General features: G+C 69.4%; 52 protein-coding genes and 5 pseudogenes (2 of these 57 only partly in view). 27 read left to right on the top strand and 30 right to left on the bottom strand.

The window, feature by feature from the left end; translation table 11 throughout:
* Nucleotides 1-598: the 3' portion of a stage II sporulation protein M gene (locus AB0L65_RS50275; RefSeq protein WP_364261981.1), read on the top strand. Its footprint begins 20 nt before the window's first position; only the last 598 of its 618 coding nucleotides appear in the window; the start codon falls outside the window, past its left edge; its stop codon occupies nucleotides 596-598.
* A 272-nt stretch (nucleotides 599-870) separates the two neighbouring features.
* On the opposite strand, the gene AB0L65_RS50270 is transcribed toward AB0L65_RS50275, so the two are convergent.
* The 3 genes and pseudogenes from AB0L65_RS50270 to AB0L65_RS50260 all read right to left on the bottom strand — a co-directional run.
* Nucleotides 871-1077: a hypothetical protein gene (locus AB0L65_RS50270; protein WP_364261978.1), complete on the bottom strand. Its 207-nt coding sequence runs from the start codon at nucleotides 1075-1077 to the stop codon at nucleotides 871-873.
* 30 nt (nucleotides 1078-1107) lie between these two features.
* Complete coding sequence (locus AB0L65_RS50265; protein WP_364262062.1) at nucleotides 1108-1665, bottom strand: site-specific integrase; 558 nt, start codon at nucleotides 1663-1665, stop codon at nucleotides 1108-1110.
* Nucleotides 1658-2062 (bottom strand): annotated as a pseudogene (locus AB0L65_RS50260) (IS3 family transposase); the annotation flags it as partial. The gene AB0L65_RS50265 and the pseudogene AB0L65_RS50260, both read right to left, overlap by 8 nt.
* Nucleotides 2063-2067: 5 nt before the next feature.
* Between AB0L65_RS50260 and AB0L65_RS50255 the strand changes: the two are divergent.
* Nucleotides 2068-2445, top strand: a pseudogene (locus AB0L65_RS50255) (transposase); the annotation flags it as partial.
* Between the two features lie 327 nt (nucleotides 2446-2772).
* On the opposite strand, the gene AB0L65_RS50250 reads toward AB0L65_RS50255, so the two are convergent.
* From AB0L65_RS50250 to AB0L65_RS50235, 4 genes are all read right to left on the bottom strand, one after another.
* Complete coding sequence (locus AB0L65_RS50250) at nucleotides 2773-3105, bottom strand: gamma-glutamylcyclotransferase family protein (protein ID WP_355349594.1); 333 nt, start codon at nucleotides 3103-3105, stop codon at nucleotides 2773-2775.
* A gap of 491 nt (nucleotides 3106-3596) precedes the next feature.
* Entirely contained in the window at nucleotides 3597-4364 is a 768-nt protein-coding gene (locus AB0L65_RS50245; RefSeq protein ID WP_364261975.1) for an HAD family hydrolase, read from the bottom strand.
* 711 nt (nucleotides 4365-5075) lie between these two features.
* On the bottom strand, nucleotides 5076-5690 hold the full coding sequence (locus AB0L65_RS50240) for a recombinase family protein (RefSeq protein WP_364261972.1): 615 nt from the start codon (nucleotides 5688-5690) through the stop codon (nucleotides 5076-5078).
* A gap of 153 nt (nucleotides 5691-5843) precedes the next feature.
* Complete coding sequence (locus AB0L65_RS50235; protein ID WP_364261969.1) at nucleotides 5844-6473, bottom strand: TetR/AcrR family transcriptional regulator; 630 nt, start codon at nucleotides 6471-6473, stop codon at nucleotides 5844-5846.
* Between the two features lie 90 nt (nucleotides 6474-6563).
* Here AB0L65_RS50235 and AB0L65_RS50230 point away from each other — a divergent pair, with 90 nt between their 5' ends.
* Complete coding sequence (locus AB0L65_RS50230; protein ID WP_364261966.1) at nucleotides 6564-7523, top strand: 2-dehydropantoate 2-reductase N-terminal domain-containing protein; 960 nt, start codon at nucleotides 6564-6566, stop codon at nucleotides 7521-7523.
* A gap of 194 nt (nucleotides 7524-7717) precedes the next feature.
* Here the strand turns inward: AB0L65_RS50230 and AB0L65_RS50225 are convergent.
* Nucleotides 7718-8505: pseudogene (locus AB0L65_RS50225) on the bottom strand (Tn3 family transposase); the annotation flags it as partial.
* Between the two features lie 99 nt (nucleotides 8506-8604).
* Here AB0L65_RS50225 and AB0L65_RS50220 point away from each other — a divergent pair.
* A complete protein-coding gene (locus tag AB0L65_RS50220; RefSeq protein ID WP_364261963.1) occupies nucleotides 8605-9549 on the top strand; it encodes an acyltransferase domain-containing protein in 945 nt (314 codons plus the stop codon).
* Here the strand turns inward: AB0L65_RS50220 and AB0L65_RS50215 are convergent.
* On the bottom strand, nucleotides 9546-10172 hold the full coding sequence (locus AB0L65_RS50215) for a TetR family transcriptional regulator (protein WP_364261960.1): 627 nt from the start codon (nucleotides 10170-10172) through the stop codon (nucleotides 9546-9548). The genes AB0L65_RS50220 and AB0L65_RS50215 overlap by 4 nt on opposite strands.
* A gap of 82 nt (nucleotides 10173-10254) precedes the next feature.
* Here AB0L65_RS50215 and AB0L65_RS50210 point away from each other — a divergent pair, with 82 nt between their 5' ends.
* The gene (locus AB0L65_RS50210) at nucleotides 10255-11058 is read left to right on the top strand and encodes an SDR family NAD(P)-dependent oxidoreductase (protein ID WP_364261957.1); all 804 of its coding nucleotides are present in this window, start codon (nucleotides 10255-10257) and stop codon (nucleotides 11056-11058) included.
* Here AB0L65_RS50210 and AB0L65_RS50205 read toward each other — a convergent pair.
* Genes AB0L65_RS50205 through AB0L65_RS50190 form a run of 4 tightly spaced genes read right to left on the bottom strand, consistent with a single transcriptional unit; the run spans nucleotide 11055 to nucleotide 13370 of the window.
* On the bottom strand, nucleotides 11055-11414 hold the full coding sequence (locus tag AB0L65_RS50205; protein ID WP_364261954.1) for a hypothetical protein: 360 nt from the start codon (nucleotides 11412-11414) through the stop codon (nucleotides 11055-11057). The genes AB0L65_RS50210 and AB0L65_RS50205 overlap by 4 nt on opposite strands.
* A 19-nt stretch (nucleotides 11415-11433) precedes the next feature.
* The gene (locus AB0L65_RS50200) at nucleotides 11434-11640 is read right to left on the bottom strand and encodes a hypothetical protein (RefSeq protein ID WP_364261951.1); all 207 of its coding nucleotides are present in this window, start codon (nucleotides 11638-11640) and stop codon (nucleotides 11434-11436) included.
* 12 nt (nucleotides 11641-11652) lie between these two features.
* Entirely contained in the window at nucleotides 11653-13098 is a 1446-nt protein-coding gene (locus AB0L65_RS50195; protein WP_364261948.1) for an FAD-dependent oxidoreductase, read from the bottom strand.
* Complete coding sequence (locus tag AB0L65_RS50190; protein WP_364261945.1) at nucleotides 13086-13370, bottom strand: hypothetical protein; 285 nt, start codon at nucleotides 13368-13370, stop codon at nucleotides 13086-13088. The genes AB0L65_RS50195 and AB0L65_RS50190 overlap by 13 nt, the downstream gene beginning before the upstream one ends.
* A 176-nt stretch (nucleotides 13371-13546) precedes the next feature.
* Between AB0L65_RS50190 and AB0L65_RS50185 the strand changes: the two genes are divergently transcribed.
* From AB0L65_RS50185 to AB0L65_RS50175, 3 genes and pseudogenes are all read left to right on the top strand, one after another.
* Nucleotides 13547-14656 (top strand): sensor histidine kinase, encoded by a 1110-nt coding sequence (locus AB0L65_RS50185; RefSeq protein WP_364261943.1) that lies wholly within the window; start codon nucleotides 13547-13549, stop codon nucleotides 14654-14656.
* Complete coding sequence (locus AB0L65_RS50180) at nucleotides 14653-15330, top strand: response regulator transcription factor (protein WP_364261942.1); 678 nt, start codon at nucleotides 14653-14655, stop codon at nucleotides 15328-15330. The genes AB0L65_RS50185 and AB0L65_RS50180 overlap by 4 nt, the downstream gene beginning before the upstream one ends.
* Nucleotides 15331-15483: 153 nt before the next feature.
* Nucleotides 15484-16426, top strand: a pseudogene (locus AB0L65_RS50175) (transposase).
* 260 nt (nucleotides 16427-16686) lie between these two features.
* Here the strand turns inward: AB0L65_RS50175 and AB0L65_RS50170 are convergent.
* Nucleotides 16687-17286 (bottom strand): TetR family transcriptional regulator, encoded by a 600-nt coding sequence (locus tag AB0L65_RS50170; RefSeq protein ID WP_364261939.1) that lies wholly within the window; start codon nucleotides 17284-17286, stop codon nucleotides 16687-16689.
* 102 nt (nucleotides 17287-17388) lie between these two features.
* Between AB0L65_RS50170 and AB0L65_RS50165 the strand changes: the two genes are divergently transcribed.
* The 4 genes from AB0L65_RS50165 (at nucleotide 17389) to AB0L65_RS50150 (ending at nucleotide 19933) form a co-directional block, all read left to right on the top strand.
* Nucleotides 17389-18591 carry an FAD-dependent monooxygenase gene (locus AB0L65_RS50165; RefSeq protein ID WP_364261936.1) on the top strand — a complete coding sequence of 401 codons (1203 nt, stop codon included), beginning with the start codon at nucleotides 17389-17391 and terminating at the stop codon, nucleotides 18589-18591.
* Nucleotides 18588-19238: a DUF3159 domain-containing protein gene (locus tag AB0L65_RS50160; RefSeq protein WP_364261933.1), complete on the top strand. Its 651-nt coding sequence runs from the start codon at nucleotides 18588-18590 to the stop codon at nucleotides 19236-19238. The genes AB0L65_RS50165 and AB0L65_RS50160 overlap by 4 nt, the downstream gene beginning before the upstream one ends.
* 21 nt (nucleotides 19239-19259) lie before the next feature.
* Entirely contained in the window at nucleotides 19260-19388 is a 129-nt protein-coding gene (locus AB0L65_RS50155) for a hypothetical protein (protein ID WP_364261930.1), read from the top strand.
* Nucleotides 19389-19543: 155 nt separating this feature from the next.
* Nucleotides 19544-19933 (top strand): IS5 family transposase, encoded by a 390-nt coding sequence (locus AB0L65_RS50150; RefSeq protein ID WP_364261928.1) that lies wholly within the window; start codon nucleotides 19544-19546, stop codon nucleotides 19931-19933.
* Here AB0L65_RS50150 and AB0L65_RS50145 read toward each other — a convergent pair.
* The 5 genes from AB0L65_RS50145 to AB0L65_RS50125 all read right to left on the bottom strand — a co-directional run bounded on the left by AB0L65_RS50145 (nucleotide 19887) and on the right by AB0L65_RS50125 (nucleotide 26908).
* Entirely contained in the window at nucleotides 19887-21320 is a 1434-nt protein-coding gene (locus AB0L65_RS50145; RefSeq protein ID WP_364261925.1) for an MFS transporter, read from the bottom strand. The genes AB0L65_RS50150 and AB0L65_RS50145 overlap by 47 nt on opposite strands.
* Nucleotides 21321-21946: 626 nt before the next feature.
* Nucleotides 21947-23023 (bottom strand): thiopeptide maturation pyridine synthase, encoded by a 1077-nt coding sequence (locus tag AB0L65_RS50140; protein WP_364261922.1) that lies wholly within the window; start codon nucleotides 23021-23023, stop codon nucleotides 21947-21949.
* Nucleotides 23020-24081 (bottom strand): lantibiotic dehydratase C-terminal domain-containing protein, encoded by a 1062-nt coding sequence (locus AB0L65_RS50135; RefSeq protein ID WP_364261919.1) that lies wholly within the window; start codon nucleotides 24079-24081, stop codon nucleotides 23020-23022. Before AB0L65_RS50135 ends, AB0L65_RS50140 begins: the two co-directional genes overlap by 4 nt.
* Entirely contained in the window at nucleotides 24074-26659 is a 2586-nt protein-coding gene (locus AB0L65_RS50130) for a lantibiotic dehydratase (protein WP_364261916.1), read from the bottom strand. Before AB0L65_RS50130 ends, AB0L65_RS50135 begins: the two co-directional genes overlap by 8 nt.
* 12 nt (nucleotides 26660-26671) lie before the next feature.
* A complete protein-coding gene (locus tag AB0L65_RS50125) occupies nucleotides 26672-26908 on the bottom strand; it encodes a hypothetical protein (protein ID WP_355213063.1) in 237 nt (78 codons plus the stop codon).
* 716 nt (nucleotides 26909-27624) lie between these two features.
* Between AB0L65_RS50125 and AB0L65_RS50120 the strand changes: the two genes are divergently transcribed.
* Nucleotides 27625-27972 (top strand): hypothetical protein, encoded by a 348-nt coding sequence (locus tag AB0L65_RS50120; RefSeq protein ID WP_364261913.1) that lies wholly within the window; start codon nucleotides 27625-27627, stop codon nucleotides 27970-27972.
* Between the two features lie 605 nt (nucleotides 27973-28577).
* Here AB0L65_RS50120 and AB0L65_RS50115 read toward each other — a convergent pair.
* The 8 genes from AB0L65_RS50115 to AB0L65_RS50080 form a co-directional block, all read right to left on the bottom strand.
* Nucleotides 28578-28859: a YciI family protein gene (locus AB0L65_RS50115; RefSeq protein ID WP_364261910.1), complete on the bottom strand. Its 282-nt coding sequence runs from the start codon at nucleotides 28857-28859 to the stop codon at nucleotides 28578-28580.
* Nucleotides 28860-28950: 91 nt separating this feature from the next.
* Entirely contained in the window at nucleotides 28951-29859 is a 909-nt protein-coding gene (locus AB0L65_RS50110) for an amidohydrolase family protein (protein ID WP_364261907.1), read from the bottom strand.
* A 5-nt stretch (nucleotides 29860-29864) separates the two neighbouring features.
* Entirely contained in the window at nucleotides 29865-30980 is a 1116-nt protein-coding gene (locus AB0L65_RS50105; protein ID WP_364261904.1) for a VWA domain-containing protein, read from the bottom strand.
* A complete protein-coding gene (locus tag AB0L65_RS50100) occupies nucleotides 30973-31830 on the bottom strand; it encodes a MoxR family ATPase (RefSeq protein WP_364261901.1) in 858 nt (285 codons plus the stop codon). Before AB0L65_RS50100 ends, AB0L65_RS50105 begins: the two co-directional genes overlap by 8 nt.
* Complete coding sequence (locus AB0L65_RS50095) at nucleotides 31820-32836, bottom strand: molybdopterin cofactor-binding domain-containing protein (RefSeq protein ID WP_364261898.1); 1017 nt, start codon at nucleotides 32834-32836, stop codon at nucleotides 31820-31822. The genes AB0L65_RS50100 and AB0L65_RS50095 overlap by 11 nt, the downstream gene beginning before the upstream one ends.
* Before the next feature lie 3 nt (nucleotides 32837-32839).
* Complete coding sequence (locus AB0L65_RS50090) at nucleotides 32840-34219, bottom strand: molybdopterin cofactor-binding domain-containing protein (protein WP_364261895.1); 1380 nt, start codon at nucleotides 34217-34219, stop codon at nucleotides 32840-32842.
* Entirely contained in the window at nucleotides 34219-34722 is a 504-nt protein-coding gene (locus AB0L65_RS50085) for a (2Fe-2S)-binding protein (RefSeq protein WP_364261892.1), read from the bottom strand. The genes AB0L65_RS50090 and AB0L65_RS50085 overlap by 1 nt, the downstream gene beginning before the upstream one ends.
* A gap of 11 nt (nucleotides 34723-34733) precedes the next feature.
* Nucleotides 34734-35531 (bottom strand): FAD binding domain-containing protein, encoded by a 798-nt coding sequence (locus AB0L65_RS50080; RefSeq protein ID WP_364261889.1) that lies wholly within the window; start codon nucleotides 35529-35531, stop codon nucleotides 34734-34736.
* Between the two features lie 90 nt (nucleotides 35532-35621).
* On the opposite strand from AB0L65_RS50080, the gene AB0L65_RS50075 reads away from it, so the two are divergent.
* Nucleotides 35622-36293 (top strand): GntR family transcriptional regulator, encoded by a 672-nt coding sequence (locus AB0L65_RS50075; RefSeq protein ID WP_364261886.1) that lies wholly within the window; start codon nucleotides 35622-35624, stop codon nucleotides 36291-36293.
* Between the two features lie 330 nt (nucleotides 36294-36623).
* Here AB0L65_RS50075 and AB0L65_RS50070 read toward each other — a convergent pair whose 3' ends face one another.
* The gene (locus tag AB0L65_RS50070) at nucleotides 36624-39950 is read right to left on the bottom strand and encodes a S8 family serine peptidase (protein ID WP_364261883.1); all 3327 of its coding nucleotides are present in this window, start codon (nucleotides 39948-39950) and stop codon (nucleotides 36624-36626) included.
* 84 nt (nucleotides 39951-40034) lie between these two features.
* On the opposite strand from AB0L65_RS50070, the gene AB0L65_RS50065 reads away from it, so the two are divergent.
* Nucleotides 40035-41012, top strand: a complete 978-nt coding sequence (locus tag AB0L65_RS50065; protein WP_364261880.1) for a LysR family transcriptional regulator — start codon at nucleotides 40035-40037, stop codon at nucleotides 41010-41012.
* Between the two features lie 316 nt (nucleotides 41013-41328).
* Here AB0L65_RS50065 and AB0L65_RS50060 read toward each other — a convergent pair whose 3' ends face one another.
* Nucleotides 41329-43725, bottom strand: coding sequence for a hypothetical protein (locus AB0L65_RS50060; RefSeq protein WP_364261877.1), 2397 nt, complete (start codon nucleotides 43723-43725; stop codon nucleotides 41329-41331).
* Nucleotides 43726-43940: 215 nt separating this feature from the next.
* On the opposite strand from AB0L65_RS50060, the gene AB0L65_RS50055 reads away from it, so the two are divergent.
* The 3 genes from AB0L65_RS50055 (at nucleotide 43941) to AB0L65_RS50045 (ending at nucleotide 46464) form a co-directional block, all read left to right on the top strand.
* Nucleotides 43941-44933, top strand: coding sequence for an NADPH:quinone oxidoreductase family protein (locus AB0L65_RS50055; RefSeq protein ID WP_364261874.1), 993 nt, complete (start codon nucleotides 43941-43943; stop codon nucleotides 44931-44933).
* 68 nt (nucleotides 44934-45001) lie between these two features.
* Nucleotides 45002-45343, top strand: coding sequence for an EthD family reductase (locus tag AB0L65_RS50050; protein ID WP_364261871.1), 342 nt, complete (start codon nucleotides 45002-45004; stop codon nucleotides 45341-45343).
* 125 nt (nucleotides 45344-45468) lie between these two features.
* Entirely contained in the window at nucleotides 45469-46464 is a 996-nt protein-coding gene (locus AB0L65_RS50045) for an RNA polymerase subunit sigma-70 (RefSeq protein WP_364261869.1), read from the top strand.
* A gap of 82 nt (nucleotides 46465-46546) precedes the next feature.
* Here the strand turns inward: AB0L65_RS50045 and AB0L65_RS50040 are convergent, their stop codons facing one another.
* The gene (locus tag AB0L65_RS50040) at nucleotides 46547-47521 is read right to left on the bottom strand and encodes a LysR family transcriptional regulator (RefSeq protein WP_364261866.1); all 975 of its coding nucleotides are present in this window, start codon (nucleotides 47519-47521) and stop codon (nucleotides 46547-46549) included.
* A gap of 109 nt (nucleotides 47522-47630) precedes the next feature.
* Between AB0L65_RS50040 and AB0L65_RS50035 the strand changes: the two genes are divergently transcribed.
* From AB0L65_RS50035 to AB0L65_RS49995, 9 genes and pseudogenes are all read left to right on the top strand, one after another.
* Nucleotides 47631-48254, top strand: coding sequence for a LysE family translocator (locus AB0L65_RS50035; protein WP_364261863.1), 624 nt, complete (start codon nucleotides 47631-47633; stop codon nucleotides 48252-48254).
* Nucleotides 48255-48455: 201 nt separating this feature from the next.
* Nucleotides 48456-49145 (top strand): alpha/beta hydrolase, encoded by a 690-nt coding sequence (locus AB0L65_RS50030; protein WP_364261860.1) that lies wholly within the window; start codon nucleotides 48456-48458, stop codon nucleotides 49143-49145.
* A 98-nt stretch (nucleotides 49146-49243) separates the two neighbouring features.
* A pseudogene (locus tag AB0L65_RS50025) lies at nucleotides 49244-49492 on the top strand (IS5/IS1182 family transposase); the annotation flags it as partial.
* A gap of 482 nt (nucleotides 49493-49974) precedes the next feature.
* Nucleotides 49975-51279, top strand: a complete 1305-nt coding sequence (locus tag AB0L65_RS50020) for a helix-turn-helix domain-containing protein (protein ID WP_364261857.1) — start codon at nucleotides 49975-49977, stop codon at nucleotides 51277-51279.
* A 10-nt stretch (nucleotides 51280-51289) separates the two neighbouring features.
* Complete coding sequence (locus tag AB0L65_RS50015; protein WP_364261854.1) at nucleotides 51290-52618, top strand: extracellular solute-binding protein; 1329 nt, start codon at nucleotides 51290-51292, stop codon at nucleotides 52616-52618.
* 2 nt (nucleotides 52619-52620) lie between these two features.
* Nucleotides 52621-53526, top strand: coding sequence for a sugar ABC transporter permease (locus tag AB0L65_RS50010; protein WP_364261851.1), 906 nt, complete (start codon nucleotides 52621-52623; stop codon nucleotides 53524-53526).
* Nucleotides 53523-54416, top strand: coding sequence for a carbohydrate ABC transporter permease (locus tag AB0L65_RS50005; RefSeq protein ID WP_364261848.1), 894 nt, complete (start codon nucleotides 53523-53525; stop codon nucleotides 54414-54416). The genes AB0L65_RS50010 and AB0L65_RS50005 overlap by 4 nt, the downstream gene beginning before the upstream one ends.
* A gap of 3 nt (nucleotides 54417-54419) precedes the next feature.
* Nucleotides 54420-55511, top strand: a complete 1092-nt coding sequence (locus AB0L65_RS50000) for an ABC transporter ATP-binding protein (protein ID WP_364261845.1) — start codon at nucleotides 54420-54422, stop codon at nucleotides 55509-55511.
* A 27-nt stretch (nucleotides 55512-55538) separates the two neighbouring features.
* On the top strand, nucleotides 55539-55764 hold the 5' portion of the coding sequence (locus AB0L65_RS49995; protein WP_364261842.1) for an acetylxylan esterase. It continues 701 nt past the right edge of the window; 226 of the gene's 927 nt are visible here — the first part of the coding sequence; the start codon lies at nucleotides 55539-55541; the stop codon falls past the right edge of the window.

The raw sequence follows: 55764 nt of genomic DNA, 5'->3' as shown, positions 1-55764 counted from the left end.
GCTCCAGATCATCCGCGCCGACCTGCGCGCATACCTGCTGATCAATGCCCTCGTCTACGGGGTGCTCCTCCTGGGCATGGTCCTGGGTGCGATCTTCCCCGATCTCCACGCCGCGCGGACGTCCTCGTTCGTCGACGGCGGCCAAGGGGCGCTCGTCGACACCGTGATCGGCAGCCCCTGGACCTTCGGCGCGACCATCTTCCTGGTCAACGTGTTCGCGACAGCACTGCTGCTCATCGTCCTGCCGTCGCTCGTGATCCCCTTCGCGGGCCTTCTGGTCTTCGTGATCAAGACGATCGACATAGGGATCCTCCTGGCGCCCGTCGACCGCACATCGGCACTGATCCTCATCCCGCACTCGCCGACCATCCTCATCGAGTTCCAGGCCTACGCACTGGTGATGTTCGGCGCCTACCTGCTGGCCAGGTCCTGGCTCCGACCGGCGACCGCGGGTGCCACCACCCGACGACAGGCCTATGCGCGCGGCCTGAGTCGACTCGGCCGGCTCTGGCTCCCGGCGCTTGCGCTCTTCGTCATCGGCGCGGTCTACGAGGCCGTCGAGATCTACTTCCTCGTACCGCTGGTGCTCGGCACCTGACCGTCCCCATGGAACGCCGGGAAGAATCATCTCGCGGGCGACGTCACTCCTCCCCGGAGAAGGTCGTCGACGCCGTCGCCCCGGGTTTCCGGACCCGCCCCGGACCCGGCTGTCACGCTGGTGACCAGCTGGGATGGGCATGGACGGGCGGCGGTGATCTCCTACTCAAGATCATTTGCCGACGGGACGGGCGTCAACTTCGGGTCAGGCTCCTCGACTATCAGCAGTGGATCGCCGGGCATGAAGAGCAGTTCCGGCGGCGCTGAGCAGTCTCAGCGGAACGCGGCGACATTGCGGGTGGCCCAGTCGGCGAAGGGGCGTGGGGCTCGGCCGAGGACCCGCTGGACGTCCGGGCTGACGCGCAGCTCGGCCGGGCTCGGGGAGGCGAGGATGTCCAGGGTGTCGTCGGCGAGCTCCGCCGGCATGTTCTGGGTCATGACGGCCTTGGCCTCGTCGCGGGTGCGCTCGTGAAACCTCACTGGCGAGCCGGCCTGTCGTTGACGAAGCTTTCACCAGGTACACGCGAGCGCATTCACCCTGCTCAGGAGGGAATTGCACAGGTGCTGGTGGCGGGACTTGGCCTGCAGTTCGGGGGCGGTGCGCCCAGCCTGAGCCAGATGCTGTAGCGCGCTATGGCGGAGCTGGTGCAGCGTCCACCCCTGGCCGTGCGGGTCCAGTTCAGCGGAGGCGGTTTTGAACAGGTACTCGGCGCGGGGGTAGGACAGGCGTCCGCGCCTGGTGATGGGGCAGATGTCGGTGGCCGCGGGGGCGCGGGGTCCGGAGGTGGGGGTGCGGTGGTCGGCGAGGAAGACTGGTCCGGCCTGGCGGCCTTGGGGGAGGCGGGCGCGGCAGGAGGCGGGCGGTGGCGGTGGCCCAGTGCACGTATTCGATGGCGCCGCCTTGCTGGTGACGCGGGCGCGGCGGAACTCCAGGTCCAGGTCTTCGACGTTCAGTGTGAGGATTTCCTCCGCGCGGGCGGCTGTCTCATACAGCAGCCTCCAGAGCACCCGCTCTCGTAGGGCGTGGCGGTCGTCGGTGAACAGGGCTTCCAGCCGGGCGACCGTCATGCTCGGCGTGGAACCGCCGCATCCGCCCGGCCAGCTCCTCATCGGCCATACCGCAGGCCAGCCGCGCACCGGCGCCCTTCAGCCACCGGTAGAAGCCTGAGCGTGACACCTGCCCGGCACAACCGCTTCACCCCGAAGAGCGCCTTGTGGTCCTCAACAAACTGAAAGCGGCTCACCAGTTCGTCTCGCCCGCGAAAAGCTTGGCAGCTTTGCGCAGGATGTTCCGCTCCAGCTCCAGCTCCCGGATCCGAGCCTTGAGCTGCTTGTTTTTCTCTTCCAGCACGTCGTCCGACACTACGCGCCCAGACGATGCCGTCTTCCCAGCCGGCTCTCCCTCGCCCCGAGCCTGCGCGGCACGCCCCCACACGCGCAGCGTCTCGCGACTGACCCCCAGGTCCCCACGCCGTTCGCGCCCAGCATGCCTGGGTCATCGATGCCCTGGAGGCCAAGTATCCGGCCGCGTGCGAGCATCTGGACGCCGCCCGCGAGGACCTGCTCGCTTTCGCTGTCTTCCCCCGCGAGACCTGGCGCCAGATTTGGTCGAATAATCCGCAGGAGCGGCTGAACAAGGAGGTCCAACGCCGCACCGACGTGGTCGGCATCTTCCCCGACCGAGGAGCGATCATCCGCCTGGTCGGCGCGGTCCTGGCCGAGCAGACCGACCAATGGGCCGAGGCCCGCCGCTACATGGGCCTGGACATCCTCGCCAAGGCCCGCGTCCGGCTCATCGCAAGCGACACACCAGCCCAGAACCCACTCCCGCAGACACTTACCGCTTAACCTGCAGAAATAGGATCACGCGAAGATCGATTCATACGCCACGTCCGTGGACGTGACCGGGCAGCGGCGCAGCACCCGGGCCAGGAGTAGGGCGAAGTCGCCGCTGGTGAGGTCGGGCCGTACGGTGCTCTCGGCCTGGGAGGCTCCACATCCGTTCCAGGACCTGCATCAGCGAACGGTGCAGCCGGACGTTCTCCGGGTCGGTACGCAGGGCGTCCCATGCCGCGGCGCCGTACAGCGGTCTCGCGATGCGTCAGGGTCGAGGCGGACCAGCTTCGGGACCACATCACCTGGTCGCCCGCGCGACCAGGTGGTTGATCCCCGGGCTCAGCTGAGCGCGTAAACCCAGGCAGTGCGCCCAGACCGCAGCGGTACCTCGACGCGGCGGTATGCATCCACCTCATAGTCATCGGCCTGGGCCAACTGGTCATCGGTGAGTGTGAAGACGGTGCCCATCACCTCTGCCTCAGGGCTGTTGTCGGTAATCAGAGCAGGGTGGATCGCTGATCCGCTGACCTCGATCACGTGAGGGTCCTCAATGATGACCTCGCCGAGACGGTGGCCGACGACGGCGTCGGCCTCGCCTGCAATTTCGGCTCCGAAAACCGTTCGCTGGACCTCGGGCTGCTGGAGCGTTCCGTACGAGAAGAGCAGGTGCATGATCCAAGTCAATCAGTTGCATGTCCGCGACTAACGAGCGGCTCCGGGTGCGGGCGGCCATCATCTGGATCAGTCACTCGCGATCGGCGCCACCGCCTCTGCGGTTGGCGCAGCACCCGGTTCAGCCTCGGGCGTCCCGGATTTCTGGTCAGGCAGCCGGCGCGGGTCGCGGCCTTCTCGCCGGGAGATCCCTTCGGGGTCGCAGAGGCTGTCGTCTGGCCAGGCCGGCATCTTCAAGATCCATCTGTGGCCGGTACTACCCGTATCCAGTGCTGGACCCGGAAGCGCTGCTCCTGACCGGCAAGTCTTCCCTAACGCGGATCTTCGCGGCGGATGCTCCCATGGGTTTTCGCCGGTTCCCATGGCGGCCCTTGCTCATCAGCCGCCGTTGTCATAACGGCTGGGCAGCGGGGTGGGACGGGCGCCCTGCCGCTTCGGCTGTGCGCCGTACGCGCCCGTCTTCTTGGATTCGCAGCTGACCGGAGACCTACTCAGGCCGCGGGCGTCGCTGCGGCCAGCCTGGAGATCTCGGCGGCGACGGCGTCCGGGTCGGGCGCGACGGTGACACGGGCGATGCCGTCCAGGCTCGGGTGGGCACCGACACGGACCCCGTGCCGCGCGTTGCGCAGCAGGTCGATGTCGTTGATGTCGTTGCCGAAGGCGTTGTACTCGTCGATGCCCAGCGAGGTCAGGGCCTCCCACTTGTTCGTGGTGCCCTGGGCGAAGTCGATGATCGCCTCATCGAGGTGATGGTTGACGGTCATCCCTAGCACGCGGCCGGCCTCGGCGAGGGCTGCCATGTCGGTCGCGTTGACCACGAGGAACTTCACGACGGAGGGAAGGTCGGCGAGGTCGACCCGACGGGCGAGGCGGCTTTGGTCGACGCGGCTGAGAATCGGGTGGTCGGCCGGCCCGGTGTAGGCGTAATCCCAGGGGCCGTCGGCGAGGTAGCCCGCCTGGTATCGCTCGGCCTCGACCAGCAGCTTGTCGAGTTCGCCGGCACTGAACGCGGCGCGCGCCCGGACCTGGCCGCCGATGGAGACGAGGCTGCCGTTCCCGCCGATCAGCGTGGCGGCGGGGAATGCTCCGTTGAGGACGGGCAGGAGGTCGCGGACCGGCCTGGCGGACGCGAAGACCAGCTGGTGACCGGCGTGTTCACAGGCCTCGATGGCGGCGAGGATCCGGCTGTCGATCGCCCGTCCGTCGAAGCAGAGCGTGCCGTCGATGTCGAAGACCGTGGTGCGGGCGCTGGAAATCACGGTGAGATGGTATCGAGCCGACGCCGTACACGACCTGCGGCCCGCCGAGTGCGTGGCTCCCCACGGTTGCTTACGGGCACGCGAGGCACGAAGGAGACACGACCTATAGGGCTGTAGGAGCATGGCGGGTCGGCTCAGTGCAGGGGGCGACGTACGGCTTAGTCCGGTCGTTGCAGCGGAGTCGTTCGCGAGTGATGCGGTAGCGGGCGCACGTCTCGAGCTCGTCCGGCGAGAGGCGCGGCACGGGGACGGTCAGGGTGCCGATGTCCTGGTCGATGTGGGTGAGCAGGCCGTGGCAGGGCCCGCGGAGGCAGATGGCGTTGCGGTCGTGTCGCCCACTGCGTGAGTGTCGGCCGCCCTGTCCGAGTTCAGCCCTGAAGACATCGACACGTTGTGGCGCCGCACGACTCACCAGCACGCCGAACGACTGGCCGCCAGGAAGCGTGATGCGCCACGGCCATCCGAGGCCGCCGCGTCGTACGGGCCGGACAAAGGCGGCAAAACTGACCTGCGCAACTGGCAGAGCGGGACACAAACCCTAGCGATCATGACTCAGATAGGTGAGACAAGCGGCAGGATGCCTCATGGTCAATGAGACTGCCTCAAGTGAAGTGAGATGGGACAGCGGGCCGCTGGGCTTCCATCTTCGATGCTGGCCATGTGTGACAGGTAATGGAAATTCTGTGTCGCAAGGCCAGGAGGGCATCACTTTCACGCTACGCCACATTCTGCGTTTGTATAGTTACGTTCAGCAGTGATCGTGGGTGGTGAACCCGCAGTTACCCGCCGTCCCAGGTATGGAAGATCACGGAAGGTTGTCTTGTCCATCTCCTCGACCGATGCGTACGGGTTCAACTCCGGGTACTGGTCGTGCAGCGCCTTGAGGATCGCAGTCGTCAGTTCCGTCTTGCCGTGGTCGACGTCACCGATCGCCCAGATGTTCACGTGCGGCTTGATGTCCGTCTTCGCCAGCGCCATGCCCTCGCGGGTGCGCAGGTGCCCGAGGTTGGCCTCGAACTCGGCGACCATGGCGAGGGTCTGCAGGAACAGTCGCCCGAACGGGTCGTTCCAGTCGTAGACGGACGCGCCCAGGCCGAACAGCACGCCGCGGCCGGACAGACCGGTGAGGATCTCGTTGGCCTCGGCCATGTCGCAGGCGAACCGGTCGAACTTGGTCACCGTGAAGACGCTGCCGTTCCACACGGCGGCGAGGGTCTGGTCGAGGCCGGCGCGGTTGCGGCGGGTGGTGCCGGAGAAGCCGTGGTCGATATAGATCCGGTCTTCGGGGACGCCGAGGGTCAGGAGTTGCTCGGTCTGGGTGATCACGTCTGCTCGTCGGTCGAGCAGCGGGCGTAGCCGACACGGGTTCCGTTCACGGCTCAAAGTGTTCCGGATAGGGGGCTTTCACCGGAACGCCTATACGGAACACCCTGACCTGGGGCGATTGTCCGGGCGGTTGGCGTTCCGGTGGGGATCCCCTTACGGAACACCACTCTGATCAACGACACTCTCCTGCTCGTGCTCGCGCTGACCGTCGCCTGAGTGCGATCGGCGCAGCCCGTCCAGCACGAGGGTGATGACGCCGTCGGCTTCGGCCCGCCAGTCGGGGCGGTCATGGGCCGCACCGATGCCGTGCAGCGCCATCATCACGGCCCCGGCATCCACGTCGTCGCGAACAGTGCCGTCCCGCACGGCGGCGGCCACCAGGTCGGTGACAGCCTGCTCCAGCGCCCGGCTGCCCTCGGCCATGGTGCCTGAGCCGCTGGCCATGAGCGTGGCCAGCGTCCGGGCCAGACCCTCGTGGGCATCTATGTGGTCGACCATGCCGCGTAGGAAGGTCGCCAAGGCCTCCGCTGCGGGCAGCGTGGCCTGCAACTGGCGGGCGCGGTCGCACAGCGTGGCGACCTCCTCGTGGTAGACCGCCTCGGCCAGTGCCTCCCGGGTGGGGAAGTGGCGGTACAGCGTGCCGGTACCCACTCCGGCCAGGCGGGCGAAGTCGTCGAAGCGCAGGTCGAAGAAGTCTCCGGCGTCGAAGACCTCCCGAGCCTTGGCGAGCAGGGCCTCGCGGTTGCGCTGGGCGTCGGCCCGCAGCGGCTTGTGGGTGGTCATGCGCTACCTCGCGTTGACAAGTGGAGATGACCTCCATATTTTGGAAAGTGGAGATGGCCTCCAAATCGATCGTACCCCACGAGGTGCAGCGTGAAGATCCTGATGTTCGGCCGAGGCGTGATCGCCACCGTCTACGGCTGGGTTCTGCAACAGGCGGGACATGACGTCGAGTTCTACGTCCGGCCGGGTCGCGCGGCGACGTACGGGGACGCGGTGGACCTCGACCTGTTCGATATGCGGCGCCGGGTGTGGGGGCAGCGCGTCGCCGAGAAGTGGCCGGTGCGCTACCGCGAGGCGCTGGAGCCGGACCACGACTTCGACCTGATCGTGCTCAGCGTGCCCCACCATCGCCTCGCGGGCGCGACGGCCTTCCTGGCCCCGCGCGTCGGCCAGACCACGGTGCTGATCTTCGGCAACCTCTGGACCGAGCCGCTCGCCGCCATCGGCGCACTCCCCGCCGACCAGATCGCCTGGGGCTTTCCCCAGGCCGGTGGCGGTTTCGGCGCGGACGGCGTACTCCACGGGGCACTGCTGCCGTCGGTCATCTTCGGCACACTCGGCCGGCCCCCGACCAACCGGGAACGGGCCGTGCGCCAGGCGTTTCGCGAGGCCGGGCTCCGGATCAAGGAGCGGCCTGACTTCCGCGGCTGGCTGTGGGTCCATTTCGCGTCGGATGCCGGCATGTTCTCGCAGGGCCTGCGGCTGGGATCCCTGTCCAAGCTGGCCGGGGCGACGGGCGACCTGCGCGAGGCGCTGCTGGCCGGCCGCGAACTGCTGCCGCTCCTCCAGGCGCGCGGCCTCGACCTCCGACGGCACCGGGGCGGTGTGCTGCCGTTCCGGGCGCCCACCTGGCTGACGGCACCCGTGCTCGCCTGGCTGACCGCTCATGTCGCGCCCGCGCGCGTGAGCCTCACGGCGCACTCCGACCCCGACGCCGAGGAGCCGCGTGAGGTCTGCCGAGACACCCTGGCGGAAGCACGCCGGTTGGGGGTCGCGGTACCGCGACTGGAAGCGGCGGAACCGAGCTTCGCCCGCGAGGTGACAGGCTGAGTGAGCGGCTACGAGACTTCCCCGCAGTTCCGCTGTGATCATCCCTTGGCGACGAGGGGTAGGAACGTCGACGACCTCGCCCCACGCCGGGTGCACCTCCTCAGCCGTCCGCGCATCCTTCGAAAGATCGGCCAAAAGGACAGGATCGCGCAGCCAGGCCGGGCACGGCGGACGATTCTCCGGATCCCTGGGGTCTACCCCTCCTCCTCCACGCCGCCGCCGTCGAGGAGAGCGGGGATGTCGGGGGTCTCGCCGAGCTGCCGCAGGTCTTCGGCCGGTGCAGAGGAAGAGATGGAGTAGCGGCCCAGGACGTTGAGGTGGGCGTGGCCGAGCGGGGACACCTCATCCTTGACCGGGACGCCTTCGGCGCGCAGCCGGTCGATCGCGGCCGACAGGTACTTGGAGTTCCACAGCGCGACCGCGTTGACGACGAGGCCCAGAGCCGCTAGTTGATCTTCTTGCCCTTCACGGTACGCCTTGCGGATCTGACCGCCTCCGCCGTGGCAGATCTTGCGGGCGAGCCGATGCCGGGACTCCTGGACGGTGAGCTGCTTATTCAACCTGCGGCGGTAGGTGTCGTCGATCGGATCCAAGATGCTGAGCAGATGGAGGGTCTTGTCGATCCGCCCGTACTCGGCGAAAGCCTGCCCGAGCGGGGTGGGCTGCCCGCCTCGGGCGAACATGCGCAGCAGGTCATAGGCGCGGACCTGGTTGGTGACCAGCGATCCCGCGACCCGGGTCATGTCCGACCAGTGGGTGTAGATCTTCTGCCGGTTGATCTTGTTGCGGCCGATCGCCTCCAGCGGCCCGTACGCCGGCGTCGTCCCTTCGGGCACGTCGGCGTGCCAGAACCTTTGGTCGCCCAGGTCGGCGAAGCGGGGCGCGAACCGGTAGCCGAGCATGGAGCAGATCCCGAATACCGTGTCCGAATCGGACGCTGGTCGGTCGTGACGACCTCGGGCTGCGGCCCGGCGTCGATGTCCTCTCGCGCCGAGGAGAGCAGGAGATCAACAAAACAGGGCATAAGGTAGATCCCTTGACTCTTCTCCGTGGCGTTGACGGTGATCGTAGGATCGTTCGCGTGGATCTGGAGGCCGCCGCCGCCCGGCTCGGAGTACCCGTCGAGGATGTCGACCGCGTGCACCGGCTCGCCGGCGACCGGCCGTCGGCTCCGCTGCCCGCCAAAGCCGACGCGCCCGCGATCCTCGACCGGCTCGCGGTGCGGCCGGACGACGCTGCCGAGATCATGGCGGGCTGGCCCGACCCGGACTCTCCCCTGTGGACTCCGGAGCTGCGCTGGCTGCTCGACCGTTCGATCGCCCTGGTTCGCGCCGATCTCGGGGGCCACGGCTGGCTGCCGCCCGGTCCGGAGCTGCCGCGCGAACGGGGCCCCGCCTGGCGGCATCTCTACGTGTACGCGTACCTGGCCCTGGTCGACGTCGTCACGGGGTACCACCGCGACCACGGCATCGCCGATGCCGTGTCGTGGGTGACCCTCGCGGATCTGGGCCGCAACCTCGCGATCGACCGGCGGATGCACCGCGAGGGCTGGCCGGTCATGCAGAGCTGGCTGACGCTGCACGCGCGCGGCGGCATCTACGAGCTGGGCCGGCTGCAGCACCAACGCGGCGGCACCACCATCGACCTGCACATCCCCGAGTCGGGGCCGATGACCCCGGAGGCGGTCGCGGCGTCGCTCGACGAGGCCCGCGCGTTCTTCCCACGCCACTTTCCCGATGAGCGCTACACGGCGTTCTCCTGCGGCTCGTGGCTGCTCGACCCGCAGCTACTGGAGTACCTGCCCGGGGACTCCAACATCGTCCGGTTTCAGCGGAGGTTCGAGCTGGAGCCCTACGAGGAGCCGGAAGGGCAGGATGCCGACGTCGAGGTGCTGCGGTTCGTTTTCCGCACCCTGACCACGCCGCTCGGCCAGCTGCCGCGCCGCACCGTGCTCCAGCGCGCGATCGTCGACCACCTGAAGGCCGGCCGGCACTGGCGCATCCGCCGCGGCCGCTTCCCGATCTAGACCAGCTCGGCCAGTCCCGCGCGGGCGAAGGCGAGCACGCGATCGACCAGGGGCAGTAGCTCTTCGGTCGTGGTGTCGCCGTGGTGGGCCTCGTGCGTCATGTACAGCTCGCGCAGGCCGCCCACCAGTATGTACGCGGTCAGCCGTGGGGCCAGCGCGTCGGGCGGGAGGCCGGCGTCCTTGCCGACGGCGGCGGCGATCAGGCGTTCGAGCTCGTAGTAGCTCGCGCGGGCGCGGCCGCGGAGGTCTTCGTCCTCGGCTATCAGGGTGGCGCGCTTGGTGCGCAGGGACCAGATCTCGCCCGGCTCGCGGCCCTGCTCGGCGTCGTGTTCGTCGAGGGCGCGGATGGTGTCGCGCATCCACGCGCCGACGGCGTCGATGGCGGTGCCGGACCGGGTGTCGAGGCGGGCGGCCAGCGGCTTTGGGGCGAACGGGTCGTCGGCGAACAGCAGGTCTTCCTTGGTGGGGAAGTGCAGCGTGACGGTACGCGTCGCGACGTCGGCGTGCCCGGCGATCGCCGCGATGGTGGTGCTGCGGTAGCCGTGCGAGGTGAACAGCTCCAGCGCCGCGGCCTGGATCCGCTCGCGGGTCTGCCGTTTCTTGCGATCGCGCCGACCTTCCATGCGAAAAGGCTACCATGCGTACAATTAATGCAGTCCATGCTACTGTTACTATGAAAGGCATCGACTGAGAGAGGTGAGGACGTTGTCCAAGACGTGGTTCATCACGGGCACGTCGAAGGGATTCGGCCGCGAGTGGGCGCAGGCCGCACTCGAACGCGGCGACCGGGTCGCCGCCACCGCCCGCGACCTCGACGCCCTGCGTCCCCTCGCCGACCGGTACGGCAACGCCGTGCTGCCCCTGCAGCTCGACATCACCGACCGCGACGCCGTGTTCGCCGCCGTGCGGCGGGCCGCCGAGCACTTCGGCACGCTGGACGTGGTGGTCAACAATGCGGGCTACGGCCACTTCGGCATGGTCGAGGAGCTGACCGAGGCCGAGATCCGCGCCGAGATGGACACCAACTTCTTCGGCACGCTGTGGGTGACGCAGGCGGTGCTGCCCGTCCTGCGCGCGCAGGGGCACGGCCGGATCATCCAGGTCACCAGCGAGGGCGGCGTCCGGGCGTTCCCCGGCATCGGCGGCTACCACGCGTCGAAGTGGGCGGTGGAAGGCCTGTCGGAGTCGCTGCGCCAGGAGGTCGCGCCCTTCGGCATCGACGTCATCTGCCTGGAGCCCGGCCCGTACGCGACCGACTTCGGCGCCGGCAACATCCGTACCAGCGCCGAAAACCCCGACTACGCCAAGGTTCGCGCGGGCACCGCGATCGAGTGGGACCTCGGCGACCCGAAGGCGACCCGCCGGCCGATCCTGGAACTGGCCGACACCGACGACCCGCCGGCGCGGATCTTCTTCGGCAAGTCGCTGGAGCCGGTCGCGGCCGAGTACGAGGAACGGCTCGCCACCTGGCGCAAGTGGCAGCCGGTCTCGCTGGCCGCGTTCCGCTAGTCCCCTGACCCGGGAAGCCGGCGGGGCCGCGGTTCCACGAACTCCCAGCCCAAAGCCTGGCCGCCGGCCAGCAGCTCCTCGACCGACGGGTCGCGGGTCTGGTGTGTCGGCATGCTCGGCACTGTCGCCGGTTCGCCCAGGTCCTCGAAGAACTTCTCGAACCCGGCCGACCCGTACGGCACGTCGCACTGGAAGAACGACAGCACGCCACGGGTGCCGGCCGCCTTGGCCCGGAAGGTGATGAGCGCGCCGGCGAACCAGGTCGTGTTTCCGTCGTCGGGGCTCAGCCTGTAGCCATCCGGGATCGCCGTACCGCCGTGCGGCGCGGTGTAGTCGTCTGTGTGGTCGAAGGACATCGAGGGTGCCTTCCGTAGCTCAGGACGGTCCGCGCAGACGGGCGGTCAGCTTGGTCAAGCTCCGGGCACTCAGCTCGGCCAGTCTGGCCCGGACCAGGATCAGGCTCGTCTTGCCGGCACGGCGGGTCTCGCGGCCGAAGCGGTGCAGTTCCCGCTGGGCTTCGGCGCGGCGCAACTCGGCGGCGCGTCGTACCTGACGGTGTTCTTTTCGGGTCTGCGCGGACATGATCGGCCTCTTTCAGCTCTGCGGCCGGCGCAGGCCGGCCTGGTCCAGGTAGGTCTCGACGTCGGCGGGATCGGTGCTGGTCAGGGCGATGTAGCCGTCCGGCCGGATGAGCACCCAGTCGCCGGGTGACAGGCCGTACGCCTGGCGCAGGTGGCCGCCGTCGTCGACGAGGTCACCGCGCTTGCCGGTGGTGTGGATGCTCAGCCCGGCGCGGGGAGCCGGGACGTTCGGCACCTCGTATCCGATAAGGGTCCAGCACGGGCGGGCCAGTAGCTGGAACAGCCGAACCGGCCGGCCGGCGGCGCCGGTGAGCGGGGCGTCGGGTGCCCGGTAGCCGGCCATCGGGCCGGGGCCGGTCATCGGCGACAGCGGGTAGCCGAGGTCCAGCTGGTGGGCCTCGCGTTCGCGGCGCATCCCGCGGCGCTCGGCCTCGTTCAGCAGCCGGGTGGACAGCCCGAGCACCGATTCGGCGATCGGCCGCCGCTCGGCCTCGTACGAGTCGAGCATCGCCTCAGGCGCCCCGCGCAGCACCGCGGCCAGTTTCCAGGCCAGGTTGTAGGCGTCCTGGATGCTGGTGTTCAGCCCTTGGCCGCCGGTCGGCGGGTGCACGTGCGCTGCGTCCCCGGCCAGGAAGACGCGCCCGCCGCGGTAGGAGTCGGCCAGCCGGGCACCCATCATGTACACCGACGCCCACCCCACCTCCCGCACCACGATGCCGCTGTGTCCGGTACGGTCGGCCAGCATCGCGGTCAGCCCGGCAGCCGACAGGTCCACCTCGCCCTCCAGCGGCAGGCCGCCCTGGCACTGGAACAGCTCGGTGCCGGCCAGCGGGCACATCGCGATCTGCCGTAGGGTGCCCTCGTTCCAGGTGTGCCAGACGTCGGCGGGCAGGCCGTCGGCGCGCACATCTGCCACGAACGCCCGGATGCCGAGGGAGCGTCCCGGATACCCGATCCCGAGCGTCTTGCGGACCACGCTGGACCCGCCGTCGGCGCCGACCAGGTAGCGGGCGGGCACCGTCGCCTCGCCGATCCGCGCGACCACCCCGCTGTCGTCCTGGTCGAAGCCGAGTAGTTCGTGGTCATAGCGTACGGCGTGTCCGAGTTCGGCCAGCCGATCGCGCAGGATGATCTCTGTGCGGAACTGCGGCAGCATCAGCCCATCCCGGTACGGCTCAGCCGGGGTCGGCTCCTGGTGTTCCATGATCCGCCGGTCGATCGGCCCGTCCTCGGCGTACAGGCGTTGCGGCGGGTACGGGCCGCCGGCGGCGACCATCCGATCCAGCACCCCCAGGTCTTCGAACACCTCCAGGGTGCGCGGCTGGATGCCCTTGCCCCGCGACCCGGCGAACGGCCGCGCGGCCTTGTCCACCAGCAGGAAGTCCACGCCGCGCCGGGCCAGCTCGATGGCCAGCACCAGCCCGGTCGGGCCCGCCCCGGCAATGATCACCTCGGGCATGGCTCACACCTCCTCCGTGACCAGCACGGTCCGGACGCCGGGCCGCGGGCCCACAGCAGCGCCGGGATCACCGAGGCGGCCGGTTCGACCATCGGCAGCTTGCCGGTGCTGGTGCAGTGCCGGCCGGCGGCCCCGCTGCGTACCCGGGGGTGCAGGCCGACCGCGAGCACGTCGAGGACCACCTCGTCCTCGTCGGCCGGCACGGGCAGATCGAACGGCTCGTAGCGGGGCGGGCGGTCGAACGAGTGAACCACCGCGGCGGACACTTCCATCGGCACTTCCTCACGTAGTCGGAGTCGCCGGACGAACCGGCACGCCCGAACCTAGGCGCGCGCGGCAGCCCGCGTCGTCGCTCCACGACGGCAACTTCGGCTACCCCACAGGGGGTAGAACGGGATACCCCGTTTGGTCCGCGACACTGCGAGCCCCGCCCGACTACGGTGTTCACATGGTGATGACCTTGAGACCGGCACTCGGCGACATCCTGCTCGCCGCCGTGCTGATCGCGATCACCATCGCCACCATGGCCTGGCACATCACCGCGCCCCCGCCCGCCTATGCGCTCGCGGTGCTCACCGCGGCCCCGGTCGCACTCCGCCAGGTCACGCCGGTGCTGACCATGGTGATCATCGGCGCCGCGCTCGCCGTCTACATCCTGGTCGGCTACGGCATGTTCCCCAACGCCGGCATGGGCCTCATCGTCGGGCTGTTCACCGTGACGACACTGCGGCCCCGGCCCGTCGCGGCCGCCGCCGTGGTCGGAACGGTCGCGCTGATCGTGCTGTCCTACGCCACCAGGCCCGGTCCGTTCCAGTGGCCTGACTTCTTCCAGGACAACCTGCTGGTCGCCGGCGCGTGGGTGCTCGCGGACAGTACGCGGCGCTGGGGCGAACGTACGCGAAGGCTCGCGGAGGAGGCGACCCGCGCGGCGGCGAACGAGCGGGTGCGCATCGCCCGCGAACTGCATGACGTGGTCGCGCACCACATGTCCGTGATCTCGTTGCAGGCGGGCGTCGCCGGATACGTGCTCGACACCGATCTGCCGACCGCACGGACCGCGATCACCACCGTCAGCGACGCGACCCGCGAGGCGCTCATCGAGATGCGCCGGCTGCTGGACGTGCTGCGGGTGGACCCGAGCGGCGAACTGGACGTGTCACCACAACCCGGTCTCGCGTTGCTCGGCGAACTCGTCGACCGCACCCGTACCGCCGGCCTGCCGGTCGAGGTCGTGATCACCGGCGCCCCCCGGCCGCTGCCGCCCGGCACGGACCTGTGCGCGTACCGCATCCTGCAGGAATCGCTGACCAACGCGCTCAAGCACGCCGGCCCGGCCAGTGCCCGCGTCGAGGTCGGCTACGGCGAACGCACGCTCACCCTGCGGGTCAGCGACGACGGCCGTCCCGGCCACCGGGAGCCGGCCGACGTCTCGGGGTCGCACGGCATCCGCGGCATGCGCGAACGGGCCGAGCTGTACGGGGGCGTGCTCACCGCCGGCCCCGCCGAGGAGGGCGGGTTCCACGTCGTCGCCCGGCTGCCGATGGCGGACGTGCCATGACGATCCGCGTGCTCATCGCCGACGACCAGGCGCTGATCCGGGCCGGGCTCATCGCGCTGGTGAACGCCGCGCCGGGCCTGGAGGTCGCGGGCGAGGCGGCCGACGGCGAGCAGGCCGTCACCCTGACCGCCTCGGCCCGCCCGGACGTGGTGCTGATGGACATCAAGATGCCGGTGCTCGACGGGATCGCCGCCACCCGGCGCATCCTCGCCGCGCCCGAGCCGCCGCACGTGATCGTCCTGACCACGTTCGACCTGCCGGAGTACGTTTACACCGCGCTCGGCGAGGGCGCGTCCGGGTTCCTGCTCAAGGACACCCCGCCGGACCGGATCATCGCGGCCGTGCATACGGTGGTGGCGGGCGACATCCTCATCACACCCCGGATCACGCAGCAACTCGTCGACACCTACGCCCACCACCACCGCACCACCTCCGTGGGGACGGCCGAACTGTCCACCCTCACCGCCCGGGAGACCGAAGTGCTCCGCCTCGTCGGCAACGGCCTGTCCAACGCCCAGATCGCCAACCGCCTCACTCTCAGCGAGGCCACGGTCAAGACCCACGTCAAGCGTCTGATGGGTAAACTCGGCCTGAGCAGCCGTGCCCAGGCGGTGGTAGTCGCGTACGAGACCGGCCTGGTCGTACCGGCGAGCCGGCCCCCGCACGACCACTGACTACGCTGCGGTCACCGGTGTAACTCCTGATCAAGGAGAACGCACCCGATGAGTACGGTGATCCAGGCATCGACGGAGATCGACCTGGAGGACGCCGGGGTGGCGCGCAAGCAGCCCAAGGAGAGCAAGGCCAAGGAGCCGGATCGGGAGCCGGTGGTCCGCCTGGTCGACCAGGCCCGTGCCGAGGGCGTGGAACCGGTGGGAGAGAACGGGCTGACCAAGCTGGTGCTGGAGTTCGCGCTGGAAGGCGAGCTCGGCTACGACAGGCACCAGCGCGGTGGTAGCGAGACCGGTAACAGCCGCAACGGCGCCCGGTCCAAGACCGTCATCACCGACGTCGGCCGGTGGAGATCACCGTGCCGCGCGATCGGGACGGCAGCTTCGAGCCGAAGATCGTCGATGAGATGGTCATCTCGCTGGCCGCCAAGGGCCTGACCACCGGGGAGATCTCCGTACACCTGGCCGAGGTCTATGGCGCCGAGGTGTCCAAGCAGACCATCTCCGCCATCACCGACAAGCTGCTGGACGGCATGGCCGAGTGGCAGAACCGGCCGCTCGACCCTGTCTACCCGGTGATCTTCATTGACGCCATCCACGTGAAGCTGCGGGAGGGCCAGGTCGCCAATCGGCCCATCTGCATCGCCCTGGCCGTCACTGTCGGCGGTGAGCGCTGCGCGCCTCGTTCCGGTACGCCGCCCGCCAGCACTGGGACGCCATCGCCAAGGCGCTCAAGCCGGTCTACACCGCCCCGACCTCGAGCGCTTCATGGAGTTCGCCGAGCTCTGGGGCGGCGATCGTGAAGCTGCGGGAGGACGCCTGGGCCGAGTTCGTGCCCTTCCTCAACTTCGACACCGAGATCCGCCGGGTGATCTGCTCGAGCAACGCCATCGAGTCGGTCAACGCCCGCATCCGCCGAGCGGTCAAGGCCCGCGGCCACTTCCCCAAGGAGCAGGCCGCGCTCAAGTGCGTCTATATGGCGATCATGAGCCTGGACCCGACCGGCAAGGGCCGCAAACGCTGGATCACCCGCTGGAGAGCCGCGCTGAACGCCTTCGCCATCACCTTCGAAGGCCGCCTGACCCCGACCACCCGCTGATCAAACAAGATCGAGATACACCGCTGACTGGACACACCCGACAGCGGCAGACAGCAGGTGTAGACAGCGTGAGTGTCGCCCTGGGCGGGCTCGTTGGTCTTGTTCACCGAGCCGGCTTGGCCTCGCTGGCCGACCTGGCCTGCCCGCCGCGGAACACCTGCTCGAGGAGGTTGTCCACCGCCTTTGAGAACGCCTTTGTCGTGTTGGGTGCGGCGTGCGCATCTCTGACAGCAGCCGGGCCGGCAGGAGCTCGCCACGGTTCAGCCCTGTCCGGTGAGGCACTGCTGCACGACCGGGCCGAGGCGGGCCACCAGTTCATCGGTGGACGCGGAGGCGATCGGCTCGACTCGTACGATGTAACGCGCTACTGCGAGGCCCAGGATCTGGACGTTCACCATGCCGGCCCGTAGCGCGGCGTCAGGCGTGTCGAGCATCGCCGCAAGCCGACTGGTGATTTCCCGGTCGATGAATTCGCGGAGTAGTGCTTCGGACGCCTCGTGAGTGGGGGCTGACCGGGTGAGCATCACGAGCGGCGTGCGGCTGGATTTGTCCAGGTTCTCCAAGAGCGTCCGGATGATGCGTTCGCCGATGTCATCGAGGCCGCCAGTGAAGATCGATTCGATGGCTGACAGCAGATGGGGAGGCATCTCCGTGGCCGCGGCGAACACGCCCTGCTTGGTTTTGAAGAAGTAGAACACCATGGCCGGATCGACCCCCGCCTGGGCGGCGACGGCGCGCACGGTCGTGCCGCCATAGCCGTGCTCGCGGAACAGTGCGCGGGCGGCTTCCAGGATCCGTTGCCTGCTTTCCGCGCCGGATCGCCAGCGTCCGGGGCGAGCAGAGGGACTGTGTTCTGTCATGGCGGGGCGAGTCTATCGGATCTTTCCTCACCTGTTGGTGAAGTTATTGCCCCGGTACGTGTTACCTTGAACTTCATCAACCGGTGAAGAAAGGTCGGCAGGGTGAAGGTGGTCGTGGTAGGTGCGGGGCTTGGCGGGTTGACGCTGGCCCACGGGTTACGACGGGCAGGAATCGAGGTCGTGGTATACGAGCGGGAAGGGAAGCAGGGGCGCCCGCAGGGCATCAGCCTGCATTTCGATGACCGCGGAACGGCTGCGCTGCGGGCGTGCTTGCCGCCGCCGCACGTGGCGATGGCGGAGGCCACCATGGGCGGACCGCGCGAACAGAGGCTGCTCCTGTCCGAAGCAGATGGAAGGCTCGTGGTTGCGCATAGCCGGCCGCTGGACGGCACATCGGGGCCGGCGCGGCCCGGTCGGCAGGTGCACCGCCCGCTGTTGCGGGCGGTGTTGCTGACCGGACTGGAGGACACGGTGCGGTTCGGGGCGGAGTTCACGCGATTCGAACAGCGGCCCGACGGCACCGTCCGATCATGGTTCGCCGACGGCAGCACGGACACAGCGGACGTGCTGGTCGGTGCGGACGGCATCGGTTCGGCCGTTCGCCGCCAGTACCTGCCTCACGTGCGGGTGGTCGACACGGGGAAACGCATGCTGATGGGCGCGACACCACTGCGGGCCATGGCCGGTACCGGGCTACCCGAACTGATCGGCCACAGCCCCGCCAACGCACAGGCGCACGGCACGATGATGGCGATGGGCGTGCTGCGGTTCAGCCAGCCGCCGGTCGCCGCGAGTCAGGAGTGGCTGCCTGCTCTGCGCTCCCGCGTCGTCGCCGATGCCGAGGACTACATGATGTGGGCGCTGCCCGTCACGCAGGAACTGCTCGGTTCGGCCGAATCACCGGCCACGGTGTGGCGCCGAGCCCAGGAAGTGTCCGCCGGTTTTCACCCGACGTTGCGGATGGTCGTCGACAACGCATGGCCGAACCTCACAGTCGTGCTGCGGGGCGGGCTGATCCCGCTGATGCCGGCATGGCCGGCTGCTCCGGTGACGGTCATCGGGGATGCGATCCACGTGGCACCGGGTTTCGGCGGCAACTTGGCGATGCAGGATGCGCACCGCCTCTGCGATGAACTGGTCCAGGCCTCTCGTGGGCAGCAGAGTCTGCGCGCCGCGATCGGTGCTTACGAGGACGCGATGCGCCGCGACAGCTTCCCCACCCCCGACGTCACCGGAGGCACCCCCCGTATGGGTCCCGCCCCCGGCGGATCCGGCGGATCCAATGGTGCGGAGGTCGGCACATGAACTTCAACATGCTGACGCAGAAGTCGCTGTCCTTGTTCGCCGTAGTGGGCGGCTGGCGCACGCTCACGGAATCCATTGCGTCCCGAGCGCTGTTCGTAGTTGCCTATCTGATGACCGGCCGAGTAGTGATCTCCGCCCTGATCGCAGTCGGGGGTGTGTTCGTCTTCGCGGTGGCCCGGGTGTGGACCGACCGAAAGTACTGGCAGGCAGCCGGAGGGCTGCTCACGGTGGGCGTGTCTGCGTTCTTGGCCGGGAGCACCGGGGACGGGGTCAACTTCTACCTTGTCGGTGTGCTGGCCACCGTGGTCGGCGGGGCCGTGTTCCTGGTATCCATGCTGGTGGGGTGGCCGGTGATCGGGTTGGTGGTGGGGCAAGCGCGCGGTGAACGGTTCACCTGGCGGCGCGATCGTGCGAGGCGGCGCCGCTACCAGAAGTGCACGGCGGTCTTCGTGGCGAAATTCGCCCTCGGCGCGACGTTGATGGTACCTCTGTACCTGGCCGGGAACGTGATCGTGCTCGGGATCGCCAGCACACTGCTGACCATGCCCGCAACCGCCGCCTGCGCCTATCTGAGCTGGCGGATCCTGCGCGCCGAAGCGGACCCCACGGGGGCTGAACCCGCAGTTCCCATGCCGATCCGCGGTTAACAGCTGCAACCGGTTCGGCCGTTGGATGTTCCGGCACGCCACACCTTCTACAACACCGTCCGGCTGCACGGGGGCATCGGCTACGTCACCCCCGACGACGAACACCACGGCCACGGTGAAGCGATCCGGGCGCCCGCCGCACCGGGATGAGGTTTCTGCTGGGAGCAGATTGCCAGGTACGCCAGATACCGCTGGTCCGGTTGACGCCGAAGACCCCCGGCCGCCCATCGTGATTGTTGATCACGTCGTAAGAGCTGGTTCTTTGATCTGATGACCAATCGTGGCGATGTTGTCACGATCAGTTCATGGGGCGTGGTGACGTAACGAACGCCGAGTGGGAGCGGTTTCGGCCGCTGCTGCCCGGGGGCGGCCGGCGGGGTGGGCGGTGGAATGACCACCGCACGACGATCGACGGCGTGTTGTACCGGGTACGGACCGGGCTGCCGTGGCGGGACCTGCCCGAGCGGTTCGGTCCATGGATCACGGTCTGCAAGCGGCACCGCCGCTGGTCGGCCGATGGCACCTGGCAGATGCCGCTGACCGCGATCCAGGCCGAGCAGGACGCCGAGGGCCGGGTGGACTGGGACATCGCCGTGGACTCCACCACCGTCCGGGCGCACCAGCACGCTCCCACCGCCACCGAGCGGCTCAGGACGTGGGCCGGCTGGGAGGAGCTGTCAGCGGCCGCTCACTGACTGCTCGGCCTCCTGGCTGTTCGGCCCGGACGTCCCTCGGCGTCCGGGCCGCGGTCAGCCACAGGCCGGTGAACACGGCGCAGGCCAGCGTCACGGCACCTGCCGCGAGGAAGGCGCTGTTGAGGCCGGACTCGAAGGAGGCTCCGCCGGACTCCCGCGTGTGAACGATCGCCCCGAGCACCGCCACGCCGAGCACCGCGCCGATCTGCCGGGTGGTGCTGCTGACGCCCGAGGCGAGGCCGCCCTCCTGCGGGCTGACCGCCTGGATGGCGGCCCCGGTCAGCGGCGACATGGTGAGAGCGAACCCGATGCCGACGACCGCCAGCCGCCACCACACGTTCCCGTAGCCGGTATCGGCGTGGACGAAGCCCAGCGCCAGCAGCCCCAGCCCGGCCAGCGCCAGGCCGATGGTGACCACGATCCGGAAGCCGTACCTGGCCGCGAACCGGCCCGCGTACGGGCTGACGATCACCATGGCCAGCGAGGTGGGCAGGGTCCGCAGCCCGGCGACCAGGATCGAAGTGCCCTGGACGTAGACGAAGAACTGGGAGAAGAAGAACGACGACCCCATCAGCGCGAACCCGACCACGACCATCGCCGTGTTGGACACCGTGAACAGCCGCTGGTGGAACAGCCGGAGCGGCAGCATCGGCGTCGACACACGACCCTCGACCACGACGAACGCGGCCAGGAGCACCAGTCCGGCGGCGAAGCTGCCCAGGATCACCGGCGAGGTCCAGCCTCGGGAACCGCCCTCGATCAGGCCGTAGGTCACAGCGCCCACGCTCGCGACGGACAGGACCGTGCCGGGGACGTCGATCGGCGGTGCGCTCGGGTTGCGGGACTCCGCCAGCACGCGCAGCCCGGCCAGCAGCAGGACCGCCCCGATGGGCACGTTGACCAGGAAGATGGCGGGCCAGCCGAAGGACTCCACCAGGATCCCGCCCGCCAGCGGTCCGGCGGCCAGGCCGATGCCGCTGAACCCGGCCCACAACCCGATCGCTCTGACGCGCTCCCTCGGGGCGGGATACGCGGCGGCCAGCAGCGCCAGTGAGGCGGGGCTCAGCGCCGCGGCCCCGACGCCCTGCAGCACCCGCCCGGCGATCAGCCAGCCGATCGAGGGCGCGAGCGAACACACCACCGACGCGGCCGTGAACACCACCACCCCGGCCAGGAACACCCGCCTGCGGCCGAACCGGTCGGCGAAGACGCCGCCCGACAGCAGCAGCATGGCCACCAGCAGCACGTAGGCGTCGACGATCCACTGCAGGCCGGTCAGCCCGGTGTGGAGCCGCTGCTGCATGTCGGGCAGGGCGGCGCCGACGATCGTGTTGTCGAGCAGCACCATGAACTGACCTGCGCAGGTCAGCGTGAGCAACGCTTTCACGCGAATCCTCCTAAAGCAGTTGATTACTGGTCTTACGCTTTTGAACGCGGTCAATGGTGTGCGGGATCTTCGCCACGCCCGGCCACTGGTTCGCGCCCGCTTCGCCGACCTGGGTGACCAGCGGTTCTGGCGCACCGACCTGCACCCCTGGCAGCTACGGGCCGCTGGGAGTGATCGCCTGCAACGGACACCCGCACACGGATCGCGTTGATCACCTTGTCGTCCCGCTCGATGCGGGCGATCGCCTCGTCGGTCGGTTCCGCCGACGTCACTTCACCGGCACGCATGGCGGCCGCGAGTTCTTCGGCCGATCGAAAAGTCGATTCCATGAATGTGCACCCTAATGGCCTGCCACAGGAGATCGAAAAGTCGAAAAAACTGCTTCCGAGGTGTCGCGTCCCAGGTCAGTGGGGTTAACGATGAGGAGGGCATGAAATGGCGCTCCGCACAATGAGAGAGATGTCTCCATGCTCATCGGGGCATGGCCATAGCGAGCGGGATTTGTCCAGTAACGGAATAACCCCTTTAAAAACTCCCCATGTCAACAGTCGTTGGCATACGACGGAAGGAGCACGCCAGCACCGGGACCAGCACCGGGGCGGCGTTCGGATGCGCCGAACGGAGACTCAGCCGCTGAGCAGGTAATCGCGGGCCTTCTCCAGAGAGGAGACGCCATACTCCTCCTCCACCGCGGAGGCGATCAGATGGCAGAACAGGTACCGCTGGATCGGGGTGATGCCGAGCCTGGCCAGGTGCGCGTAGAGCATGTTGACCACGAGGCGGTGGGCGAGGAACCAGTCCGATTCGAGGATCTCGGTGCGGTACCGGTCGCTGGACATGAGCACGTCGAAATAGTCGACCGGGTGGCGGCGGTCGGCCGCCGGCTGGCCGGGGACGTCCAGGTCGATCTCCTTGCGGGCCAGCAGCGGGAGAGCGATCTCCTTCTGGCGGTGGGTGAAGGCGATCCAGTCGCGTACGTGCGGCGCCGGGTCGCCCGCGTCGATCGACGCGACCAGGTCGACCACCGTCGCGCGCATTTCCCTGGCGTTCTTGCGATACCTGGCTTCGAACGCGGCCGTGACCGCGTCCCGGTTCTCGCAGGACGAGACGGCCGCTGCGGCGTGCGAGCGGTAGGACATGTAGCCGCGACCGATCGGCGGGACGCTCACGTGCGCCAGGGCGGTCATGAGGTCGATGGCGACCGCGAACAGCGCGAGCTCGCCCCGGCGGACCTTGTCCAGCGTGCCGAAGGCGAGCCGGGTGCTCTCCGCGGCGGCCGCGTCGATCAGGTTCGCCAGCGGCCGGCCGCCGAAGACGCGCAGCCGGTCGTCGTACGGCTCGGTCTGCAGGGAGTTGTCCGGGTACCAGGGCTGCAGCGGGCCGGTCTCGTGCTCGAGTACGACCAGCAGGCGGTGGGCGGCGAGTTGCTCGTGCTCGTCGAGGCGGGTGGTGGACGGGTGCTCGCGCAGATATCTGGTGATCGTTTCGGTCGCGACGGGGAGGATCTCGCGTTCCCAGTCCTGCAGGGTCGCGCGGAAGTTGAGCCGCAGGTGCGGTCCCTGGCGCCAGTGACGGACGAGGTACGGCTGCTGTACGAGGCCGTCCAGGTGCTCGAGCAGCGGGCGGACGCAGTCCAGGATCAGTCCGTCCTTGTCTTGGTCGTAGTAGCGGATCTGGATGCTGTGCCAGGGGAGGTAGCTCACGAGGTTCCCTCTTTCTGCGCCGGCCCGTCCAGGGTGACGGCGGTCAGGTAGCGCAGGTGCGCTTCTTCGACGATCGACAGGCCGAGCCGGTTGCAGAACAGGTGGACGCACCGGTTCAGCACGATCAGGACGTCGTGGCGTTCCGCATCCAGCGAGGTGTCGACGCCGACGAGGCCGGGGGAGCGCGATGCCCCCTCCCTGCGGATCGGATGGAAGCGTCCGGCCCGCTGGAGCGCGACAAGGCGCCGGTGCAGGGTGTCGATCGAGCGCCACCATGCGCCGAGCGAGTCGTGAGCGTCGCCCGCGTCGAGGACACCGCCTGAGGGCGGCCCGTCGGCGGGGGGATCAGGGGCGTGGCTCTCGGACGAGGCGGTGCGGGCGGCGATGAGCCGGCACCGTTCGGCCTGTGCGGTGAGGGCTTCGCGCTGTTTCGTGAAGATCTCCACCTGCTGTGCGCGGGCCGGTGCCGGATCCCAGCGGTCACGTTCCCGGGCCAGCAGGGGGCCCAGGCGGCGGGGGTCGGGTTCCCAGGCCACGAGGGCGAGCATCATCGCGGCGAGGGCGTGGCCCAGCCGCCGCCGGTGGTCGTGCTCGCCGCGCAGGATCGCCAGCGCGATCCGGCTGGAGTCGGTGAAGTGCCGCTCGACGGCGGCGACCGCCTGCGGCCCGCCGAACGTCGCGTACTCGGGCCGGTAGGCGATGGCCTCCACGTGGTCGTCGGGCCGCAGCCGGTGGTCGTAGGCGACCAGGCCCTCCTGCCGGGCGAACTCCTGGGCGAGCAGCGCGTAGCGCTCGCGGTCCCAGGTGACCGTCGTCGGATACGCCGCGAGGTGCTCCTCCAGCACGGCCGTGGCGCGTTTCTCGATCATCACCGCGTCGTCGGGGACGCGCGGCAGAAGGCGGAGCCGCAGATGCGGGCCGCCCTCCCAGTACCGCAGGAAGAAGAACCGGTCGAGCCGTCCGTCCAGCTCCCGCACCAGGCCGTCGACGGCCGTGCCGAGCAGCAGGTCGGTGCCGGACTGGTGGAAGGCGTGCAGCGAGATCCAGCGGTCAGGCATGGCCTACCTCGACCACGTACTCGGTCACATGGCGGCGGTCGGGGTGGCCGCCGTCTCCTTCCAGGCCGAGCGCCGCCTCGAAGTCCGGGAGCAGCTCACGAAAGACGACCACCGATCCGCTCGCGTCCAGCCCTCGGTCGAACAGCGTGACCAGCGCGGGGTCGGCCAGATCGAGATAGGTCGGTTTGGCGAGCCGCACCATGTGCAGCCTTTCGCGGACCGGCGCGCCGGGATCGCCCGAGGAGACGAAACAACGTTCCGGCAGGGAGTGCTCGGCGAACCAGGCCGCGAGCGCGAGCAGGTGCGCCGCAGCGGAGTTCTTGCCCCGGCGCGGGATTTCGCGCACCGGGACATACCAGGCGGCACGGGCTACGGTGACCCGCCCGACCGACACCCGGGCCGTACGCTCGACACGGGCCGGCACCGACTCCGGCGGACGGGAGAAGACCGACGCCAGCTCCATCACCGGGCTGGGCATGTCGCCGAAGAGCTGGAGCAAGAGGCGGGCCGTACGCGGCAGCAGCATGGGCGCGACCATCCCGGTGTACACCGGCCGGAGCCGGGTGCCGTGCCCGGCGTGCACCAGAACGAGGCCGCCGGCGCCGGACTCGTGCCGGACGGCCAGGTCCCGCAGGTCGAACGTGGCCGGGCCGCTCGGGACCACGCCCGGATAGCCGATCTCCTGGGCCGCCACCGGGGAACGCAGGTTGACGTTGCTGCCGAACAGCCCGGTGATCTCCACCGGCATGCCGCGTTCCGTCCCGAGCAGGCGGTTCTCGCCGGCAGGAACTCCGGCGACCCGCAGCAGGCGGTGCACGCGGCTGCGCATCGCGCCGTGCCCCGGGCCAAGACCGTTGAGCACCAGCCGCACCGGCGTGTCGTCCGGCGAGCTGATCGTCTGCACGAAGCAGGACAGCGACCCCACCGGACGGACGAACTCGGGGCGGTCGGTGGCGAGTCCGGCCAGCACCGTCGGGTCGATGGTAAGCGCGTCCGGGGTCTCGGGCAGCAGCTCGCGCACCGCGGCCAGCGCCGCCGTCCGGGCGTCTCGAAGCTCGTCGAGCCGGGGCACGGCGGGCGTCCGGCCGGGCGGGTGTCGCTCCTGCCACGGGTACAGGAGCGCGTGCAGCTCACCGGCCGGGGTGCCGGGTGCGGCCGGACGGGTTCGCTGCGCGAGCATTCGGTGGAACCGCCCGAACGGCACCTGCGCGCCGGCGCCGAACCACCCCGCGAACAGGTCGGCGGCGAGCAGCCGGGCGACGCCATCACGATCGAAGACCGCCGCGAAGTCGACGATCGCGTGCAGGTCGCCCAGGGCGGGACGCCAGGCGGCCAGGCCCAGCCGCGGACCGGGTGTGGTGACCACGGCGTTCTCGTGGAAAAGGTTGCGGTCCGGCAGGCGATCGGTATCGTCTCCGGCAAGTTCGGCGAACGCGGACCGTACCTTCCGCTGCAGCGCCTCACGTTCAGACACGCGGGCCGCCTCCGGGTAACGAGCGAGCGCCTCGTGTAGGGCGGCCAGCGCCTTGCCCGCCGGATGCGTGCCGAGCCGATCGGTCAGGTCGGCGAGGTGCGCGGCGGCCTGGTCGGCGACCGGGGGGTGGAGTTCCAGCACTCCCAGGTCGACCAGCCGGCCGAGCGCGCCGCCGGCCTGGGTGCGGAGGTCGTCGTACGGCGGGCGCAGCAGCCGCCGGAGCGGTTGGGACGCGGCGATACCGCTGTACGCGTCCTCCTGGCCGGTCACGTACCACAGGCGGCCGTCGTCCTCCTCGAGGGTCGGGTTGGGCCTGACCTCGAAGAGGGCGGCGAGCCCGCCGTCGGCGCGGGCCAGGTCGGTGAGCAGCCGGCGCAGCAGGGGCACGTTCGGCTCGACAGCGCTCCGCCACGCCCATGGCCCGTCCCAGCGGACCGGCTCGCCGTCGTCGCTCCACCGCCCCAGAGCCGCCATCATGAAGGTGGCGTGCGGGCTGGTCTTCGCCACGACGCGGGCCAGGTACCTGGTGAGCCGGAGCGCGACCTGGCGCGGCGGGACGCTGCCGGGCGGCGAGGCCAGCCACTGGCGCAGCGCGGCGGACATCGCCGGTCCCGCCTGGAGCACGCCGTAGCCGAAGGCGTCGGTGCCGACCCACCGGCGCAGCACTTCGTAGGTGCCCCGGCACTCCTGATCGAGCAGGTCCGGCAGCTGTCGGACGAGCGCGTCATGCCGATCGAGGTCCGTGAGCCAGGCCGCGACACGCGGACCGAGGCCGGAACCGATCTCCACCGGCCAGGCACGGCCCGCCGGCCGCCTTGCGTTGTACAGCGCCCGCCGCAACGCCACCAGCGCCGGTCGCGCCGGGCCCGGCCCGAGTGCTCCGATCACCGGCTCCAGTTCGTCGGCGAGCCGCCGGCCCTCGACGGCCAGCCGGCCACGGGCCGCGAGGATCTCCTGGACGCTCCGCCACGTGGCCGTGCACCGCAGCTCCGCGAGCGCCGTCACCGGTAGCGCGGCGACCCTGACAACCACGGTCGCGTCCGCCGTGCGGCGAGCCGCGTCGATCTCGACGCGTCCCGGCAGGCCACGACGCGTCGAGACCATGTCCGGGGAGGCCTAAATGAGCCAGCTCGTACGCGCAATGCCCGAGGCACCCACTTCGGTGTTGCCGAGACCCATGCCCAGGGCCTTCACGAGATCCTCGCCGGGGAGCTCGACCGTCATCACGTCGAGCGTGTCCAGATCGAGGCGGAGCGGTTCATCGGTCGCCATCTGCACTCCCATTCTTACCCGCCGGAGCGGGCTATATCGGTGACGATCAACACCATAAGCACGGTCGGCGATCTCGTCCATCCGACAAGGGGAGCAATAAATGGGCAGAAAGCACGGAGGCCGAACGTTAATCGACTCTCCGCGCTGCGGTGACGAGTGTCGCCACCTTTCCGACCAGGCAGGCGTCACCGTAAGTGTGATGACAGAACCGGTCAATTTCACGATGGTAAGAGATTGCTGTCCGCCGAAGTATCACCGATGCCCGTCGAAAGATTTGAGACGGGCGGAAGGGTGGTCCTGGAGAAAGCTTCGGAAGGTCGACGCGATTAAATGTTACATGTTTGTTTCGCTGCCACGCGGCCGTGACACGAGGCCTGCTGCCGCCGCCCGTGGGACCGGGCGACGAACCAAGGAGGCTTCGCAACCAGGAGCAGTCTCGGCTCACTGCAATCAAGATCCTTGATAACCGCCGTCCACAGGTTCCCCAGCGCCGTGGTCGCCGACGGTGACTCGGTCGCTGAGGCCGCCCGCACGCTACGAAACGCGGGCTCAACGCTGACCTGCGGTTATGTCGTCCCGTGGCCCGTTTGCGCCGTATCCCGGTGGCACCCGTCCAGGGCCCCCGGTTGTCACTTCGACTGAGTCAGGACGGCCCCGCGGGACGACCTTCGTCTGATGGACGGCACCCACGGCACCCCGGTGTCCGTTTAACTACTCTAAGTGATGGATATATAGCTTTGGGTAACACTGGGTGGACGGCGTTCCGCTGCCGTCCCCAAGCGAGAGGTGGAGCAGCGATGACCGACCAGCTAATAGAGATTCCCAATTCCGCCACCGGCGCCGACGGCGAGGAGGCCGCCCAGGGCACCTACCGCCTGTACTGGTACGGAGCGGGAATGAAAAAGACACGCAACGAGGCCTACTCCTTCGCCGCCTCCCGGGGAGACGGGCACCAGCTGGCCGACATTCCCACCGCCTCGTGGCGCGACAGTGCCGCCAAATACCTCAACGGCCCGGCGTGGATCTACTCATGGAGGGGTGACAACTACAGCGGGGGCAACGTCGTGCTCCATCCCAACGGATCGATCGGCACCCTGGAGGACGGAAACCAGCAGCTTCCGTTCCTTATCAGCTACATTCAGTAGCGTTGCAATTTCGGCGGAAGCTACGGCATAGTTCGCCGGCGACCGCGGAGGCCTCGCCGGCGTGAGAGGCCTCGCACAGGCGGGTTGCCGGGGACGGTCTCCCCCTGGACACCGTCCCCGGTGTCCCGTGCCTCGGACCGATGGCTGAGGCCCGGCTACGTGAGTAGCGGTGTTTCGCCGGGCAGCCTCCCTCCCGGTGTCGACGAAGCGGTTACCCCGCCGGCGTTGGCGGGGCCGGGTCCAGGTGACGATCGTCGCCGTCACGGGCACCCGCCCGGCGGGCGCGGGGGTTGAGGAACATCCGTGTCGGAAGCGGCCCTGCCGGCGCCGGGTGACCGCCGCAGGTGACGGCGAGCGGGCGGTGGACGTTCTGTGGCCAGGCTCGGTAAGCCTTCGCGTGGCGTGCGCGAGTTCTGACCATCAAGGGGAGGAGGGCGGGTGCGGCGTGATGATCGGCCGTGCTCCTTCGCCTGGCCCGCGAGGTCCCGCGTCGGCTACGGCTTCTCGTCAGCCCAGATATCGTTGGCGCAGTGCCGTGGGAGGCGTGCTTCCGCGCGCTCAACCACATCGGCCACGACGGCCCGGCGCGCCAGAAGGGGTGACGTCTAGCCAGAGCCGATCGAGCCGACCGTCACGCGCCACTGGCGCAGCCGGCGATCCCTGGTGACCTGTAGCTTCGTGTACGGGTCCTGGTCGACGAGCGCCTGCGCCGCGGTCTCGTCCTCGGCCTGTAGAACGATCATGCCGGCCGTCAGGTCCGTGTAAGGGCCGGCCGCGACGAGGCTGCCCTGCTCGAAGAGCTTGTTCAGGTGTGCGAGATGGTCCTCGCGGCGCTCCGCTCTCAGCGGGGTGTCGTTGTAGCCGTAGGTCAGGACGAACAGTGCCATGCTAAGATACTCCTTTTTATGTCAATTCCGTTGGCGATCGGGACCGCCTGACGTCGCCGGTCGAAGCCCTCCGAGTCCCAGCAGTTTCAGGTCAGCCCTCCAGCCCGTACACCCGTCGTGCGTTGCCGGCGAAGATGTCGTGTTGGTCGGCGGGTGGGAGATGAGTCAGTGCGTTCTTCCACGCGTCGACCAGGTGCGGCATCGTGGTCCAGATCTTCTCGACCGGGAAGTTGGTGCCGAACATGGCTCGGCCGGCGCCGAACCAGCCGATCACCTCGTCTGCGACGAAGGAGATGAGGTCGGGATCCACCCGGTGGACGAAGGTGCCCTGCCCGGTGAGCTTGACGACGATGTTCTGCCGCTCGGCCAGCGCGGCCATCCCGGCCCGCCACGACTCGAGGCACTCGAGCCCGATGAGCAGGCCCGCGTGCACCAGGACGAAGGTGACGTCAGGGAAGGCCGCCGCCAGCTCGACCGCATCCGGCATCTGTTCGGGAAAGACCTGCAGCTCGAACAGCCAGCCGTGGTCGGCGAGCGCGCCGATGTTCTTACGGAAGACCGGATCCTTCATCCGATCGGGTGCAGTGGCGAACCGGAACTCCGGGCGTTCGTGCCAGTGCAGTTGCTGACGGATCCCCCGGATCAGCGGCGTGAGCGCGGCCTGTCGTCGCATGGTGTCCGGAGCGCTCTCGTCGAACATGTCGGCCGATCCGATGACGGCCATCGGCCGGCCCGTCTCCTGATGAACCTCGTGAAGCCAGCGCACCTCGTCCACAACCCGGTCGAGCGGCCAGTTCGTCTGCACGTAGACCGACTCGCTGACGCCTGCGGCCGTGGCGTCGGCGACGTACTCGTCGATCAGGTAGTCCCGCCTGATCGGCTCGTACGGGCCGAAGATCCGCGGCACCATCGGTCCGGACAGCCAAGGTAGGTCCCCGGCCCGCCAGATGTGGTGGTGCGAGTCGACGATGTCGCCCGAGTAGCGGGTCGCCTCCGGCATGACGATCACTCCCTGATCAAGGTCTGTACCTGCTCGTACGCCGTACGCAGATCGCGCACGCCCGCGAGCGCGTCCACGCTGCCGAGCACGGCCGACATGCCGCGGGTGACCGGCCGGTACGCCGGGTCGCAGGCGAGCGGCGACCACCACAGCAACCGGTGGCTCAGCAGCGACAACCGCCGTACGGCCGCCTGCATGGGCCGGCAGTCGCCGCGTTCCAGGCCGTCGGAGAGCACGATCGTCAGGGCGCCGCGCGCCACGGTGACATGTCGGGCGTTGGCGAGGAACTCCTGGAGCGAGGCGCCGATCCGCGTCCCGCCCTCGGCGTCCAGGACGACGTTGCTCAGCGAGCCGACGGCCGCGTCGACATGCCGTGCGCGCAACGGCTCGGTGACGCGGGTCAGCCGGGTGCCGAAGGTGAACACCTCGACGCGGTCGAGCCGGCCGACCACGGCGTGGGCGAAGCGGAGGTAGTGGGCGCTGTGCTGCTTCATCGACCCCGACACGTCGATGAGCAACAGCACACGGCGCTGCCGCCGCGGACGGTTGCGCCGGCGCAACGTCACGATCTCCCCGTGGCTGCGCCTGGACTCACGGCAGATCCTGGCGACGTCGATCCACGGACCTCGCCGGGCAGGCCGCCGACGTCGTGACCGGATCGTCGGCACCGCTCCGGGTAGTTCCCGCCGCAGCAGCGAGAGCACAGCCCGGTCGTCCTCGCTCGCCGGGCCGAACACCGGGCGTCTCTCGCGCTCCGAGGAGCCGGCCTTCAGGCCCGCCTCCCCGCCGAACGCCGCCGTGAGAGGAGCCTCGCCCCCCTTCCCGCGCGGCGCGGAGGCCTCGTCGTCGGGGAACTCCTCATCGGGGATGCGCCGCGCCGTAACCTCCCCGAACCAGTGCTCGAACGTGGGGGAGTACACCTCCAGGTCTTCGTGGGAGGCGGTGAGCGTGGCCACCCCGATCCAGTAGAGGTGTGTGGCGTCGCGCGGGCCGACGGCCTCGATCGCCTGAAGGAAGACCCGCTGTTTGGGCACCGGTACGGGCAGGCCCCGATCGTGCAGGTCCCGCAGGAACCCGTGCACATGATCGCCGATGCGTACGAGGAGGGACTGCTCAGTCACCGAACACCTCCGCGGTGTGGCGGCCGAGGAGCGCGAGGTCCTCCTCGTGCTTGACGAGCAGCCCCGCGGACCGGCGCATCGCCGCCAGCCAGCTCGAACCCTCGCGGGTCAGCGTCTGCACGCCACGGGCCCAGGAGACCGACTCGGCGATGCCCGGGCGTTTCAGCAGAGCCAGTCCGCGGATGCGATGCACGGCGGCCACCAGGCGGGCCGCGCTTCTCTCGTCCAGGCCCGGCGCCTGCGCCCGGATGATCGCTCGCTCCCGTTCGGCGTCGGGAAAGGGGATCCAGTGGTAGAGGCACCGGCGCTTGAGCGCGTCGTGCAGTTCGCGGGTCCGGTTCGAGGTGAGGACGACGAACGGGACGCTCGCCGCCGTGATGGTGCCGATCTCCGGGATGGTGATCTGGAAGTCGCCGAGGAACTCGAGAAGGAAGGCCTCGAACTCGCTGTCCGCCCGGTCGATCTCGTCGATCAGCAGCACCGCGCCGGACGCCGCCCGCAGCGACCGCAGTAACGGCCGCTGCAGCAGGAACTCCTCGCGATACAGGTCGACGACGCCGCGCCCCTCCACCTCGGCGGCCCGCAGGGACAGCAACTGTTTGGGGTAGTCCCACTCGTACAGGGCCTGGGAGGCGTCCAGTCCTTCGTAGCACTGAAGCCGGATCAGCTCGCGGCCGAGGATCCGGGCCAGGACGTTCGCGACCTCGGTCTTGCCGACCCCCGGCTCGCCCTCCAGCAGCAGCGGGAGCCCGAGCGTGCCTGCCAGGTGGAGGGCGGTGAGCAGACCCTCGTCGGCGAGGTAGCCCTCCGCGCCCAGCCGCCGGTCCAGCGTGTCCTGATCAACCAGCACGGCCGGCCCGCAACTCGTCGACTCCGCGCAGCACCTTCTCCGGGGTGAAGGGCATGCTCGTCAGCCGTACGCCGACCGCGTCGTACACGGCGTTGGCGATCGCGGGGATCGGCGCGTTCGCTGTCATCTCGCCGATCCCCTTGGCCCCGAACGGCCCGTTGTCGGCGGGCCGTTCGAGGAACAGGCTCGTCTGCGCCGGGATGTCGGCCGGCCCGGGCATCAGGTATTCCGTGAAATCGACCGGGCCGTGCTCGCGCGAGTGCGGATAGTACGGTTCGGTCGATTCGAACAACGCGTGCGACAGGCCCATCCAGGCGCCGCCCTCGACCTGCTGCGTCGCGAGGGCCGGGTTGAGCGCCCGGCCGATCTCGTAGGTGTTGAAGAGCCGCAGCACCTCGATCACGCCGGTCTCGTCGTCGACCGCGACCTCGGCCACCGTGCACGCGTGCGCCTGGCAGGAGTCCGGGTCCATCTCGCCGGTCTCCGGCACCGGGGAGCTCGGCTCCTTGAGGTAGATGCCCCGGCCGGAGATGGTCCGGCCCTGCCGGAAGTGCGCGGCGAGCGCGACGTCGCTGATGTGGATCTTCTTTTCCGACGATCCCTTGAGGCGGACGAAGCCCGTGCCGTCGGTCTCCAGGTCCTCCGCGTCGACCTCCAGTTCGTCGGCGGCGACCTGGAGCATGACCTCCCTGGCCTCGCGCGCCGCCATGATCACGGCGTTGCCGACGCGGTGGGTGCCGCGGCTGGCGAACGTGCCCATGCAGTGCGGGCCGGTGTCGGTGTCGGCGGTGTCGACGATGATGTTCTCGATCGGGATGCCGAGCGTCTCGGCCGCGCATTGGGCGATGACCGTCCGCAGTCCCTGGCCGAGATCCACCGAGGAGAGCGTGACGACGAATCCGCCCATCGTGGTGGCGTGGACGAGTGCCTGCGACGGGTCGCCGCCGAGGTTCATGCCGGTCGGGTAGTTGACCGCCGCGTATCCGCGGCCGTGCCGTAACGCCATCGCTCAGCCCTCCGGTCGTTCGGTCGAGGACATCGCCCGGTACTCCGGCGGAAGGTCGTGCCCCACCAGGTCGGCGGCGCTCTGGATCACCTCGACCAACGCCGTGCCGGACGCGATCTTGCGATGAGCTTTCATGTCGCCGTCCCGGTAGGCGTTCTTGAGCCGGAGCCGCAGCGGGTCCAGGTTCAGCTCCCGGGCGATGCGGTCCATGTGCGACTCCAGCGCGAAGTCGCCGATCGTGACGCCGAACCCGCGCATGGCGCTGGACGGCGTGCGGTTGGTGTAGACGCAGTACGCGTCGACATGGACGTTCGGGATCGTGTACGGGCCGGGCATGTGCGCCGCCGCCTTGGTGGTGCCGTACGGGCTGTGCCGGGAGTACGCGCCCGCGTCCACGTAGAGCGTGATCTTGCGGGCGACGATCCGGCCGTCGTCCATGACCCCGTCCTTGATGGAGATGCGCTCGGCCGCTCGGGGGGACGACACCTGCATCTCCTCGGCGCGGCTGTAGACGTACTTGGCCGGCCCGCCGGTGAGCATGGCGGCGATGCACGCGAGTGGCTCGACGATGACATCGACCTTGCCGCCGAAGCCGCCCCCCACGGTGCCCCCGACGACGCGCAGGCTGGTAGGCGGGACGCCGAGAATGAGCGCGGTGTTGTCGAGGGTGAAGAAGGCCGCCTGGGTGTTGGTGTGGATGCGCAGCCGGCCGTCGCCCTGAGGGACGACGATGCAGCCGGTCGGCTCGGTCGGCGCGTGTTCGATGGGGGAGGAGCTGTAGCGGCCCTCGATGATGCGGTTCGCCTCGGCGAAACCTCGCTCGACGTCGCCGAAGCGGATCCGGCGGCAGTGATGTCCCTCGTACACGAAGTGGTTGGCGCCCGCCTGCTTGATGATCGGGGCGCCGTCGGCCAGCGCCTCCTCGACGTCGAGGACGGCGGGCAGGTCGGTGTAGTCGACCGTGACCCGGGCCGCGCCCTCGCGGGCGGCGTCCTCGGTCTCGGCGACGACGGCGACGATCGGCTCGCCGCGGTAGAGGACCCGATCCTCGGCCAGCACCGGCTCGTCGTCAGGTCCCACGCCGATCAGGCGCAGCACGGTGTACCAGTTGTTCGGCACGTCCTGGTGGGTGATGACCCGAAGCACGCCCGGGACTCCGAGGGCGCCGGAGACGTCGACCCGGTTGATGAGCGCGTGGTGCCGCGTGGACCGGTGGATCTTGACGTGCGTCATCTCCGGCAGCGCCATGTCCTCGAAGAAGACCGTGCGGCCGGTGACGTGAGCGCGGGCGTCCGAGCGCGGGACGGCGGACCCGATGACGGCGAAATCGTCCGCGCGCCCGCCCTTGAAGTACGCGGTGTCGATCGGGGTGAGGCGCGCCATCAGACCTCGGCCTCCGCGTTCGTGAGCGGGGCGCTGCGGCGGCGTTGCGCGGCGGCGAGGACGGCGGCGATGATCGGCTCGTATCCCGTGCAGCGGCAGACGTTCCCGCAGATCGCCTCGGTGACATCTTGGCGGGTCGGATCCGGCTTCCGGTTGAGCAGGGCCGTGGCGGACATGATCATCCCCGGGGTGCAGAACCCGCATTGCGTCGCGAAGAGGTCGACGAACGCCTGCTGTACGTCGCCGAGCCGGTCGCCCTCGGCCAGGCCCTCGATCGTCTCCACGGCAGAGCCGTCGATCGTCACGACGGGGATCAGGCACGAGACCACGGGCCGGCCGTCCAGCAGCACCGTGCAGCTGCCGCAGCCCCCTTGCGCGCAGCCGCGCTTGGCCCCCATCAGTCCCAATGTGTCGCGCAGCGCGCTCAGCAGCGTCGTCGACGGCCGGGCGATCAGCTCCCGCTCCGTGCCGTTCACTTTGAGCGTGACGATTGTCGAGGCCATGCGATCCCCTTTCAGGCCCCCAGCAGGGCGCGACGCAGGTGGACGGGGTAGACCCGAGCGCGGTACCAGGCGGAGGCGTAGGCGTCGTCGAACGGCTCGATGACGTCGGCTCCGGCTGCCTGGGCGACGACCTGGGCGTTCAGCGGCGCGCCCAGCAGAACGCGCTCGGCGCCGACCGCGCGTACCAAGCGCCGCGCCAGGCCGCCGAGCACGATACGGATGTCGCCGACCAGGCCGTCCTCGATCGTGATCCGGGCCGCCACCGTGACGATGGATCCTGAGTTGAGCCGCCGCCGGCTTGCCTTGTAGAACCGGAACGTGTCCTTGGCCGGAGCGGTGAACCGGACGCGGGTCACCAGGTCGCCCGCCCGCAGGCCATCGGTGACGACCCGCTCGAGCGGCTCGCGGCGGGCGCCGTCGGCGCCGAGCACGTCCAGCTCCGCGTCCAGGGCCAGAAGGGCCGCCGCCAGGTCGCCGTACGGCTGTGGCACGAAGAGGTTGCCTGCCACGGTGGCGAGGCTGCGGACCGGCGGTGCGGCGATCGACCGCACACAGCCGGACAGGTAGCTCAGCCGATCGTCGTCCTCGATGTCGGCGAGAGTGGTGGCCGCGCCCAGGGTCACCGTGTCGCCTTCGACGTCGATGCCGGACAGTCCCGCCCGGCGCAGGCTGACCAGCCGCAGGTCGCGGCCGGACTGATCGTCCAGGCGGGGCAGGAGGTAGGTGCCGCCGCCGAGAGGCACGGCCCCGGCCTGAAGCGCCGCATGAGCCGCTTCGGGACTCTCGGGTGTCTGAACGGAGGTCAGCATGTGCACTCCACTTATCGATATCGATAATTAACTTACGTGGCATGATCGAAGAGTCAAGGGCCCGCCGGGCCCTCAACGTCAGGAGGTTTCTTGTCGGAACCCACGGGGAGCCCGCGCTCCGCGCGACCGACGCTGAGCCGACAGATCCGCGACGGTCTGCTGCAACGGATCGTCTCCGGCGAACTCGGCGAGGGTGACCGGCTGATCGAGACGAAGATCGCCATCGAGTTCGGAACGAGTCAGGCCCCGGTCCGGGAGGCGCTCCGGCAGCTCGAGGGCCTCGGCCTCATCGACGGCCGGCCTCGTCACGGCAGCCAGGTGCTTCCCTTCGCCGAGCAGACCATCCGCGAGGCGTACATCGTGCGGGCGGCCCTTGAGGAGACCGCGACGCGGCTCGCCATGCTGGCCGGAACGCTCCCCTTCGACCGGCTGGGGGAGGCGGTCGAGGAGATGTACCGCTGTGCCCGTGACAACGACGTGCACGGCATCGGCCTGGCGAGCGCGCGGTTTCACCGGCACGTCGTGCAGGCCGGCGGCAACGTGCTGCTGACCCGCGCCTGGGAGGCGCTGCAGATCGAGGCGCGCACGGCCATCGCTCTCATGGTCACCAGGCCGAAACTCGAGCGGGTCGCCGACGAGCACCGCGAGCTGCTGGACGTCATGCGCGCCGGGGACGTCGAGGTGGCCTGCCGTCACGCCCGTGACCATCAGTGGGCCTACGCCGACACGCCGCACGACCCTTACGGAACGCCGAAACATTAGGGGTCAGCGGCTTTCTCGACGCCCGCCGGTGTTCTCCGCTACCGTGCGCGATTGCCGCCGTTGCCGGGAGTGCCAAGACCCTCGACGACCTGACCCTGTGGCGGATCTTCCGCCGCGTCCAGCTCACCACCAGAGGCCCATCGTGATCCAGGTGACCAGGCCCGGCCCGAGACCAACCGGATCGCCTGCCCCTGGCTGATCCGCCGCTCCTTCGACACCCCTGACGACAGGGCGCATTCTGAGTGTTCGTTCAACGGTGACGCACGCATTCTGCCGGCCGCCGCGGTACTACGGCGGGCCTCGGGCAACGTACCCGAAGCCCGCCGGGCGTCATCGCAGGTTGTAGGCGCGGATGACGGTGTAGTCGACGGTGCCGCCGTCGGCCCGCTCCGCGTGCGCGCGTACGGACACCGACCCCTTGTCCGGGTGGTTCAGCGTGGCCAGCCACGTGTCCGTTCCGGTCGGGATCAGGGCCGCCTTCCGCCACGTCGCGCCCTCGTCGTAGGAGACCTCGACACTGACCCGCCGCGTGCGCGAGGCGGCCGAGCCCGGCTGGGCCTTCAGGCTCACCGGCACCATGAACGGCCGGCCGGCCGGTGCGCTGTTGGCCAGGTCGACCTGCGGCGTGAAGGAGAACGACGCCAGGGGCAGGTACGTCCACTTGTCCGTGGCCACCTCACCGGACTTGAACGTCCACGCACCGCTGATCTTGGTGGAGGCGTTGAAGCCGGTCGTACGGTCGACGTCGTACTCCAGCCGATAGGTGCTCTCGGCCGACGGCACCGGCCCGCTGGCGTCGTAGAAGTACTTCGGTATCTCGGCCAGCTGGACGCCGTCGCGGTAGAACCCGACCCGGCCGCCGTCGAGCAGCGAGTAGCCGGTGTGCCCGGAGTCGTCGCCGAACGGCGGGACGTTCAACATGATCGTGTTCCCGGCCCGGGCGACGTACGTGCGCGGGTTGAACTTCGGCCCGGCGGGTCCGCGCTGCCAGTCGACCACGAATTTCCTGCCCGGCTGCCAGGTGGTGTCGTCGTACCAGAACTGCGTCTGGCGCGCTCCGCTCGTCTCCCACCGGTTGTCCCAGACCACGCCCTTCGCGCTGTAGTAGATGGTCCGGGTGCTGGGCACGTCATACCTGATCGGTCCCGACATCGCGCTGCCGCCCTCGGGCGGGAAACCGAAGTTGTGCATGTAGCCCTGCTGCTTGTCCGGGGTCACGCCGTGGTTGCGGTTGACCACGGTCGCCAGCTCGCCGGGGCGTACGGTGTGGCGGTAGCCGGTGAGGAACCGCCCGCGGACGAACTGCACGAGGTCGTACTCGTACGGCGAGCCGTAGAAAGTGCCGTCGGCGCCCGGCTCGGCCCAGAAGCTGCGCACCTCCGACACCAGCGTGCCCTGATCGGCCGTCACCTCCTCACCCAGGTCCGCGGTGAACAGCTTGCCGAAGTCGGCGCCGACGATCCGCGCCGCCAGGCCGTATCCGCGCGGCAGGCCGCGGAAGAAGCCGGCCGCGGCCAGCCGGGTCCGCGCCCTGGACTTCGGTACCGTCACCGACACCGGTGTGCCCTGGCGCGCGTCGAGCGTGAGGACTCCGTCGTCGGTGTGCCCGACGGTGAGGTTCGGCTGCACCAGTAGCGTCGAGGTCCCGTCAGGTGTGATCACCGTGGCCTGAATGTGGTAGCGGCCGGGCCGGAGCTTGGCCTTCACGGTGCCCGACGCGTCATAGGGAACCTGGAAGACGTCCAGATCGAGACCGACCACCGACAGGTCGTAGTCACTCGCTGGCGCGCCCGCGCGGTCGGTGAGCTTGAAGGTGACGGTGCGGGTCTCGTGTCCCTTCGTGATCGTCAGTGGGGTCCGCACCGACACGCCGTCGGCGTTCGAGGCCAGCAGCATTCCGGTGAAGGTGCCTGTCGCCGACGGCACCCGGGTGTCGGCGGTCAGGGTGACCGCCGCGGTCCCACCGGCCGGCACGACGGCCCGCGCCGGACTGGCCGTGAACAGCCCGGCCGGCGCGGCGACCCCGTCCGGGCCGGCCGCCGTGGTCGTGAGGTCGAGGGTGACGGGCGCTGTGCCGTCGTTCCGGTAGGTGATCGTCTTCGTCACGGGAACGTCGTCTTCGGCCGGCCACGGTTGCGACCCGAGCGCGAGGCCGGTGACGTCGGGCAGGATGGCCTGCTGGACCGCGCGGCCGACGTCGACCCTGCCGGCGCCCTGCTGGAAGGCGTTCAGGCCCGGGTTCGGCTTGGCCGTGGCGACCAGCGCGGCTTTGAGGTCGGGGCCGGTCCACTTCGGGTGCTGCTGCGCCAGCAGCGCCGCCGCTCCCGCGACGTGCGGCGTGGCCATCGACGTCCCGTTCAGCTGGGTGTATCCGGGCGAGTACTCCGGATAGTCGGATCCCTTCGCCAGCGCCGCGACGATGCCCACGCCCGGCCCGGTGATGTCCGGCTTGATCGCGCCGTCGACGCGCGGCCCGCGGTTGGAGAATGACGCCAGGGCATCCTGCTTGTCGACCGCGCCGACGGCGAGTGCGGCGTCCGCGGTGGCCGGCGAGGACACACCGCCGTCGCGGCCCTCGTTGCCCGCGGCCACGACGAACAGCGTGCCGGTGGCCGCGGTCAGGCGGTTCACCGCCTCCTCCAGGACGTCGACGCCCGGGAAGTCGGTGCCGCCGAGGCTCATGTTGACCACTTTCGCCCGCTCGGCGGCCCACTCCATCCCGGCCAGGATCGCCGACTCGGCGCAGTTGCGGGTGCTGCACACCTTGCCGATCAGCAGGTTCGCCCCGGGTGCCACGCCGCGGTACTTTCCGCCCGATGCCGCACCGCTGCCGGCGATGGTGGATGCGACGTGCGTGCCGTGACCGACGGTGTCCACGGTGTCGGCGGCGTCGGTGAAGTTCTTCTCCTCGACGATCTTCCCGGCCAGGTCCGGGTGGGAGTTGTCGATTCCGGTGTCCAGCACGGCGACGGTGATCCCGCTGCCGTCGTATCCGGCCGCCCAGGCGGTCGGCGCGCCGATCTGCTTCACGCTCTGGTCCAGCGAGACCTCGCGCTTGCCGTCGAGCCAGATCCGCCCGATGCCGGACGCCACGGTGCGCTGGGTCGCCGGGCCGGCGGTCACCTCGGTCCAGAACTCGTGCGCTCTCGCCTTGCCGACCTTCACCGCGGCGGCGCCGATGCTGGGCAGCGTGCGGGTGACCTTCCCGGCCGACCTGACCCGGGCAGCGGCCTTGGCCTCGTACGACACGATGGTGGGCACGTCGCCGACGTGCGCGTCGTCGTATCCGGCCTGGACGAGCCCGGTCACGTCGAACAGCCGCCGGTCGAGCCGGGCGGCCGACACCAGCTTCTGGGCGTCGTTCGGCACGACGAACTGGTGCCCGTCGCGTTCGTACTGGCTGAAACCGACCTTTTCGCGGCCGGGAGCGGGGTCGATCGAGACCCGGTTCCCCTCGACATAGACCCGGTCGCCCGTCAGCAGGGTGACCCACGAGCCGCGGGGCGCCGTGGACTGGGTGCCGGAGGTCCACCGGGAGGGTGCCGGATCGGTACTCGGCGTGGGCTCCGCGCTCGCGGTGGAGGTCAGACCCGCGGTTAACAGGGCGGTGGTGAGCAAGAGACCGGGCAGGCGCCGGCGCAGAGACGTCCTGGACATCAAATTCCTTCCTGATGGTGCAGGGAAGATTCTGAGATCAAGACGTTGGGTGTAGGTACTCCTAATCGGGCATAACATCGCGTTATGCAGCTGGAGATCCGCCACCTCCGGGTTGTCGCGGCGATCGCCGAGTCCGGCAGCATCAGCCGAGCCTCGGCCGTGCTCGGCCACAGCCAGCCGGCCGTCACCGCGCAGTTGCAGCGGATCGAGCGCGCGCTCGGCGGGAGGCTCTTCGCCCGCGACGGAACCGGCGCCAAGCCCACGGCGTTGGGTGCCATGGTCCTGTCCCATGCCCAGGGCATCATCGCGTTGCACGACGATCTGATGCGCGACGTGCAACGCCGTGACGCCGACAGCGACCTGGCGACGCTCAGGCTCGGCGCCACGGCCGGGCCGATGGCCGCCGGCCTGATGACGGTCAGCCGCCGGTTGCTGCCGGAGGCCGAGGTGTCCCTGCACGTGAGCGACGCGGACGAGGAACTGGTCGAACTGCTCGCCGAATCCCGGCTGGAGATCGGGCTGAGCGTCGACTATCCGGGCTACGAGCTGCCGGTGCCCGAAGGGCTGAGCGAAGCGGTGCTGGCCGTCGAGCCCGTCTTCGTCGTCCTGTCGAAGGACCACCCGCTCGCGGCCGAACCCGAGGTGCCGCTGGCCGCGCTGGCCGGCGAGCGCTGGCTGCCGGGAGTCGGCAAGGACATCAGGATGCGGGCGATGTTCCGGGACACCTGCCGCCGCGCGGGGTTCGTGCCGCGGCGCATCCAGCGCACCGACGCCAGCCTGGTGTTCTCCCTGATCAGCCAGGGGCACGGAGTGTCCCTGTGCAGGGCGATCACGGCCGAGCGCGAGAACGTGGTGGTCAGGCCACTGGCCGGCGACCCGATGTGGGTACGGGAGCGGCTCCTGTGGTCGGCGGGCTCGCCGGTCGCCGAGCACGTACCGGGTATCCGTGACGTGCTCGCCGCGGCGTACCGGGAGCAGGCGGAGGCGATGCCGGCCTACCAGGCGTGGCAGCGCAGCCGCCGCCGGTCCTTGTCGGAGCTCGACGTGGAGCCCTTCGCCTAGCGAGCACCGCGAGCTCGCGGCGTGTGCACGTCCTGGGCGTGACCGCGAACCCGACCGGCGCTTGGAGCCACACCAGTCCCGCTCGCAGCGACCACCCGATCATGACGATCGCACCGTCCTACCGCTGGAGGTAACGGCTCCGGCACCGCCCGTTGCGCATGTATGCCGCATACATCGAGAGCGGGGGCGGCCGTTGCGAGACGAGAGGATCAGGATTCACGGCCTGCGCAACATGCTCACAGAGTCCCCGAGTGTTCGGTCGTCCGCACGGGGAAGACGAGGTCAGTATCACCCTTGCGGCGCTCACCCACGGACCCTAAGGCCACCAGCGATAGATGTCGTGCACGGCTCTTCGATACTCGCATTCGGCCAGGGGGCCGCCGAGGTCCCGGGCGACGCTCGTCAGGGCGGCCGAGCCTGGGGGATCCTGATGGCCGTACTTCTCGAGCGCCGTACGGACGATCCCGATCACCACGGTGCGGCCCGCGCCGCGCCGCCATGCGCGCTGAGCCCGGCGCAGCAGGATTTGCCCGTCCTCGTCCCATCTGCGGTCCAGAACCGGCACCGGGACATACGCGAACAGGACCGGACGGGCCGCCTCATCGGGGAGCGAGGCCAGCGCCTCGTCCTGGTCAGCCCGGAAGCCGCGTTGGCGGAAAGACAATTCCTCGGCGAGCAGCGCGGCACGGCGTCCGATCGGGACGCGGCGTGCGACGTGGATCATGCCCTGCCGATTTTTGCGAGCCATGGCCTCGGCCTCGCGCAGGACCGCGCGACGTTCGGCGGAGGGCAGCCGGTCGGCGAGGGCGGCGAGCGCGGCAGCCTGGTAATGGGGACGTTCGGTGAGCTTTCGGGCGATGTCCAGGCCGCGGTCGACCGCGAGGCCGGACAGGTGCTCGGCGACACCGAGCAGGGTGCGGCCCAGGTATCCCGGGCGGTTCAGTTCCTGGAGCTCGTTCAGTGCTCTGACCATGAGCTCTTCAGACAGGAGTGGTGCCATTCTCGCAAGCTGACCGTGGAAATAGTTCTCGTAGCCGACGTCCTCGAGCCGGATGTCCAAAGCCTCGGCCATGGCCGCGTGGCGCCGTCGTCCGGTCAGGAGTTCGGCAATGGCGAGGAGGCCGTGGAATCTCTGGTCCTCGTCGTCGACCGCGCGAATCAGGTCGAGAGTCTCGGCGAGCACCTCCTCGGCCTCATCGGGGGACAGCCAGGTGGAGATCTCCATGAGAAGCCGCGCGCGGTCGTCCCAGTCTCTTGTGCCGTCGTCGACGTCGTAGGCGGGCAGCGACCGTGTGATCGTCAGCGCCTCGGCCAGCACGGCGTGCCGTCGGTGGGCGGGCAGCGGTTCGAGCATTTCGGTGAGCACCCACGCGCCGTAGGGCGGTTCGGTGATCTCACGCGACGCGGTGTGTGCCTCGGCGAGCACGGCGGCCTGCTCTTCGAGTGGAAGCAGTTCGGCGAGCTGGATCAGGACGCGGGCCCGGACCAGCGGATCGGCGATGTCGCGCGCCGCCGTCAGGGCGGCGGTCGACAGCGGGGCGCGATCCCGCGCGGGTACGCGCTCGGCCGCGTGCATCAGGAGCTCGGCGCGGTCCCACGAGTCGGTCGGGAGGTCGGCCAGCGCCGCCGGGCGTTCCGCCGTGGGCAGCAGGGCCAGCAGTTCGCCCCAACGCCACAGCCTCACCTCGGCCTGAGGATCGATCGCGGCGACGGCGGCGCGCAGCGCGGTCAGCGTCTCCGGCCGGTCCTGGTCCGGGAGCCGGGGGATCAGCGCGGACAGCACGTGGGCCCGGTCGCGTCCGTCCGCCAACTCCGTCGCGGCGGGCAGGGCCGCACGCGCCAGTGCGGGCGGAAGGTGCGGAGCCAGCGCCGCCAGGGCCTGGTCACGGCGACAGTCCAGGGGCAGCGCCACCGCCAGCGCGACCGCCCGTCCCAGCAGCTCGGGCGGCAGGTGCGGGGCGAGCTCCTCCAGTTGATGACTCACGTACCACGGGTCGTCGTTTTCCAGGACGGTCAGTACGTGGGCGAACTCATCCGCCTTCAGTCGCGGCCACACCTCGCGGAGCACGTTCGGGAATCCCGGGTGGAGCAGTTCGTGCAGCACCTGCTGCCGCTCCTCGGCCGGCAGGTGAGGCAGCAGGGCGGACAGGTACTCGGCGCGCCGCTCGTGACCGTCTTCGCGCCGCGCGGCGGTCAGCGCCCGCGTGACGTCCCAGATCCCGGCTTCGACCAGCATCGGGGGCAGCTCGTCGTAGGTTCGGGTCCCCGTGAACCGCGCGCAGACCGCCATCAATGCGTAACGCATCTCCAACCCGAGCGAGGGGGCCGTTCGACCGGCGGCGATGGCGACGTCGGTGGCCTTGCGGGCCAGACGCCGCGCGAGCTCCAAGTCGGCGAGGTAGCCGTCGGCCTGGCCGACGCGGTCGCGGGCGTCGAACCACGTGTTCACCGCGCCGGCCCGTCCCGGAGAGGGACGCTCGCAGGCCAGCAGCCGGTGCACGTCCTCGTCACGGCCCGCCGCGGCCAAATGCCGAACCAGATGCCGCAAACCGTACTCGTCCTCCTCGTCCGAGGCGGCGCCCAGCAGCGGCAGCCCGGAGGCCAACCCACCCCACCGGTCCAGCATCTCGTCGGCGATGCGACCGTGCTCGGAGGCGTCAGCCTTGTCCCCGTCGGCGGCCGCCGTCCGGCCCGGGGGAATCTCTGGTGCCACGCCCGACGATGTTAATGATCACGCGTCGGCCGGACCAGCGGTTTACCCTCAGCCATGGTGAAAGGGAGCGCGGCGCAGGTTCGCGGCCACGCACCGGCGACGAAGGGGTCGATTCCTTCTTGTGGTGGCCGGGGTCTACATGGTGAGAGGCGCGGCCCGCGTAACGGGCCGGTCGGTCTCTCTCATGTACGCCGAGAAAGAAGGACTGATCGCCGATGAGCGTTCCCGCGACCATGCGCGCGCTGCAGCAGACTTCCCTCAACGGCCCGCAGGACATGCGTCTGATCACCGACGCGCCGGTGCCGAGCCCCGGCCAGGGCGAGGTCCTGATCCGCGTCACCGCCGCCGGGGTCAACTTCGCCGACCTCTCGAAGGCCCACGGCACGTTCCTGGACGGCCCGCGGCCACCGTACGTGGCGGGTTTCGAGGCCGCCGGTGAGGTCGTCGCGGTGGGCGAGGCGGTGACCGGCCCGCAACCGGGGGCCCGTGTCGTCGGCGTCGGAGACGGCGCTTTCGCCGAGTACGTGGTCCTGCCCGCGGCTGCGGCGGTGCCGGTGCCTTCGGGCTGGACGGAGCAGCAGGCGCTCGGTTTGGTCGTGAACTGGCCCACCGCGCTGGCCGCGCTCAAGCCTCTGGGCGGCATCGCCGCCGGGCACGTTGTGCTGATCCACGCCGCGGCGGGCGGGACCGGCCAGGCTGCGGTGAGAATCGCCAAGCACTACGGTGCGACGGTCATCGCCACCGCCTCGCCGGGCAAGCACGAGACGGTGCTGGCACTGGGAGCCGACCACGTTCTGGACTCCCTCGGCGGCGACCTCGCCGCCGAGGTGACGGAGCTGACCGGCGGTTCCGGCGTCGATGTGGTTCTGGAGTCGGCCGGCGGCGTCACCTTCGCCGCCAGCCTGGCCGTGGCCAAGCGGGTCACCGGCCGGGTCGTCGTCTACGGCGTGGCAGGCGGCGAAGCCCCGATCACCAACTGGGAGCTGGTGTACAAGCACCAGGTCCACGTCATCGGCCTCAATATCGGCGTGCTGATCCAGGCCGCGCCGCAGATCTTCGGCGAGCTCATGGGTGAGCTGTCCGCGCTGGTCGCGGCCGGCGTGCTCGCCCCCAGCCTGCCCACCGTGTACGAACTGGCCGACGGCCCGAAAGCGCTGACGGAACTGGAAGCCAGGGCCACCGTCGGCAAACTGGCCCTGTTGCCTTGAGGAAGCCCCCCTTGTACCGAGCCGGTGACGCCGCACACCGGAAGTTTCCCTGACAGGAGTTGAAACAGATGACTGCAACCGTGGACCCGGCCGCCAAGCAGGCGGCGCGATTCGTCGTGATGTACGACGCCCCCTCCGACGTCGACGCGTTCGAACGTCACTACAACGATGTCCACATCCCGTTGGCGAAACAGTATCCGGGCCTGCGTCGTTACACGCGCAGTCATGAGCCGGCAGCCGTGATCGGCGAGCCGTGCTACATGGTCGTGATGCTGGACTGGGACGATATGGCTGCGCTGGAAGCCGCGCTCGGGTCCGAGATCGGCCGGCGCACCGCCGAGGACGCCGTGGCGAACCTGGCCCGATACGCGACCTTCCGCGGCATGATCCTTCAGCTCGACGAGGTCTGATCGCAGATGCCGCCTTTCCGAGAAAGTACCCGCGTCGTCGAAAGTGGCCGAGGCGGAGCCTGGCGTTGCCGGCGGCATCGCCACGTGGACCACGCTCAGACGTGTGGCAGCACTAGGCTCGCGGCGTGACGTCGCAGCTGCGGGTGGCACCGAATCGAGACCGGTTCACCACCGAGACTGAGCGGTTTCGCCGGGAGTTGCTGGCGCACTGCTACCGCATGGTCGGCTCGGCGCACGACGCCGAGGACTTGGTGCAGGAGAGCTATCTGCGGGCGTGGCGGTCCTACTCCGGATTCGAGGGCCGGGCGTCGATTCGGTCCTGGCTCTACAAGATCGCCACCAACGTCTGCCTGACAGCGTTGAAGCCGCGCCAGATCCGGGTGCTGCCCTCAGGTCTGACAGGCTCGTACGACGGGCCCGATCGCCCGCCGAGTCCCGTTGCACCGGGCGAGGTGTCGTGGCTGGAACCGCTGCCGGACGCATGGATCGCCCCGCCCGCCGACGATCCGGCCGCGGTGGTGGTCGAACGCGAGTCGTTGCGGCTGGCGCTCATTGTGAGCCTGCAGTACCTGCCCGCCCGCCAACGTGCGATCCTCATCCTGCGCGAGGTGCTGGCGTTCTCGGCGGCCGAGACCGCGGAGATCCTCGACACCACCACGGCGGCGGTCAAGAGCGGTCTGCAGCGGGCCCGTGCCCGGCTGGACGAACTGCAGCCGGAGCCCGCGGAGCTGCTCGAACCGACCGACCCGCGGGCACGCGCGCTGCTCGACGGCTACATCGCGGCCTTCGAGCGCTCCGACGCCGGCCTGCTGGAACAGGTGCTGCGCACGGACGCCACGCTGGAGGCGACGCCATTCCGCGACTGGCAGGCGGGCCGGGCGAGGTGCATCCACATGCTCGACGCGTACGTGCTGGGCACACCGGGCGACTGGCGGATGATCGCGACCACCGCCAACGGCCAGCCCGCCGCCGTCGTGTACCACCGGGATGCGGACGGCGTTCTCCGAGCCGACGGCGCCGTGGTGCTGGCCCCCACCGCCACCGGCGTCTCCCGCGTGATCAAGTTCCACGATCCCGCGCTGGCCGCGACGTTCGGCTTCCCGGAGGTGCTCGCGCACTGACCCGCCAAAGGGTACAGCCGAGCCGGCTGCCGGCGTCGATGGTCGGTCGGACCAGGCGGTGCCGATTCAGAACCGCGGGCTTTCAGACTCCGTGCGGTGAGTTCGATGAGCGTTGGGTTTCTCGCAGGGGAGCCTCCCAGGTGGCGGTGATGTCGCGGGCGACATCACGCAGGAGGTCGATGAGCATGTCTGCGAGCGGGGTGAGGCTGGCGTCGGTTTTGGTCACGGCGTAGAGCCGGCGGTAGGGCCGGGGGTGGGCCAGTTCGCGATGGGTGGTGCCAGGCGCGTGGGTCAGGGCCAGGCGCGAGACCAGGGACACTGCGATGCCTGTGCCGACGAGGGCCTGGGCGACGTCGTAGGACTCGGTCTCGAACCGCACGGTGGGAGTGAAGCCGGCCTCGCGGGCGGCGTCGTGGAACTGTTCGCGGGCGGCATGGCCGGCCAGGATGGAGACCCACGATTCGTCGCGCAGTTGTTCCAGGTGAAGTTCGGTGTCCGCGGGCTGCCCGGTGGCCAGTGGGTGGTCATCGGGGAGAACCACGACCATCGGGTCCAACAGGAGCGAGTGGGCCCGTAGGTGTGGGGGCGGCGCGAGCGGTGTGCCCCAGGACGCGACGATGGCCACGTCCAGGCGGCCCGCGCTGATCTCGTCCGCTCCGCGTCCGGACACCACGTCCACGACCGAGACGTCGGCGTCCGGATGGCGGTGCCGCAGGGCCGTCAGGGCGGGTGGCAGCAGGTGCAGGGCAGCCGCCTGGAACGTCCCGATCCGCAGACGGAGCGAGAGGTGGCCGAGCAGTGCGGCCAGTTCCGCCTCGGCCCTGTCCGATGCCTCCTCCACAGTTCGACCGTGGGAGGCGAGCAGCGCACCGGCCGCGGTGAGCGTCGCTCCGCGAGGACCACGGATGACCAGGGGCACCTGCCAGTCGCGCTCGGCCTTGGCCACCTGCTGGGTGACCGCCGCGGGCGTGAGTCGGAGTGCGTGAGCCGCAGCCGTCAGGGAGCCGTGCCGCTCGATCAACGCGAGAAGCCGCAGCTGTCCCGGATCCACCAGCATTCACTAATCCTAACGCTGCACCCTTCTCTTTTAACTTCTCTTAGGGGCGCGAGACAGGAAGCCTGGTGGTGCACCCATCGGCCGCAATCCCCGGGAGGGGTTCTTTCCCATGCCCACGCATGTGCCCGTTTTCATCGCCACCACCTTGCTGCTGGCGATGCTGCCAGGCGCGAGTCAAGCCCTGATGATCCGGCAGGTTCTGGAAGGCGGCCGACGTACGCTCCGAGGCACGCTCGCGGGCAATGCCAGCGGCTTCCTGCTGTGGTCCACGGCCGCCGCGGCCGGGCTGTCCGCCGTCCTGCTGGCCAGCCCCACCGCGTACGCGGTGCTCCGGATCGCAGGCGGCATCGTGCTGATGATCCTCGGGGTGAAGACGCTACGGACCGCGCTCACCACCGGCTCCACCCGCCCGCCCCGCGAGGGCGGGCGCAGCACTGGCTTCGCGGGCGGATACCTCACCGGCCTGATCACCAACCTCGGCAACCCCAAGGCGGGCGTGTTCGCCGTCTCGGTGCTGCCCCAGTTCGTGACCGCGGAAGGCCCGGTGTTCCTGTCGACCGTCGCCCTGGGAGCCCTGTGGGCGCTCGTCAGCGCCTCCTGGTACATGGCGCTCACCTGGGCCGTCAGCCGAGGGCGCGCTCTGGTATCGCAGCCGACCGTCCTGCGGGGACTCAGCGTGACCACCGGCGTCGTCCTGCTGGGGCTGGGCGCCGCGGTGGTAGCAGGTCTCTGAGGGCCCGAGGCCACGCGGGTGTAAGGAAAGGGGCCGTGCGCTGGGGTCAGTTTCTGGTCAGTGCCTATGCAGTACGCACTCATACGCTTCGGGCGTGAGTGACGAGGCGATGACCTGACCGGCGCTTGACGTCAGAGCGCACGGGTGGATGTCGAAGTCCAGTCACGTCTGCATCGAACAGGTAAGCAAGGAGGATGGGTCATGACGCCCACCGCGGTCAACGTCGTGCTCGTGCACGGCGCTTTCGTCGATGGATCGGGTTGGCAGGCGGTGTACGACCTGCTCAAGCGGGACGGCTACCGGGTCAGCGTTGTCCAGAACCCCACGCTGACGCTGGAGGGCGACGCCGAGGCCGTCCGGCAGATCTTGGACCGTCAGGACGGCCCGACCGTGCTCGTCGGGCATTCCTACGGCGGCTCGGTCATCAGTGAGGCCGGTACCCACTCGCGAGTTGCGGCACTTGTCTATGTCGCCGCGTTCGCGCCTGACAAGGGGGAATCCGTGCAGACGCTCATCGCCGACCCGCCGCCGGGCGCGCCGGCGCCGCCGATCGTGCCCCTGGGCGACGGGTTCCTCGTGCTCGACCGGGACAAGTTCCACGGCGCCTTCGCGGGTGACCTGCCCGCGGAGCAGGCTGCGTTCATGGCCGACTCGCAGGTGCCGTGGGGCGTCGGCGCGGTCGGCGGCGCCGTCACCGAACCTGCCTGGCGCTCCAAGCCCAGCTGGTACCTGGTGGCCACCGGTGACCAGACGATCCCGCCGCCGGCTCAGCGGGCGATGGCCGAGCGTGCGGGTGCCACGGTGATCGAAGTCGACGGCAGCCACGCCATCTACATCTCCCGGCCGGACGCCGTCGCCGAACTGATCAAGAAGGCGGCCGCCGGCGGCTGAGCGAACGGCCCGACAGCCGGTGGACACCCCGCCCGTGTCCACCGGCTGTCGTGGTTCCCGTGCTCACCTGCGTCGCGGCCGTGTAGGGCTCGAATATTCGATTGGCCCGCCAGGTACCTGGGGCCGCCGCGCTCGTCGCGGCGCACTGTCATGCCCACGACTGCGCCGACCTCGGCAAGCCGAAGATCGCCTGGGGCGATGAGGCAGTCGGCCTGCTGGCCCTCATCGCATGCCACGACGTCGAAGTGGCCGACGGCTCCGATGGCACCGGTGGACGGTGGCGGATTGCCCGCCGTGTCCCACCCGATCGGATCGTCTCCACCGCCGATCCCGAGGCCCGCCACGCCGCCGCCCCCGACCTGCTCGACCACGAGCGCGGCCCGCTGCAGATCCTGTTCGTCATCGACACGGGCGCCGGCACGGTCACCTGCCCCGCGGGGGCGCACCGTCCCGCTCGCCGCCCCGGCAGGCCGCTACCAGCAACGCCGCGCCACCTTCACCGGGTTATGCGCCGCCTGCCCCCTGCACGACCGCTGCACCACCGCCAAGACCATCCGGCCGCACCACGATCTGCGAGCCGCCGCCCGGCACCACCCCATAACCAGCGGACGGGCCAGCTTCTCAGGACGCCGCTCGCCGCCTGAAGCCTCCCATCGGCCCCCGTTGACCCGACCGCTACCCGTCCTTCGGTACACCATTGGCCCTCGGCGGCCGGCTTGTTGCCGGGGAATTTCTTTGGGCTGATCCCTTGACCTGGCCCCCGGGACGGGGGAGTTTGTCGGCATCGGACTTACGAGTCATTTCCGAACCTAGTTCGCAAAGGGGCGTCGTGGCGATTGTGATCGGAGTGGTGACCCACTCGACGCACAGGGAGCTGTTCTGGGAAGCCGCGAACACGCTCCGTGGGGTCGACCTGGAGTGGGTCAGCTACGACCACGAGGACGAGATCCGCGCCAAGGTCGCCGAGTTCCTGAGCACGACCCGGCTCGACGGCTTCCTGGCCGGCCCGGTCCCGTACACGGCCAGCCGCGAACTCCTCCCACCCGGCCTCCCGGTCGGTGTGATCCGCTCGTCGGCGCTCGACCTGACCCTCGCGCTCTATCGTGCCCAGGAGCGTGGCTGGGGTCGCACCCCGGTCAGCATCGACACCTTTCCCACCGAGGCGGTCGAGGCGGTCGCCACCGCGCTCGAACTCGACGCCGACGCCATCGACTGCCTGCCGTATGCCCCCACGCAATCCGTGGAGGACATCGTCGAGTTCCACCGTTCCGCGTACCACCGGTTCGGCGACCGCAGCTACGTGATCAGCGTCCGCGCCGCCGTCCGCGAGCAGCTGTCCGGCGAGATCCCGATCATGAGCGGCATGCCGGTGCCGGCGACGATCCGGACCGAGCTGCACGAGCTCGCGCTCCGGATCGAGTCCGAGCGAGCCAGCGCACAACGCTTCGCCGCCGGAGTCTTCCTGATCTCGCATTCGCAGGACGAGGAACGGGCCCGGATCGGCCTGATGAATCTGTTGCTCAACACCCCCGAGTTCGCCGGCGCGTGGATCGAGGACCGCGGCCGGCGCGGTGTCATCGTCTTCGCCCACAAGGCCTTGTTCGAGCGCATCACCCGCAACTGGGTCGCCGTGCCCGCGCTCGACGAGGCGGCCGCGGCGCTCGGTGCGCAGGTCTCGGCCGGGTTCGGCGTCGGCGCGTCCGCCCGCAACTGTGTGGCCCTGGCCGAAGAAGCGGCCGCCCGGGCCGAGCGGGAGAGCGGGCCATGCGGCTACCTGATCGAGGACAGCGGCGTGATCATCGGCCCGATGGGTCCGGTCCGGGCGGCGCTCAGCTACTCCTACCGCGAGCACGGCGACGACGTCGAACAGCTCGCGAAGTCCGTCGGCCTCAGTGCCGCGACCGTCTCCCGGTTGGCGGCACTGGACCACGAACTGGAAGGTCGCGCGATCTCGCCCGGTGAGCTCGCCGAGCATCTCGGCATCACGGATCAGAGCGGGCGCCGGCTGATCCGGACACTCGACGCCGGGGGCCTGGTGAGCGTCGAAGGCACTGCTCAGCACCATCCGAAAGGGCGCCCGACGCGTCTGTACCGCCTACGCATCGCCCAAGCACTACTGCGCCCATCGCGTTGAAGGGACAGCCATGGAGCTCAACCGCCGCCAGATCCTGAAGTACGCAGGCCTCGGCCTGGCCCTGCCCGCCGCATCGCCCCTGCTGGCCGCCTGCTCCAACGACAAGTCCGGAGGCACCGGCGACGGCAGCGTGAAGTTCGAGGGCTGGGACTACGAGGCCGCACTCGTCCAGCAGAACCTCGACAACTTCACCAAGACCAGCAACATCAAGGTCAACTACACCCCGATCACGAGCGCGCAGTACGTACAGAAGATCGTCGCCGAGTTCACCGGTGGCGGCGGCCCGGACGCCCTTTACGTGTACGACGATTCCCTCGCGGCCTGGGTCGAGGGGGACTATCTGCAGCCGCTCGACGGCATGGCCGGCGTCGACGAGGTGTACGACGCGATCTACCCGGGCAACGCGGCCGCGATGACGTACCAGGGCAAGCGCTACGGCCTGCCGTACTACACGGACTCCAACTGCCTGACCTACAACACCGACATCCTCGCCAAGGCCGGAATCAAGAAACCCCCTGCCAGCCTGGAGGAACTGGAGGCGCAGGCGATCAAGATCAAGAACGCCGGCCTCCTGCAGTACCCCATCGGTGTACCGGCGCAACTGTCCGACACCTGGTGGTCCTGGGTGTGGGCGCTGGTCTTCGGCAGCGGCGGCAACATGTTCGACGACCAGCAGGCGCCGATCATGAACACCACCGACACCGTGGTGAAGGACGTCTTCGCCTGGCTGCAGCAGGCGGCGAACAAGTCGAAGGTGATCGACCCGGCCTGCCTGCAGCTGCTGGCGGTCCCGATCGACAACGCGATGAAGGCGAACCGGTACGCGTACACGATCGGCGCGCGGTACGCGAGCCGCGACTACAACGACGCGACCAAGTCCAAGGCCGCGGGCAAGATCCGGATGGCGCTGATACCGAGCCTTGACGGTCAGGTGCACGGGACGGTCAGCAACACCCGGCTCTATGCGCTGGCCAAGGACACCGAGGTGAAGGACAACGCGTTCAAGCTGCTCACCTACCTGGGCGGACTCGACGCGGACAAGAAGCCGTACACCGCGAAGTTCTGGTTCCTGCAGCGCGGTCTCGGGTTCGCCTACAAGTCGATGGCGACCGACCCGGAGGTCACCGCATCGCTGAAGAAGTTCGCCGACCCGGCGATCTACGCCCACCTGGGCGAGATCGCCAAGCCGCGCAACGTGCTCGGCGTGCCGTGGTACACCGAGTTCGAAATCGAGCTGCACAAGGTCGTGCAGGGCGTGCTGAGCAACCAGACGCAGCCGTCCGCGGCGGTGGCGAGCTTGGCGCAGACCGTTGACACGCTGAAGAAGAAGTACAACTGAGGATGGCCGGCCTCGCCGAACGCCGGCCGCTGGGTGACAACGCCAAGGCCTGGGCGCTCAACGCGCCGGCCATGACCGTGATCGCCCTGCTGGTCGCCTACCCGATCGCGTACTCGTTCTGGGTCAGCCTGCAACGGAACAACCTGAAGCGCCCGCGGGCGAAGCAGTTCATCGGCTTCGACAACTACCAGGCCCTGCTCAGCGATCAGGCCTTCCTGTCCGCGCTGAAGGTGTCGGCCCTGTTCGTCCTCGTGGTGCTCGGGCTGACCGTCGTCCTCGCGCTGATCCTGGCGCTGGTGCTGAACGAGCGGTTCCGCGGCCGCGGTCTGCTGCTCAGCCTGGCTCTGCTGCCCTGGGCGATGCCGGGGGTGGTGAACGGCCTGATGTGGCGGACCATCTTCGACGCGAAGACCGGAGCCCTGAACGGTCTGCTGACGCAGCTCGGGCTGATCGACGGCTATCACGCCTGGCTGACGTCCGGGACCGGCGCGTTCCTGTTCACCGCACTGGCCCAGGTGTGGAACACGCTCCCGTTCTCGGTCATCATCCTGCTCGCCGGACTGTCAACAATCCCCTCAGAGCTGTACGACGCCGCCACGGTCGACCGAGCGGGTGCGGTGCAGCGGTTCGTCCAGGTGACGCTGCCGTGGTTGCTGCACCCCCTGCTGATCGTGCTGATTCTCGAGACGATGAACGCGTTCCGCGCCTTCGACACCATCTACGTGCTGACCGGTGGCGGACCGGGTGACGCGACCACCACCATCGCCCTGCTCGACGTGCAGACCGTCCTGACCTTCACCGACTTCGGCCTGGGCAGCGCCTACGCCTGGGTGATCACCGCGATCACCCTCCTGATCTCGGTCGGCTACATCGGCCTGCTCTACCGAAAGGGGAACTTCGAGGTATGAGCACCATGGTGAAGGTTCCCCTGCGCTACCGGATCCCCTGGAAGAAGATCGTCCTGTACGTGCTGGCGGTCGCGTTCGCGCTGTATCTGGTGTTGCCGTTCTACTGGATCGTCGCGATGAGTTTCATGCACGAGGTGGACGCGATCTCCGTGCCGCCGCACTGGATTCCGGTCAACCCGACATTGGAGAACTATCTCGGTTTCCTTCATCCGAGTGAGGCCCAGCAACTCGTCGGCGGCCGGGCGATCGACGAGACGCCGTACTCCCTGCGGAACAGCCTGATCGTCGCCACCTCGACGGCGGTCCTGAATCTTCTGCTGGCCACGTTCGCGGCGTACTCGTTCTCGCGGCTGAAGTTCCGCGGGAGTCAGGTGCTGCTGGTGCTCTACCTGCTCACCCGGATGGTGCCGGGGATCGCGATCATCATCCCGTTCTACCTGCTGATGCGGACGTTCGGGCTGCTGGACACCTACCTGGCGCTGATCCTCTCGTACACGACGTTCGCGCTGCCGATCACGATCTGGATCCTGAAGGACTTCTTCCGCTCGGTGCCGCGCGAGCTCGAGGAGGCGGCCCGGGTGGATCGGTGCGGCTGGTTCCGGGCCATGTGGTCGGTGTTCCTGCCGGTCGCGGCGCCGGGGCTGGTCGCGGCCGCGGTGTTCGCGTTCATGACCGCGTGGAACGAGTTCATGTTCGCGTTGTTCCTGACCAGCACGAAGGCGGCGAAGACGATCCCGGTGGTGGCGGCGAACTTCGCCACCGACTTCAACACCCAGTTCACCGTGATGGCCGCGGCGGGCGTGCTCGCGGTCGTCCCACCCCTGGCACTGGCCCTGCTCTTCCAGCGCAAGCTGGTCCAGGGCATGGCCGCCGGATCCGTGAAGGGCTGACAGATGGCAGAGGTTCGACTCGAAGGCGTCACCAAGTCGTTCGGCGGCAAGACCGCGGTGAAAGACCTGAATCTGACCATCGAGGATCAGGAGTTCCTCACCCTGGTCGGCCCGTCCGGTTGTGGAAAGTCGACAACCCTGCGAATGATCTGCGGCCTGGAACGGGCCTCCGAGGGCAACATCTTCTTCGACGGCAAGCCGGTCAGCTGGCTGCCGGCCAACAAGCGCGACGTCGCGATGGTGTTCCAGAGCTACGCGCTCTACCCGCACAAGACGGTCCGGCAGAACATCGGGTTCGCGCTGAAGATGATGCGGGTGCCCAAGGCGACGATCGCCGAGCAGGTGCTGCAGGCGGCCCGGACGCTGGACATCGAGGACCTGCTGGATCGCAAGCCGCGCGAGCTGTCCGGTGGCCAACGGCAACGAGTCGCGCTCGGTCGCGCGATCGTGCGGGACGCTGGCGCGTATCTGCTCGACGAGCCGCTGTCCAACCTGGACGCGCAGCTCCGGGTGCTGATGCGTGCGGAGATCAAGCGGCTGCACGTGGACGTCGCGCGGACGTTCATCTACGTCACCCACGACCAGGTCGAGGCGATGACGATGTCGGACCGGATCGCGGTGATGCGCGACGGCGTGGTCCAGCAGTGCGCGACGCCGGCGGAGATCTACGAACGCCCGGCGAACCGTTTCGTCGCGTCGTTCATGGGCTCGCCGCCGATGAACTTCGTCACCGGTGAGCTGGCCGACGTCGACGGCGTCCGGACCTTCCGCAGCGGCGCGTTGAGCCAGGAGCTGGGCCGGTACGACGTTTCGCCGGACGACCCGGCCGTCGTCCTGGGCGTCCGGCCGGAGGACGTGACGTTGTCGCCGACTCCGGTCGCGGGCTACCAGCCCGGGAAGGTGTTCGTGTCCGAGCCGCTCGGTCCGGACGTGCTCGTCACGGTCCGGATCGGCGGCGAGCTGCTGAAGGCCCGCGTCCCGGTGCCGTTCCGGCTGGGTCATGACAGCACGGTGTACGTCGGCTTCAACCAGGACCGCCTGCACTTGTTCAAGGCCTCCGACGGCACCGCGCTGCACGCGCCGCCGCGAGTGTAGGCACCGCCCCCATCGAGGAGAACGCTTTTGAGAGACCCCGAGAACGCGATCGTCGAGGTCGAGCTGCCGGACGACTTCGACGACTTCTGGGCGGCCGGCCTGGCGGACTGCGCGTCGTACCCGCTGGACCCGGTCCTCACCGCAATGCCGTCGCTGTCCACGGACAAGGTGATCGTCTACGATCTGCGCTACACCAGCTATGGCGGTCTGCGGATCGCAGGCTGGTACACCGTCCCGCGCGATCGGCCGGCCC

This window comes from Nonomuraea sp. NPDC052116, assembly GCF_040680035.1.
Lineage (GTDB): Bacteria > Actinomycetota > Actinomycetes > Streptosporangiales > Streptosporangiaceae > Nonomuraea > Nonomuraea angiospora_A.
Note: the sequence above shows the minus strand (reverse complement) of the source record. Positions and strands in the feature narration are given on the sequence as shown.

Bases quoted from the DNA above. Each gene is read 5' to 3' on its own strand.
- AB0L65_RS50000 (WP_364261845.1), top strand. From the start codon at position 54,420: ATGGCAGAGGTTCGACTCGAAGGCGTCACCAAGTCGTTCGGCGGCAAG.
- AB0L65_RS50170 (WP_364261939.1), bottom strand. From the start codon at position 17,286: ATGACAGAACACAGTCCCTCTGCTCGCCCCGGACGCTGGCGATCCGGC.
- AB0L65_RS50085 (WP_364261892.1), bottom strand. From the start codon at position 34,722: ATGGCCTCGACAATCGTCACGCTCAAAGTGAACGGCACGGAGCGGGAG.
- AB0L65_RS50050 (WP_364261871.1), top strand. From the start codon at position 45,002: ATGACTGCAACCGTGGACCCGGCCGCCAAGCAGGCGGCGCGATTCGTC.
- AB0L65_RS50015 (WP_364261854.1), top strand. From the start codon at position 51,290: ATGGAGCTCAACCGCCGCCAGATCCTGAAGTACGCAGGCCTCGGCCTG.
- AB0L65_RS50200 (WP_364261951.1), bottom strand. From the start codon at position 11,640: ATGTCCGCGCAGACCCGAAAAGAACACCGTCAGGTACGACGCGCCGCC.
- AB0L65_RS50215 (WP_364261960.1), bottom strand. From the start codon at position 10,172: ATGGAAGGTCGGCGCGATCGCAAGAAACGGCAGACCCGCGAGCGGATC.
- AB0L65_RS50010 (WP_364261851.1), top strand. From the start codon at position 52,621: ATGGCCGGCCTCGCCGAACGCCGGCCGCTGGGTGACAACGCCAAGGCC.
- AB0L65_RS50080 (WP_364261889.1), bottom strand. From the start codon at position 35,531: ATGCTGACCTCCGTTCAGACACCCGAGAGTCCCGAAGCGGCTCATGCG.
- AB0L65_RS50195 (WP_364261948.1), bottom strand. From the start codon at position 13,098: ATGCCCGAGGTGATCATTGCCGGGGCGGGCCCGACCGGGCTGGTGCTG.
- AB0L65_RS50125 (WP_355213063.1), bottom strand. From the start codon at position 26,908: ATGGACGAGATCGCCGACCGTGCTTATGGTGTTGATCGTCACCGATAT.
- AB0L65_RS50205 (WP_364261954.1), bottom strand. From the start codon at position 11,414: ATGTCCTTCGACCACACAGACGACTACACCGCGCCGCACGGCGGTACG.
- AB0L65_RS50005 (WP_364261848.1), top strand. From the start codon at position 53,523: ATGAGCACCATGGTGAAGGTTCCCCTGCGCTACCGGATCCCCTGGAAG.
- AB0L65_RS50095 (WP_364261898.1), bottom strand. From the start codon at position 32,836: ATGGCGTTACGGCACGGCCGCGGATACGCGGCGGTCAACTACCCGACC.
- AB0L65_RS50185 (WP_364261943.1), top strand. From the start codon at position 13,547: ATGGTGATGACCTTGAGACCGGCACTCGGCGACATCCTGCTCGCCGCC.
- AB0L65_RS50130 (WP_364261916.1), bottom strand. From the start codon at position 26,659: ATGGTCTCGACGCGTCGTGGCCTGCCGGGACGCGTCGAGATCGACGCG.
- AB0L65_RS50070 (WP_364261883.1), bottom strand. From the start codon at position 39,950: ATGTCCAGGACGTCTCTGCGCCGGCGCCTGCCCGGTCTCTTGCTCACC.
- AB0L65_RS50180 (WP_364261942.1), top strand. From the start codon at position 14,653: ATGACGATCCGCGTGCTCATCGCCGACGACCAGGCGCTGATCCGGGCC.
- AB0L65_RS50040 (WP_364261866.1), bottom strand. From the start codon at position 47,521: ATGCTGGTGGATCCGGGACAGCTGCGGCTTCTCGCGTTGATCGAGCGG.
- AB0L65_RS50090 (WP_364261895.1), bottom strand. From the start codon at position 34,219: ATGGCGCGCCTCACCCCGATCGACACCGCGTACTTCAAGGGCGGGCGC.
- AB0L65_RS50110 (WP_364261907.1), bottom strand. From the start codon at position 29,859: ATGCCGGAGGCGACCCGCTACTCGGGCGACATCGTCGACTCGCACCAC.
- AB0L65_RS50120 (WP_364261913.1), top strand. From the start codon at position 27,625: ATGACCGACCAGCTAATAGAGATTCCCAATTCCGCCACCGGCGCCGAC.
- AB0L65_RS50115 (WP_364261910.1), bottom strand. From the start codon at position 28,859: ATGGCACTGTTCGTCCTGACCTACGGCTACAACGACACCCCGCTGAGA.
- AB0L65_RS50160 (WP_364261933.1), top strand. From the start codon at position 18,588: ATGAACTTCAACATGCTGACGCAGAAGTCGCTGTCCTTGTTCGCCGTA.
- AB0L65_RS50190 (WP_364261945.1), bottom strand. From the start codon at position 13,370: ATGGAAGTGTCCGCCGCGGTGGTTCACTCGTTCGACCGCCCGCCCCGC.
- AB0L65_RS50030 (WP_364261860.1), top strand. From the start codon at position 48,456: ATGACGCCCACCGCGGTCAACGTCGTGCTCGTGCACGGCGCTTTCGTC.
- AB0L65_RS50055 (WP_364261874.1), top strand. From the start codon at position 43,941: ATGAGCGTTCCCGCGACCATGCGCGCGCTGCAGCAGACTTCCCTCAAC.
- AB0L65_RS50035 (WP_364261863.1), top strand. From the start codon at position 47,631: ATGCCCACGCATGTGCCCGTTTTCATCGCCACCACCTTGCTGCTGGCG.
- AB0L65_RS50150 (WP_364261928.1), top strand. From the start codon at position 19,544: ATGGGGCGTGGTGACGTAACGAACGCCGAGTGGGAGCGGTTTCGGCCG.
- AB0L65_RS50065 (WP_364261880.1), top strand. From the start codon at position 40,035: ATGCAGCTGGAGATCCGCCACCTCCGGGTTGTCGCGGCGATCGCCGAG.
- AB0L65_RS50135 (WP_364261919.1), bottom strand. From the start codon at position 24,081: ATGCCTGACCGCTGGATCTCGCTGCACGCCTTCCACCAGTCCGGCACC.
- AB0L65_RS50235 (WP_364261969.1), bottom strand. From the start codon at position 6,473: ATGACCACCCACAAGCCGCTGCGGGCCGACGCCCAGCGCAACCGCGAG.
- AB0L65_RS50250 (WP_355349594.1), bottom strand. From the start codon at position 3,105: ATGCACCTGCTCTTCTCGTACGGAACGCTCCAGCAGCCCGAGGTCCAG.
- AB0L65_RS50265 (WP_364262062.1), bottom strand. From the start codon at position 1,665: ATGACGGTCGCCCGGCTGGAAGCCCTGTTCACCGACGACCGCCACGCC.